At 72.4% G+C, this 50,618-nt stretch carries 48 protein-coding genes, 2 tRNA genes and 1 pseudogene; 24 read left to right on the top strand and 27 right to left on the bottom strand.

Translation table 11 applies throughout. The features are described from left to right. Nucleotides 1-142: 142 nt before the first annotated feature. The 7 genes from ACFV88_RS07570 to ACFV88_RS07540 all read right to left on the bottom strand — a co-directional run bounded on the left by ACFV88_RS07570 (nt 143) and on the right by ACFV88_RS07540 (nt 5,862). A complete protein-coding gene (locus tag ACFV88_RS07570) occupies nt 143-721 on the bottom strand; it encodes an XRE family transcriptional regulator (protein WP_385487088.1) in 579 nt (192 codons plus the stop codon). 157 nt (nt 722-878) lie between these two features. Further along, entirely contained in the window at nt 879-1,220 is a 342-nt protein-coding gene (locus tag ACFV88_RS07565; RefSeq protein ID WP_385487086.1) for a hypothetical protein, read from the bottom strand. Between the two features lie 97 nt (nt 1,221-1,317). Next, complete coding sequence (locus ACFV88_RS07560) at nt 1,318-2,388, bottom strand: LLM class flavin-dependent oxidoreductase (RefSeq protein WP_385487426.1); 1,071 nt, start codon at nt 2,386-2,388, stop codon at nt 1,318-1,320. Between the two features lie 238 nt (nt 2,389-2,626). Continuing rightward, on the bottom strand, nt 2,627-3,895 hold the full coding sequence (locus ACFV88_RS07555; protein ID WP_385487084.1) for a hypothetical protein: 1,269 nt from the start codon (nt 3,893-3,895) through the stop codon (nt 2,627-2,629). Between the two features lie 113 nt (nt 3,896-4,008). Next, the gene (locus ACFV88_RS07550; RefSeq protein ID WP_385487082.1) at nt 4,009-4,494 is read right to left on the bottom strand and encodes a hypothetical protein; all 486 of its coding nucleotides are present in this window, start codon (nt 4,492-4,494) and stop codon (nt 4,009-4,011) included. Then, nucleotides 4,491-5,027 carry a SigE family RNA polymerase sigma factor gene (locus tag ACFV88_RS07545; protein ID WP_385487080.1) on the bottom strand — a complete coding sequence of 179 codons (537 nt, stop codon included), beginning with the start codon at nt 5,025-5,027 and terminating at the stop codon, nt 4,491-4,493. Before ACFV88_RS07545 ends, ACFV88_RS07550 begins: the two co-directional genes overlap by 4 nt. Nucleotides 5,028-5,088: 61 nt before the next feature. Beyond that, the gene (locus ACFV88_RS07540; RefSeq protein ID WP_385487078.1) at nt 5,089-5,862 is read right to left on the bottom strand and encodes a decarboxylase; all 774 of its coding nucleotides are present in this window, start codon (nt 5,860-5,862) and stop codon (nt 5,089-5,091) included. A gap of 443 nt (nt 5,863-6,305) precedes the next feature. Between ACFV88_RS07540 and ACFV88_RS07535 the strand changes: the two genes are divergently transcribed. From ACFV88_RS07535 to ACFV88_RS07505, 7 genes are all read left to right on the top strand, one after another. Next, nucleotides 6,306-7,529 (top strand): DUF418 domain-containing protein, encoded by a 1,224-nt coding sequence (locus tag ACFV88_RS07535; protein WP_385487076.1) that lies wholly within the window; start codon nt 6,306-6,308, stop codon nt 7,527-7,529. 153 nt (nt 7,530-7,682) lie between these two features. Further along, nucleotides 7,683-9,140, top strand: a complete 1,458-nt coding sequence (locus ACFV88_RS07530) for an amidase (protein ID WP_385487074.1) — start codon at nt 7,683-7,685, stop codon at nt 9,138-9,140. A gap of 185 nt (nt 9,141-9,325) precedes the next feature. After that, nucleotides 9,326-10,207, top strand: a complete 882-nt coding sequence (ehuB, locus tag ACFV88_RS07525; RefSeq protein ID WP_385487424.1) for an ectoine/hydroxyectoine ABC transporter substrate-binding protein EhuB — start codon at nt 9,326-9,328, stop codon at nt 10,205-10,207. Next, entirely contained in the window at nt 10,204-10,890 is a 687-nt protein-coding gene (ehuC, locus tag ACFV88_RS07520; RefSeq protein ID WP_385487072.1) for an ectoine/hydroxyectoine ABC transporter permease subunit EhuC, read from the top strand. The genes ehuB and ehuC overlap by 4 nt, the downstream gene beginning before the upstream one ends. Beyond that, nucleotides 10,887-11,570 carry an ectoine/hydroxyectoine ABC transporter permease subunit EhuD gene (gene ehuD / locus ACFV88_RS07515; protein WP_385487070.1) on the top strand — a complete coding sequence of 228 codons (684 nt, stop codon included), beginning with the start codon at nt 10,887-10,889 and terminating at the stop codon, nt 11,568-11,570. Before ehuC ends, ehuD begins: the two co-directional genes overlap by 4 nt. Nucleotides 11,571-11,652: 82 nt before the next feature. Beyond that, nucleotides 11,653-12,423: an ectoine/hydroxyectoine ABC transporter ATP-binding protein EhuA gene (gene ehuA, locus ACFV88_RS07510; RefSeq protein WP_385487422.1), complete on the top strand. Its 771-nt coding sequence runs from the start codon at nt 11,653-11,655 to the stop codon at nt 12,421-12,423. A 220-nt stretch (nt 12,424-12,643) separates the two neighbouring features. Continuing rightward, nucleotides 12,644-13,393, top strand: a complete 750-nt coding sequence (locus ACFV88_RS07505; protein ID WP_385487068.1) for an IclR family transcriptional regulator C-terminal domain-containing protein — start codon at nt 12,644-12,646, stop codon at nt 13,391-13,393. A gap of 32 nt (nt 13,394-13,425) precedes the next feature. Here the strand turns inward: ACFV88_RS07505 and ACFV88_RS07500 are convergent, their stop codons facing one another. Genes ACFV88_RS07500 through ACFV88_RS07485 form a run of 4 tightly spaced genes read right to left on the bottom strand, consistent with a single transcriptional unit; the run spans nt 13,426 to nt 15,837 of the window. After that, nucleotides 13,426-13,956, bottom strand: coding sequence for a GNAT family N-acetyltransferase (locus ACFV88_RS07500; protein WP_385487066.1), 531 nt, complete (start codon nt 13,954-13,956; stop codon nt 13,426-13,428). Further along, nucleotides 13,953-14,798 carry a hypothetical protein gene (locus ACFV88_RS07495; protein ID WP_385487064.1) on the bottom strand — a complete coding sequence of 282 codons (846 nt, stop codon included), beginning with the start codon at nt 14,796-14,798 and terminating at the stop codon, nt 13,953-13,955. The genes ACFV88_RS07500 and ACFV88_RS07495 overlap by 4 nt, the downstream gene beginning before the upstream one ends. Then, nucleotides 14,762-15,418 (bottom strand): hypothetical protein, encoded by a 657-nt coding sequence (locus tag ACFV88_RS07490; protein ID WP_385487062.1) that lies wholly within the window; start codon nt 15,416-15,418, stop codon nt 14,762-14,764. The genes ACFV88_RS07495 and ACFV88_RS07490 overlap by 37 nt, the downstream gene beginning before the upstream one ends. Beyond that, nucleotides 15,415-15,837 carry a hypothetical protein gene (locus ACFV88_RS07485; RefSeq protein ID WP_385487060.1) on the bottom strand — a complete coding sequence of 141 codons (423 nt, stop codon included), beginning with the start codon at nt 15,835-15,837 and terminating at the stop codon, nt 15,415-15,417. The genes ACFV88_RS07490 and ACFV88_RS07485 overlap by 4 nt, the downstream gene beginning before the upstream one ends. 179 nt (nt 15,838-16,016) lie before the next feature. Between ACFV88_RS07485 and ACFV88_RS07480 the strand changes: the two are divergent. The 4 genes and pseudogenes from ACFV88_RS07480 to ACFV88_RS07465 form a co-directional block, all read left to right on the top strand. Beyond that, a pseudogene (locus ACFV88_RS07480) lies at nt 16,017-16,277 on the top strand (helix-turn-helix transcriptional regulator); the annotation flags it as partial. 129 nt (nt 16,278-16,406) lie between these two features. After that, nucleotides 16,407-17,423: an XRE family transcriptional regulator gene (locus tag ACFV88_RS07475; RefSeq protein WP_385487448.1), complete on the top strand. Its 1,017-nt coding sequence runs from the start codon at nt 16,407-16,409 to the stop codon at nt 17,421-17,423. After that, complete coding sequence (locus ACFV88_RS07470) at nt 17,420-18,235, top strand: class I SAM-dependent methyltransferase (protein ID WP_385487058.1); 816 nt, start codon at nt 17,420-17,422, stop codon at nt 18,233-18,235. Before ACFV88_RS07475 ends, ACFV88_RS07470 begins: the two co-directional genes overlap by 4 nt. A gap of 129 nt (nt 18,236-18,364) precedes the next feature. Then, nucleotides 18,365-18,441, top strand: a tRNA-Lys gene (locus tag ACFV88_RS07465). Between the two features lie 61 nt (nt 18,442-18,502). Here the strand turns inward: ACFV88_RS07465 and ACFV88_RS07460 are convergent. After that, nucleotides 18,503-19,096 (bottom strand): TetR/AcrR family transcriptional regulator, encoded by a 594-nt coding sequence (locus ACFV88_RS07460; protein WP_385487056.1) that lies wholly within the window; start codon nt 19,094-19,096, stop codon nt 18,503-18,505. An 85-nt stretch (nt 19,097-19,181) separates the two neighbouring features. Here ACFV88_RS07460 and ACFV88_RS07455 point away from each other — a divergent pair, with 85 nt between their 5' ends. Then, nucleotides 19,182-20,192 (top strand): saccharopine dehydrogenase, encoded by a 1,011-nt coding sequence (locus ACFV88_RS07455; RefSeq protein ID WP_385487054.1) that lies wholly within the window; start codon nt 19,182-19,184, stop codon nt 20,190-20,192. Between the two features lie 67 nt (nt 20,193-20,259). On the opposite strand, the gene ACFV88_RS07450 is transcribed toward ACFV88_RS07455, so the two are convergent. The 4 genes from ACFV88_RS07450 to ACFV88_RS07435 form a co-directional block, all read right to left on the bottom strand. Continuing rightward, on the bottom strand, nt 20,260-20,715 hold the full coding sequence (locus ACFV88_RS07450; protein ID WP_385487052.1) for a DUF3592 domain-containing protein: 456 nt from the start codon (nt 20,713-20,715) through the stop codon (nt 20,260-20,262). 113 nt (nt 20,716-20,828) lie between these two features. After that, complete coding sequence (locus tag ACFV88_RS07445; protein WP_385487050.1) at nt 20,829-21,431, bottom strand: lytic polysaccharide monooxygenase; 603 nt, start codon at nt 21,429-21,431, stop codon at nt 20,829-20,831. A 502-nt stretch (nt 21,432-21,933) separates the two neighbouring features. Beyond that, the gene (locus ACFV88_RS07440) at nt 21,934-23,328 is read right to left on the bottom strand and encodes an SPFH domain-containing protein (protein ID WP_385487048.1); all 1,395 of its coding nucleotides are present in this window, start codon (nt 23,326-23,328) and stop codon (nt 21,934-21,936) included. Beyond that, nucleotides 23,325-24,821, bottom strand: coding sequence for a peptidoglycan-binding protein (locus tag ACFV88_RS07435; RefSeq protein WP_385487046.1), 1,497 nt, complete (start codon nt 24,819-24,821; stop codon nt 23,325-23,327). Before ACFV88_RS07435 ends, ACFV88_RS07440 begins: the two co-directional genes overlap by 4 nt. 565 nt (nt 24,822-25,386) lie before the next feature. Here ACFV88_RS07435 and ACFV88_RS07430 point away from each other — a divergent pair. The 4 genes from ACFV88_RS07430 to ACFV88_RS07415 all read left to right on the top strand — a co-directional run bounded on the left by ACFV88_RS07430 (nt 25,387) and on the right by ACFV88_RS07415 (nt 31,137). After that, a tRNA-Lys gene (locus ACFV88_RS07430) sits at nt 25,387-25,460 on the top strand. Between the two features lie 82 nt (nt 25,461-25,542). Further along, entirely contained in the window at nt 25,543-26,226 is a 684-nt protein-coding gene (locus ACFV88_RS07425) for a FadR/GntR family transcriptional regulator (protein ID WP_385487044.1), read from the top strand. Between the two features lie 620 nt (nt 26,227-26,846). Next, complete coding sequence (locus ACFV88_RS07420; protein WP_385487042.1) at nt 26,847-29,081, top strand: glycosyltransferase family 2 protein; 2,235 nt, start codon at nt 26,847-26,849, stop codon at nt 29,079-29,081. A 118-nt stretch (nt 29,082-29,199) separates the two neighbouring features. Further along, nucleotides 29,200-31,137, top strand: coding sequence for a galactose oxidase-like domain-containing protein (locus ACFV88_RS07415; protein ID WP_385487040.1), 1,938 nt, complete (start codon nt 29,200-29,202; stop codon nt 31,135-31,137). 22 nt (nt 31,138-31,159) lie between these two features. Here ACFV88_RS07415 and ACFV88_RS07410 read toward each other — a convergent pair whose 3' ends face one another. After that, complete coding sequence (locus ACFV88_RS07410) at nt 31,160-31,570, bottom strand: ATP-binding protein (protein ID WP_385487038.1); 411 nt, start codon at nt 31,568-31,570, stop codon at nt 31,160-31,162. A 210-nt stretch (nt 31,571-31,780) separates the two neighbouring features. On the opposite strand from ACFV88_RS07410, the gene ACFV88_RS07405 reads away from it, so the two are divergent. Both ACFV88_RS07405 and ACFV88_RS07400 read left to right on the top strand, forming a co-directional pair. After that, a complete protein-coding gene (locus ACFV88_RS07405; protein WP_385487036.1) occupies nt 31,781-32,665 on the top strand; it encodes a helix-turn-helix domain-containing protein in 885 nt (294 codons plus the stop codon). Beyond that, nucleotides 32,634-32,858 carry a DUF397 domain-containing protein gene (locus ACFV88_RS07400; protein ID WP_385487034.1) on the top strand — a complete coding sequence of 75 codons (225 nt, stop codon included), beginning with the start codon at nt 32,634-32,636 and terminating at the stop codon, nt 32,856-32,858. The genes ACFV88_RS07405 and ACFV88_RS07400 overlap by 32 nt, the downstream gene beginning before the upstream one ends. A gap of 50 nt (nt 32,859-32,908) precedes the next feature. Here ACFV88_RS07400 and ACFV88_RS07395 read toward each other — a convergent pair whose 3' ends face one another. After that, on the bottom strand, nt 32,909-34,405 hold the full coding sequence (locus ACFV88_RS07395; RefSeq protein WP_385487032.1) for an alpha/beta hydrolase: 1,497 nt from the start codon (nt 34,403-34,405) through the stop codon (nt 32,909-32,911). Between the two features lie 215 nt (nt 34,406-34,620). Here ACFV88_RS07395 and ACFV88_RS07390 point away from each other — a divergent pair, with 215 nt between their 5' ends. Further along, on the top strand, nt 34,621-34,938 hold the full coding sequence (locus tag ACFV88_RS07390) for a hypothetical protein (RefSeq protein ID WP_385487030.1): 318 nt from the start codon (nt 34,621-34,623) through the stop codon (nt 34,936-34,938). After that, complete coding sequence (locus ACFV88_RS07385) at nt 34,935-35,186, top strand: hypothetical protein (RefSeq protein WP_385487028.1); 252 nt, start codon at nt 34,935-34,937, stop codon at nt 35,184-35,186. Before ACFV88_RS07390 ends, ACFV88_RS07385 begins: the two co-directional genes overlap by 4 nt. Nucleotides 35,187-35,199: 13 nt before the next feature. Here ACFV88_RS07385 and ACFV88_RS07380 read toward each other — a convergent pair whose 3' ends face one another. The 5 genes from ACFV88_RS07380 to ACFV88_RS07360 form a co-directional block, all read right to left on the bottom strand. Further along, nucleotides 35,200-36,204, bottom strand: a complete 1,005-nt coding sequence (locus tag ACFV88_RS07380) for a glycoside hydrolase family 6 protein (RefSeq protein ID WP_385487026.1) — start codon at nt 36,202-36,204, stop codon at nt 35,200-35,202. A gap of 94 nt (nt 36,205-36,298) precedes the next feature. Further along, nucleotides 36,299-36,970 carry a class F sortase gene (locus tag ACFV88_RS07375; RefSeq protein ID WP_385487024.1) on the bottom strand — a complete coding sequence of 224 codons (672 nt, stop codon included), beginning with the start codon at nt 36,968-36,970 and terminating at the stop codon, nt 36,299-36,301. Continuing rightward, entirely contained in the window at nt 36,967-37,581 is a 615-nt protein-coding gene (locus ACFV88_RS07370) for a hypothetical protein (protein WP_385487022.1), read from the bottom strand. The genes ACFV88_RS07375 and ACFV88_RS07370 overlap by 4 nt, the downstream gene beginning before the upstream one ends. Before the next feature lie 107 nt (nt 37,582-37,688). Then, a complete protein-coding gene (locus ACFV88_RS07365) occupies nt 37,689-38,468 on the bottom strand; it encodes an HAD-IIA family hydrolase (RefSeq protein WP_385487020.1) in 780 nt (259 codons plus the stop codon). Between the two features lie 150 nt (nt 38,469-38,618). After that, complete coding sequence (locus ACFV88_RS07360; protein WP_385487018.1) at nt 38,619-38,765, bottom strand: hypothetical protein; 147 nt, start codon at nt 38,763-38,765, stop codon at nt 38,619-38,621. A gap of 313 nt (nt 38,766-39,078) precedes the next feature. Between ACFV88_RS07360 and ACFV88_RS07355 the strand changes: the two genes are divergently transcribed. Next, nucleotides 39,079-40,716, top strand: a complete 1,638-nt coding sequence (locus ACFV88_RS07355; protein ID WP_385487016.1) for an MFS transporter — start codon at nt 39,079-39,081, stop codon at nt 40,714-40,716. 42 nt (nt 40,717-40,758) lie between these two features. Here the strand turns inward: ACFV88_RS07355 and ACFV88_RS07350 are convergent, their stop codons facing one another. After that, on the bottom strand, nt 40,759-41,649 hold the full coding sequence (locus ACFV88_RS07350; RefSeq protein ID WP_385487014.1) for a hypothetical protein: 891 nt from the start codon (nt 41,647-41,649) through the stop codon (nt 40,759-40,761). A gap of 588 nt (nt 41,650-42,237) precedes the next feature. Here ACFV88_RS07350 and ACFV88_RS07345 point away from each other — a divergent pair. Both ACFV88_RS07345 and ACFV88_RS07340 read left to right on the top strand, forming a co-directional pair. Continuing rightward, nucleotides 42,238-45,042 carry a hypothetical protein gene (locus tag ACFV88_RS07345; protein WP_385487012.1) on the top strand — a complete coding sequence of 935 codons (2,805 nt, stop codon included), beginning with the start codon at nt 42,238-42,240 and terminating at the stop codon, nt 45,040-45,042. A 112-nt stretch (nt 45,043-45,154) separates the two neighbouring features. Next, the gene (locus tag ACFV88_RS07340; protein ID WP_385487010.1) at nt 45,155-46,240 is read left to right on the top strand and encodes a Gfo/Idh/MocA family oxidoreductase; all 1,086 of its coding nucleotides are present in this window, start codon (nt 45,155-45,157) and stop codon (nt 46,238-46,240) included. Between the two features lie 24 nt (nt 46,241-46,264). Here the strand turns inward: ACFV88_RS07340 and ACFV88_RS07335 are convergent, their stop codons facing one another. Both ACFV88_RS07335 and ACFV88_RS07330 read right to left on the bottom strand, forming a co-directional pair. Then, nucleotides 46,265-47,032, bottom strand: a complete 768-nt coding sequence (locus ACFV88_RS07335; protein WP_385487008.1) for a YidC/Oxa1 family membrane protein insertase — start codon at nt 47,030-47,032, stop codon at nt 46,265-46,267. A 334-nt stretch (nt 47,033-47,366) separates the two neighbouring features. Beyond that, a complete protein-coding gene (locus tag ACFV88_RS07330; RefSeq protein WP_385487420.1) occupies nt 47,367-47,657 on the bottom strand; it encodes a DUF6412 domain-containing protein in 291 nt (96 codons plus the stop codon). A 214-nt stretch (nt 47,658-47,871) separates the two neighbouring features. Here ACFV88_RS07330 and ACFV88_RS07325 point away from each other — a divergent pair, with 214 nt between their 5' ends. Further along, complete coding sequence (locus ACFV88_RS07325; protein ID WP_385487006.1) at nt 47,872-48,909, top strand: SEC-C domain-containing protein; 1,038 nt, start codon at nt 47,872-47,874, stop codon at nt 48,907-48,909. 41 nt (nt 48,910-48,950) lie between these two features. Here ACFV88_RS07325 and ACFV88_RS07320 read toward each other — a convergent pair whose 3' ends face one another. Next, nucleotides 48,951-50,321 (bottom strand): SGNH/GDSL hydrolase family protein, encoded by a 1,371-nt coding sequence (locus ACFV88_RS07320; RefSeq protein ID WP_385487004.1) that lies wholly within the window; start codon nt 50,319-50,321, stop codon nt 48,951-48,953. Nucleotides 50,322-50,618 lie beyond the last annotated feature (297 nt).

Genomic DNA, 50,618 nt, shown 5'->3' with positions numbered 1-50,618 from the left:
ACCCCGCGGATCGTGGCGGGCACCCGTACCGGTCCACCCGTCATGTACGTGGTCAAGTGATCGCCCGACGCGGTCATCCGACTGCCTCCGTAGCTGGGGGGCCTGGCTGTCCTGCGTCATCGTGGGAGTTCGAGGGTCGTGGTCAGCTGATGACCACGGACCGGCTCCACAGTTCCTCGGCGTGCTCCGCGAACCGGTCGAACATCCCGCCCTCGCTCTGGTGACGCAGGTGCAGCAGGGGCGAGTCATGGCCCACTAGGCGCGCCAGATGGGGCGTCACGAGCGCGTCCGAGTCCATGCGGAACACGCTCAGGCCGACGTGGTTCACCGCGTCCTCCGGAGCGCTGTAGCGCGCTTCCAGGCCCTCCACCTGCCCTATCTTGGCGAGTTCGCCCAGGGTGATGCGGACACGGGCCGACACCGTGAGGGTCGCGTCCTCGACGGCCTCACGCTGCCGGGTCACCTCCCCGCCAGGTGCTCCCAGCAGGAACCGGACCCTGACCCCGGTCTCCGCCTTGTGGCGCAGGGTGTCGGCGAACGCGGGAACCTGCGTCCAGAGGAAGTAGTTCGTGTACCCGGCGAAGAACAGCTCTTGGGTCGCCCCGGTGATCAGGTCGGCCCACACGGTGGACGGGCAGGCGGACCGGTACGGGTAACTATGGATGATCTCCCGGTCGAAGCCGGTCTTGATCTTCTCCTTGACTGCCTGCGGCCACAACATGTCTGCATCCACTCCCAGGGCTCGGGCAGGGGCTTCGCCATGGCGTACGGGCGACCGCGCTGCCTCATCTGCGGTCAGAAGCCCGTGACGCGGACGACGGTCACCGTCACCACGCTGGGGCTCACCTCGGGCCAGGTCCGCGTAGGCGATGCGGTACTCATTCGACGCTCCGGTACTCGTCGTCACCGAGGTCCTCGACGAACGTGACCTGAGAGAGGTCACCGGACCGGACGCGGTCGAGCAGCGCCTCCTCGGCCGCGTCGTGCTCGGTGGGGATGTTCATCGCCCACCGGACCAGCGTGAACGGGAGTTGGTCGGCCGGAGCGTCCTCGATCTCCGCGACGAACCGGGCCCGCAGCTCCTCGGGCAGGGCCTCGCGAACCCCGCGGATCGTGGCGGGCACCCGTACCGGTCCACCCGTCATGTACGTGGTCAAGTGATCGCCCGACGCGGTCATCCGACTGCCTCCGTAGCTGCGGGGCGGCTGTACCTCGGTCATCGTAGGAGTCCGAGGACCGGGCATCAGGCCCGTGGGCCCGGCGCGCGGGAGCGGGGAGCGGCGCGCCGGGCCCCGTACGCACCGTACGGGCGTCGGGTCAGGCGGACGGCAGGTCGTAGGCGTCGGCGATCAGTTCGTAGGAGCGGAGCCGAGCCGCACCGCTGTGCGCGTTCGCGACGAGCATCAACTCGTCCGCGCCGGTGCGCTTGTGGAGCTCGTCCAGGCCCGCCCGGACCTGGTCCGGCGTGCCGTGCACCACGTCCGCGTTCCAGGTGTCGACGAACTCGCGCTCCATCGGCGTGAACGGGTGGCGCTCCGCCTCCTCGGGGGTGGGCACCAGACCCGGACGGCCGCTGCGCAGCCGGAGCATGCTCAGCGCCGCGGTCATGACCTGGCGGCGCGCCTCGCGCTCCTCGTCCGCGGCGAGGGCGGCGACGCCGATCAGGGCGTACGGGGCGGCCAGCAGCGCCGAGGGCCGGAACGAGTCCCGGTACAGGTCCAGTGCGGGGACCGTGTTGCGGGCCGAGAAGTGGTGGGCGAACGCGAACGGCAGTCCGAGCGAGCCGGCGAGGCGGGCGCTGAAGCCGGAGGAGCCGAGCAGCCAGACCGTCGGCCGGTGCGGGGACTGCACCCCGCCGGGCGAGGTGGCCTGCACGGGACCCGGCACGGCGTGGACGCGGGTGTACGGGTGGCCCGGCGGGAAGTCGTCGTCGAGGAACCGGATGAGCTCGGCGGCCTGCTGGGGGAAGTCGTCGGCGCCCTCGCCCGGCCGGTCGGTGCGGCGCAGGGCCGCCGCCGTGGCGCCGTCCGTACCGGGGGCGCGCCCGAGGCCGAGGTCGATGCGGCCCGGGGCCAGGGCCTCCAGGGTGCCGAACTGTTCGGCGATCACCAGCGGCGCGTGGTTGGGCAGCATCACCCCGCCCGAGCCCAGCCGGATGCGGCGGGTGTGCGCGGCGAGATGGGAGAGGATCACCGCCGGGGACGAGGAGGCCACCCCGGGCATGGAGTGGTGCTCGGCGACCCAGTAGCGGTGGAAGCCGCGCCGTTCGGTGCTGCGGGCGAGTTCCACGCTGGTGCGCAGCGCTTCGGACGCGGTGTGTCCGGCGCCGACGGTGACCAGGTCGAGCACGGACAGCGGGACGGGGGCCGTACCGTGTCGGACGCCGATGACGCCCTCCGCGCGGGCGGGGTCCCGCTCCTGCCCCTGCTGTCCCTCGGGCCCTTCGTGCGCGTGTCCGCCGTCGCTCGCCGCCACTGCCACCGTGTCGCCCTCCCGCTCCTCGGGGCCGCGTGCGGGCAGCCCTCGTCGTCGTGTCGTCGTCTCGACAGTGAGCAGAACAGGAGGGGGACTCCGGTTGTTCCCGCCGGTTCCGTTCCGGTGGTTCCGTTCCGGTGGCCGTCGCGGGTCAGACCGCGTACTTCCAGACCACCAGCATGTGCGCCCCGTACCAGGAACCGAACACCGCTCCCGCGGACAGCACCAGGACCAGTCGGCGCCGGGGCAGCCGGCCGAGCGCTACGGCCAGCGGCACCAGCAAGAGCAGCGCGGGCACCAGCAGCCGCAGCTTGGAGTGGTAGAAGTTCGACTGCCCCAGGGTCATCACCAGCATCGCCGTTCCGTAGACGAGCAGCGGCGGCCAGGCTCCCCGGCGCCAGGCCAGGGCGGTGAGCGCGCAGGCCGCGACGAGCAGGAACGCGGTGCTCAACGGCACCCAGCCGTCGCCCCGGGCCAGGGTGTCGGTGAGGAAGTCGACGGTGGCGGCGCCGCTGTCCCAGTGGGTGCCCCAGCCGGCCTCCTGGATGACGAACCAGCCGTCGAGCTGCCCGGTGCGCTCGGCCACCCACAGCAGGTAGGCCGGTGTCCCGGTGCAGGCCAGGACCAGCCCGGCCAGCGGGCGCCAGCCGAGGCGTCGGGTGCGCACGACCTCGCCCAGCACGGCGACCGCCAGGGCCAGCGCCAGGGCTCCGGCGGCCGGTCGGGTCAGCCCGGCGAGCAGTCCGAGGGCGCCGGCCGCGAGCCAGTTGCCCCGGCGGGCGGCGAGCAGGGCGCCGGCCGCCAACGCCAGGAACAGCGCCTCGCTGTACGCCATGACGAGGGCCACCGCCATCGGCTGCGCCACCGCGACGAGGACGAGGGTGACGTCCGCGGTCCGCCGCCCGTACAGCGAAGTGACCAGGGCGTGTACCGCGAACAGCGCACCGAGGAAGGCCAGGTGGGCCACGAGCAGCGCCGCGGCGTCCACGTCGAGGCCGGTCGTCCGGTGCAGGGTCCGGACGAGGAGGGGGTAGAGCGGGAAGAACGCGAGGTTGTTGCCGAGCGGTTCGCCGTCCGCGCCGTAGGCGATCTCGTCGGGGTAGCCGTCGGCGGCTATCTCCGCGTAGAGCTGCCCGTCCCAGGAGAGCAACCGTTCGCGGACGCCGGCGCCGGGGATGGCGGAGGTGAGCGTGAACAGGGCGGTGAGGTGGGCGGCGGTGGCCGCGGCGTACACGGCGAGGACGGTTCGGACCGTGCGGCGCCGCGCTTCGGTCGAGGACAGCGGGCCGGTGGCACTCGCGGCGGTCCGGTCACCGGAGGCGGGGTCGGGGTCGGGGGTGGACGGCGGGAGGCTGGTGCGCGGTCGGAGGGGAGACGGCAGGATGGCCCTGGGTATTCGGGGGCGGGTGTCTGCGGCCATCTTGGGGTCTCCTCGCGGGGTCGGCGTCTGCCATCCTTACGCACCCCACCGACAGCGAGGTTGACCCGGTCCCGCCGGTGAGACGCGGATCACCACCACCGGCGCACACCGGGTCAGGGCAGCGGACTGCGCGAGGGCTCGACTCCCCCACCGACACCCGTCGACCCGCCGCCCGTCGGCCCACCACCACCTGTCGGCCCACCGAGCCCGGTGGGCCGGGTGGGTTCGGCTTCCGGCCGGTCGTTCACCGCACCGGTGGCCCGGGTGCCGCCGGTGCCGGGCGGGCTGGTCTGCGGGCGCGGGCGGGCGTCGCGATCGTCCCCGCGCGGACTCGGGTCCGCGGATTCGGGCCCCGGCAGCAGCGACGAGGCCGGGATCGTCGGCGGGGGCGCGGGCGGTTCGGCGGCCCGGGTCAGCAGGGCCGCGCCCAGGGCCGCCGTCACGGTCACCGCGCCCGCGGCGCCGGCGGCCAGCGTCCGGCGTCTGCGGCTGCGGGCGAGCGCCACGATCGTCCCCGGGTCGGCGGGTCGGCTGCGGGCGGCGGCGCGCTCGGCGGCCTCCTTGAGCCCGGCGCCGAACGGATCGTCGTGCTCGGTCATCGTTGGTCCTCCCCGGAGGGCGAGCGAGGGGCGGCGGCGCCCGGGACACGGGCGGCCCCGGGCGGCGGGTCGAGGGAGCCGGCGAGCTTCGCGCGGGCGCGGGAGAGGTGCGTCTTGACGGTGCCGGTGGCCAGTCGGGTCTCCGCCGCGATCTGTTCGACGGTCAGGTCGCAGACGTAGAAGAGGGCGGCGCACTGGCGCTGTCGGGGCGGCATGTCGCGCAGGGCCCGTTCGATGTCGACGGTGCCCGGGTCGGGTCCGCCGCTGGTGACCGGGTCGGCCCGGCGTTCCCAGGCGTGCCGGCCGCGGACCAGGCGGCGCCAGCGGCTGACGGCGAGCCGCCAGGCGACGGTCCGCACCCAGGCGTCGGGGCCGAGGTCCCGTTCGAGGCGGCGGCGGTGCCCCCAGGCCCGGACGAACGCCTCCTGCACCACGTCCTGCGCCTCGTGGAAGTCCCCCGTCATGACGTACAGCTGGCCGGTGAGCCGGTGCACCGAGCGCCGGTAGAACTCGGCGAACTCCTCCTCGGTCAAACGTCAGCGCTCCTCGCAGGCGTACGGGTACCCGCCGACGGTACGCGCAGCAAGGGGGCGGTCAGTCGGTGGGGACCTGCACCAGGGGCTCACGGGTGAAGAGGGCGCCGAGGCCGGGGGCGTTCACCCGGCGGTCCGCGAGCCGCAGGGCCTCCCAGACGGTCACCTGGTTCGCGGTGAGCACCGGCTTGCCGAGGTCCGCCTCCAGATCGGTGAGGTGGGCGGCGGTGCGCAGGGCGGTGCCGGGGACGAGCACGGCCGCGGCGTCCGGACGGTCGGCCGCCCGGACGAGTGCGCGCAGGGCGGCGAAGCCCGCGGGGCCGCCGCTCGGGTCGGTGGCGGGCCGGGCGGCGTCGGGGTCGCCCGCCACGGCCACGACCTCCGTACCGGCCTCCTCGGTGAGGAACCGGGTGAACCGTTCGGTCAGGTCCGCTCCGTACACGGTCGCCACCGCGACCCGGTGGGCGCCCAGCTCCCGTACCGCGTGGGCGAAGCCGAACGAGGTGCTGGAGGCGGGCAGGCCGGCGGCCCGGGCCAGGGCGCGGACCTGTTCGTGGGCGCCGGCCGGGCCCAGCGCGAAGCCCGGCCCCGCCCAGACGGCCGTTTCGGCGCCGGACAGCCGCAGTTCCTCGACGACGGCCGGGAGCCGCCCCTCGGAGGGCACCGGCACCGCGTCCACGGTGAGGTCCGGCCCGTCCAGGGGCGAGCCGTCCGCCCCGGCGGGGTCGTCGGCTCGTACGGCGTGCAGCCGGACCCCGCCGCCGAGCAGCTGTTCCGCGCGCACGTAGTCGTCCGCGGCGGTCCGGCCCGGGTACAGGAATCCCAGTGAGGTCACGTGCTGTCTCCTTCGCGTGCCTGATGCCCGGCGCGGCGCGTGCCCGGGGCCCGGCGGGGTGCCGTGCTCGGCCGGGCGGGGCCGTGCTCGGCCGGGCGGGGGCCGGGTGCGGCTCCGACCACGCGCCTGCCCGGTGGGTCCGCGGCCAGCCGCCGGATCGGGGGCGGCTCGCCGTGGTGCGACGCCTCCTCCCAGGATGCCCCGCGCCGGCGGGCCCGGCGCGACGGCCGCGCCGGGGGACCACTCCGGCAGCGCGTCAAAGCGGCCCGCACTCCCCCCGTCACGACCGGCCGGCATCCCCGTCACGACCGCCCTGCGCCCCCGGTATGACCGGTGTGCGCCCCCGGTATGACCGGCCCGGCCACCCCGTACATCCTTCTGTGTAGCGGGGATTCGTCGCCGCTCACGACGTGGACGAGCACCGCGACCGAGACGATGAACACATGTCCGAAATCCGGTACTCAGCTCCTCCGCAACCGTCTGACGCCCCGGCCCGGCCGGTCGAACAGGCGGCGGGGGCGGCACCCGCGCGACGCGCGCGCAATCCGCTGCTCGACGTCCTGCGGGGCGCGGCGATCCTGGGCACGTTGGCGACCAACGTCTGGATCTTCGCCACCCCCGGCTCCGAGGGCGGAGTGGCCTCGAACATGGGCGGCTCGTTCGCCTCGTTCGGGGACGGCGTCGAGAGCGTGGTGCGGCTGTTGGCGAACGGCAAGTTCCTGTCCCTGCTGACCGTGCTGTTCGGGGTGGGCCTCGCCATCCAGTACGCGTCGGCGGCCCGGCGCGGGCAGCCCTGGCCGGGGCGGTACCGGTGGCGGGCGCTGTTCCTGTTCGCCGAGGGGACCGTGCACTTCCTGCTGGTCTTCGCCTGGGACGTGCTGATGGGGTACGCGGTCACCGCGCTGTTGGTGGCCTGGTTGCTGGCCCGTTCGCAGAAGGTCCAGGACCGGGTGATGTGGTGGGCGCTGGGTCTGCACCTGACGCTGATGGCGGTGCTGACGGTCGGCCTGTCCGCGCAGGGGGAGGAGGACACCGAGACCGGCCAGGACGTGATCGACGTGTACGCGCACGGGAGTTGGGCCGACCAGATCGGGTACCGGCTCGACAACGTGCTGGTGCTGCGGATGGAGCCGGTGCTGTCGTTCGGGCTGCTGGTGTTCCTGTTCCTGCTGGGCGTGCGGCTGTTCCGGGCGGGCGCCTTCGGCGACGACGAGACCGGTCGCCGCATCCGGACCCGGCTGCTGCGCTGGGGCCTCGGGGTCGGTCTGCCGCTGTCCGTGCTGCTGCCGGTGGCCGGCTCCGGGTTCTTCCTGCTGGACCGGTACGTCGCCGGGCCGCTGACGGCACTCGGCTACCTGGGGCTCGTCGGCTGGCTCACCGACCGGGCCACCCGGGCCGGGCGGACGGGCCCGCTGCTGCACGGCCTCACCTCCGTCGGCCGGACCGCCCTGTCGGGGTACGTGCTCCAGAACGTGCTGTGCATGCTCGCCGCGTACGGGATCGGCCTCGGCCTGACGCACCGGCTCGGTGACGGCTGGTGGCCGTGGTGGCCGCTGGCGCTGTGGACGGCGGTGTGCGCGGTGCTGATGGTCGGCTCGACGCTGTGGCTGCGGCGCTTCTCGACCGGTCCCCTGGAGTCGTTCCAGCGGTGGGTGCTGCGCCGGTGACCCCCGGGCCCGTACGGGAGTGACCCCCGCGAGCGCCCCGGCTGCGCTGATCCACCGCATCCGGGGCGGCCGGGGCGCTCGGGGCGGGTACGGCGACCGGGGGTGGGTATGCCTGTCGCGGGATCGGGGGGCGTGCTCACCGGGAGGGGTGTCATGCGTCAGCTCACGGGGCTGTCGGCAGTTCGCATGCTGGAGGGGTACCGGACGGGCGAGTTCAGCCCCGTCGAGGTGACGGAGGCGGTGCTACGGCGCGCCGAGGAGATCCAGCCGGCGGTGAACGCCTTCGTCCGGATCGACGCCGAACGGGCGCTCGACGCGGCGCGGGCGTCGACCCGGCGGTGGCGGCGCGGGGAGCCGGTCGGGCTGCTGGACGGGGTGCCGGTGACCGTCAAGGACCTGCTGCCGGAGCACGGGGTGCCCACCCTGCGGGGCTCGCATTCGGTCGACCCGGCGGCGCGACTGGCCGATCCGGACGCCCCCGCGGTGGCGCGGCTGCGCGAACACGGGGCGGTGTTCACCGGGCGGACGACGACCCCGGAGTTCGGTTGGAAGGCGGTGACAGACTCCCCGCTCACCGGGATCACCCGCAACCCGTACGACCCGGGCCGGACCTCCGGGGGCTCCAGCGGCGGAAGCGCCGCCGCCCTCGCGGCGGGCGCCGGCCCGCTGTCGGTGGGCACGGACGGCGGCGGCAGCATCCGCGTCCCGGCCGCGTTCTGCGGTGTCGTCGGGCTGAAGCCGACGCACGGGGTGGTGCCCTCGTACCCGCCGAGCGCGTTCGGGACCCTGGCGCAGGTGGGCCCGATGGCCCGGGACGCGGCGGACGCCGCGCTGCTGCTGGACGTGCTGAGCGGCGCCGACCCGCGCGACTGGTCCGCCGCGCGCCCCGCCCCCGGCGGCTTCCGCGGGCCGGCCGCCGTGGAGGGGGTGCGCGGGCTGCGGGTCGCGTTCTCGCCGACGCTCGGCGGTCAGGTCGCCGTGCGCCCGGGCGTCGCCGCGGCGGTGCGGCGCGCGGTGGAGGGCCTGGCGGGGCTCGGCGCGTACGTCGAGGAGGCCGATCCGGACCTCGCCGACCCGGTGGACGCCTTCCACACCCTGTGGTTCAGCGGCACCGCGCACCTGACCCGCTCGCTGAGCCCCGCACAGGTCGCCCGACTCGACCCGGGGCTGCGCCAGGCCCGGGCCGCGGGGGCGGCACTCTCCGCGCAGGACTACCTGGCCGCCACGGACGTCCGGGCGGAACTCGGCCGTCGGATGGGCCTGTTCCACCGGACGTACGACGTGTTGGTCACCCCCACCCTGCCGGTGACCGCCTTCCCGGCGGGGGTCGAGGTCCCCCCGGGCAGCGGGTTGCGCCGCTGGACGGGCTGGACCCCGTTCACGTATCCGTTCAACATGACCACCCAGCCCGCGGCGACCGTACCGGTGGGGCTGGACGCGGACGGGCTGCCGGTGGGGCTCCAGATCGTGGCCGCCCGGTTCGCCGACGAGACGGTGCTGCGCCTGGCGAACGCCCTGTTCGAAGCGGGTGTCGCCGGGGTTCCGGCGCCCGCGCTGCCGGGTGCTCCCGCGCACGCGCCGGAGCGGACACCGGACCTCGCGGCGGGCTGACGGGACGCGCCCCGGCACTCGGATGGCTGACGGCCACCGGGTGCGGGGCGTGATCCGGCCCGCATAAGTCGCTCGGGGGCGGGTAGCCGCGCGCAATGGCTCCACGACTGCGAGACGACTCAGCGAACAGACGCGTGCCAGACCCCGGTAGCGCGGACGGCGGCGCCCGGCGCGGGCCGTCCCCGATACCGGGGGCCGGCGCCGGGCCCCGACCGCGCCGGAGGTCCCTGCTCATCGGGGCGGCGGTCCTCGGCACGGCCGGGGCGCTCGGCGCCGCGGGCTGCTCCCGGGTGCCCACCGGCGACACCCTGGCCCGACTGAAGTCCCAGGGCACCGTACGACTGGGCATCGCCGGCGAGGTGCCCTACGGGTACATCGACGAGGACGGCGAGTTCACCGGGGAGGCGGTGGAACTGGCCAAGGTCATCTTCAAACGGCTGGGGGTGGCCCGGGTCCAGCCCGTGGCCACCGACTTCGGCTCGCTCATCCCGGGCCTGAAGACCCAGCAGTTCGACGTGGTCTCGGCCGGGATGTACATCAACGAGCAGCGCTGCCAACAGGTCATCTTCTCCGACCCCGAGTACCAGATGCTCGACTCGTTCATCGTCCGCAAGGGCAACCCGCTGGGGCTGCGCAGCTACGAGGACGTGATCGGGAAGAAGGCCAGGTTCGGCACCGGCTCCGGGTACGCGCAGAGCGGCTACGCGGTCGCGGCCGGGTACGCGCAGAAGGACGTCGTGGTGCTCCAGGACGGGGTGGCCGGGCTGAACGCGGTGGAGTCCGGCCGGATCGACGTGTTCGGCGGGACCGCGCTGACCACCCGGCAGGTCACCCGCAAGAGCAGCCGGGCCGAGGCCACCGAACCGTTCGCCCCGGTGGTGGACGGGGAGGAACGCGTCGACGGGGGCGGCTTCACGTTCCGGCCCACCGACACCTCGCTGCGGGACGCGTTCAACGTCGAGATCCACCGGATGAAGGACAGCGGGGAGCTCCTGCGGATCATGCGGCCGTTCGGGTTCACCGAGGCGGAGATGACGGAACTGACCGCCGAGGAGCTGTGCTCATGACCTCCGGACTCTGGCAGCACTGGGTACTGCCCGGCATCTGGACCACTCTCCAACTGACCCTGTACAGCGCGGCCCTGGCGACCGCGGTCGCCTTCGGGACCGGCATCGCCCGCACCCACCGCCTGAAGACCGTGCGCTTCCTGGCCGGCTTCTACACGGAGGTCTTCCGCGGCACCTCGGCCCTGGTGCTGATGTTCTGGCTGTTCTTCGTGCTGCCGCAGTTCGTGGGCTGGTCGCTGGTGCCGATGTGGGCGGCGGTGCTGGCGCTGGGCCTGTGTTACGGGGCGTACGGCGCCGAGGTCGTGCGGGGCGCGCTGAACGCGGTGGCCCCGGCGCAGCGGGAGGCGGGCGTGGCGCTCAGCTTCACGCCCTGGCAGCGGATGCGGTTGATCCTGCTGCCGCAGGCGGTGCCGGAGATGCTCCCGTCGTTCTCCAACCTGCTGATCGAACTGTTGAAGGCGACGTCCCTGGTGTCGCTGCTCGGGATCGGTGACGTGTCGTTCGCCGCCTATCTGGTCCGGCTCGCGACGCAGGACAGCGCGCAGGTCTACACGATCACCCTGGTGATCTACTTCGTGATCGCGTTCGTCCTCGCCCGGGGCATGAAGGCCCTGGAGCGGCGGGCACGAGCCGGTCTCGGCAAGGCGCCCGTCGCGGCGGGCACGAGCGGAGGTACCGCATGAGCACGTACTCCACCGCCGCCGCCCAGGCCGACTCCTGGGACTGGCAGGCCGTCGTCGACTTCCTGCCGCACTTCTGGGACGGGGTGCTCATCACGCTCCAGGTGCTGGCGCTGGGCTCGCTGATCTCGTTCAGCCTGGGCCTGGTGTGGGCGCTGGCGCTGCGCGCACCGACCCGGTTCGTGCGCTGGCCGGTCGCGATGCTGACCGAGTTCATCCGCAACACCCCGCTGCTGGTGCAGTTGTTCTTCCTGTTCTTCGTGCTCCCGGAGTGGGGCGTCCAGTTCTCCTCGCTGACCACGGGCGTCGTCGCGATCGGCGTGCACTACTCGACGTACACCTCCCAGGTCTACCGGGCCGGCATCGACGCGGTGCCGGTCGGACAGTGGGAGGCGGCCCGCGCGCTGAGCCTGTCGTACCGCAGGACGTGGACGGCCGTGATCCTGCCGCAGGCCGTGCGCAGGGTCGTCCCGGCACTCGGCAACTACGTCATCGCGATGTTGAAGGACACTCCGCTGCTCGCGGGGATCGGGGTGCTGGAACTGCTCCAGCAGGCCCGTCTGGAGGCCGCGGACACCTTCCAGTACACCGAGGCGCTGACCGTCGTCGGGATCGCCTTCATCCTCATCGCCTATCCGTCCTCGCTGCTGATCCGATCCCTGGAGCGCCGCCTTGTCTACTGACTCGACCCCGACCCCGGCCCCCACCCCGACCGGTCCGACCCCGACCGGCCCCGCGAGGCCCGAGCCCGCGGAGACCGGCGCTGTGGCGGTGGAGGAGCTGATCCGCTTCGAGGACGTCACCAAGCGCTTCGGGGGGACGACCGTCCTGGACCACCTCGACTTCTCGGTCGGGCGGGGCAAGCACGTGACCCTGATCGGTCCGTCCGGCTCCGGCAAGACGACGATCCTGCGGCTGCTGATGACCCTGCTCAAGCCCGACGAGGGGCGCATCCGGGTGGGCGGGCGCTATCTGACCCACGAGGAGCGCGACGGCGAGCTGGTGCCGGCCCGCGAGAAGCATGTGCGCGAGGTCCGCAAGAACATCGGGATGGTGTTCCAGCAGTTCAACCTGTTCCCGAACATGAAGGTGCTGCGGAACGTCACCGAGGCCCCGGTGACCGTGCTGGGCCTGTCCCGCGACGAGGCCGAGCAGCGCGGCCGGGAACTGCTCGACCTGGTCGGACTCGCGGACCGCTGCGACGCGTACCCCTCGCAGTTGTCGGGCGGGCAGCAGCAGCGGGTGGCCATCGCCCGGGCCCTGGCGATGCGCCCGCAGGTGCTGCTGTTGGACGAGGTGACCTCGGCGCTCGACCCGGAGCTGGTCGCGGGGGTGCTGGACGTGCTGCGGGACGTCGCCCGGACCACCGACATCACGATGCTGTGCGTGACCCACGAGATGTCGTTCGCCCGGGACATCTCCGACCAGGTGCTGATGTTCGACGGGGGGCGCGTGATCGAGTCGGGCCCGCCGGAGAAGATCTTCAGCGATCCGGAGCTGGACCGGACCCGGGAGTTCCTGAGCGCGGTGCTCTGAGGGTCCGCGCCCCTGCGGTGACGACGGCGATGACTACCCTCACGAGGGATTCGGGGCATGACCTCGACATATGCCCTGAGGTCATCGGTGCTGCTCGGAGGGGTGATCAGGCCGTCAACCCCCTGCGCCAATCTCGGCAAGCACCCCTTTCCCGGGGCGTGTCGAGGGCTATCGTGGAAGGTGCCCAGCAGCATGGCCCGGGACCGTCCAGGGGGACGCAGTGGCGCTTCAGCACGAGTCGACCGCGCCGTACCGCTCGGTACAGCGCGCCCTGCGGGTGATCGATCTCATCGCCCGACGTTCTGCCGGCGTCGGCGAGGCGGAGCTGGCCCGGGCGGCCGGACTCACCGGCCCCCGGCTGGCCGGACTGTTGCGGATGCTCCGCCGCGAGGGGTACGTCACCCAGTGCGCCGACGGCACGTACACCTCCGGCGAGGCGCTCGACCGGCTCGGTTCGGGGCCGGGCGCGGGGCGGGCCCCGTTGCAGGACTCCCTGGACCGGCTGCGGGGCGACCTCGGCGCCGCGGTGTACGTCGGCCGGTACCAGGACGGTGAGATCCGCGTCCCGTACTGCGCCGACGGTCCGGACACCCCGGCCGTGCACGAGTGGGTGGACTTCCGCTCGTCCGGCCACGCCAGCGCCATCGGCAAGTGCCTGGTCGGACAGCTCGACGCGGAGGCCCGCAGCGACCACCTGTCCCGGCACCGGATGGCCCGGCTGACCTCCCGGACGATCACCCACGAGGGCCAGCTGCTGACCCGGTTCGCCGCCCAGCCCGCGACGGTGCCGGTGCTCGACCTCCAGGAGTACGCGGTCGGCACGGTGTGCGCGGCCGTTCCGCTGACGGCCGGCGCCACTGCGGGGTGCCTCGCCCTGTCGCTGCCGGTCGAGCAGACCCACCGGTTGCGGCCGGCTGCGGACGCCCTCAACCGGGCGGCGGCCTCGGTCCTGCTCGCCCTCACGCTGTGAGCGCCTGGGGGTGGCGCACGGCCGGCTCTTGATCAGCGGGTCCCCGGCCCGCATCCCTGACGGCGCACCACAGCCGCTGCCGGCCCCGGGCACGCCGGGGGCCAGTCGTGTGAGCAGATCTCGTACAACTCGAAGCCGCGCTCCGTCCCCACACGGGAGAAGCCGGCCTTGATGAGCACCCGCCCGGAAGCCGGGTTGTCCGGGTGGCACTTGGCCTTCACGACCGGCAGGTGCAGAGCCCCGAAGGCCAGGAGCAGGAGATCGGACACCGCCTCGGTTCCCAGGCCCCGACCCCAGGCGTCTGGTCTCAGGATGTAACTCAGCGAGCCCACGCCCCAGGCGGTGTTGAGCTTGGCGACACCCGTCAGGTCAGTGTCTTCTTCGACGCCGAAGACGAATTGCGCGCGAGGAGACTGCTCCGCCGCTGCCACGGCCCGCCCGACGTAGAGACGGGCTTCGGCCTCGCCCAAGGGCGCCCGGCCCAGATACCTGACCGCCTCGGGGCAGTAGATCCGCTGGAGAGCTTGCTCGTCGCCGGCCCTCAGCTCCCGTAGCCGGATCACCCTTCCACCTCCGCCAGGACGTCGCCGAGACCAGCGGCGCTCGGCCGATCCGCCGGCTGGGAGAGCAGCACGGGACGGAGCACGTCCTGAAGCTCGGGCCACGACGTAGCCCGGGCCAAGGGCAGCCTCCCCGTGGCGATGGCATCGCGCAGCCCCTCGGGTCCGGCCGCCTGCCTGTTGATTCCGGCCGCCCGGTAATCGAGCGGCCAGGAGCCGGTCGCGCAGGTCCAGAGCACCCCCGCGAGGGCGTAGACCTCGGCTTCCGGTGAAGTCTTGGCCGGCTGCCGCCCCGACGAGATCCAATCAGCCAGCTCCGGTGCCATCAGATGCACCATGGTGCCTCGGAAGGCGGTCCAGGGGGTTGTTCCCACCTTCCGCGACCAGGCGAAGTCGATCAGCTTCACCCCCGTCTCGGTATGGATGCCGTGGGAGGGCTGCAAGTCACCGTGCACCCAGCCGAGAGAGTGAAGGTCAGCGACGGCACGGCACAGGTCGACTGCTGCGGTCAGTGCCCCGGGGCGGCCGGCGGCGTCTTCCCGTGCTACCCGGAACATCTCCCAGGTGGACCGTCCGACCAGCCAGGGAGAGACGAACCACACGACTTCACGGGTGTGGCCCACCGTCACGGTGTATCCCGGGAGCTGCTCCAAGACGGACGCCTCACGCATCGTTGCCTCCGCGGCCTCCGCGGTCCCGAGCTTGATGGCAACAGCAGCCGCGGAGCCCGTCGCCTTCCAGACGGCAGAGCCTCGTCGGTCGGTGACCTGCTTCAACTCAACCGGTCCGCAGACGGCTTCTGCTGCCTTCACTGCCTCCGGGGGACAGGAAGCGAACTCGCCCATGCGCGTACTGCCTTCCACTCGTGGGGTTTGTCCCCAAATACGTCGCGTCCATCGTCCGCCGCGGCAGCGACCGCCGCAGCAAGTCCGGGCGTGCCCTCCAGGAACTTCGGATCACGGAGACGAACGGATGCCCGCACCGGCAAGAACGAGAAGGGAGCCGGCGGAATGGTCCGACCGAAGCGGTCCGAATCCTGCGTGCCCTCGGTGAACTTGCCGAACATCAAGCCGACCGGCCCGTACAGGTTCTTGAGCGCCCAGTGCGGCCAGGTCATCAGTTCGCGGTGGTCGGCGTCGGCGGCCTGCCCCAGCAGGACGATGCTCTCGCAAGCGAGCACCCCGCCGGCGCGAGCCATCAGAAGGCGGACCCGCTCCGCGGCTTGCACTCCCGCGTAGAACAACTCGGCCTCCACGGCGGACGCGCGGGCACCGGCAGCAATCTCGTAGACGGTCCAGCCGGTCATGCCACGGGCCCGGGAAGGCTTGAGGTACGGGCAGTACTCGGCAAGTGTGCTGATGTAGTCCGTCGCGTTCACGCTGCCTGGACTGACCGCCCCTGCTTCGACGAGGCGGAGCGCCCCGGCGGTGGGCCGGAACGCTCCCTCCTTGGAGGTGGTGATCACCGGACGGTCTTCTCCGGCAACATGTCGTCCCCGTCTCCGGGGCCGGGGTTGGGGCCGCAGTCCCACTCCGCCACGATGATCCCCGTGTCTCGATACTGCGCCAGGGTTCCGGCGTTGACCGTGCCGTCAGCGTTCGTGAACCAGATCTCCGGGAGCGTTCCGTACATCTCCTCGTAGTGCTCCACCCAAGTGATCCGGCCGCGGCCGGTCCAGGCCCTGTGGCCCAGTTCCCGGCCGGCGTGCGCAAGGGTGAAATCGCAGTACGCCTCGGCGTTCTGAGCCAGCACGTGCCACGTGGCGTCAATCGCCCGGGAGAACATCTCCGGCGCGGCCCGCCCGGCGTCGAAACGCTGACCGGCGATCTTGAAGAATTTCCCCAGCTCGACCAGCTCGGGGCTGAACTCGGTGGTGACACTCATTCGATTCCTCCAACGGGTTGAGGAAGACGGGGCAGCGCCAACTGGCAGCAGCCGAGGCGCGCTTGTCGCATGAATTCCTCTCAGTCGGAAGCTGGCGTCAGAGCTACACGAAAGGAGGACCGGCTCTACACAACCGCCCTCAGACCGGTCCCGCCCAGAGCAGAATTGCGGAGTCAGTGATGCATCCGTGCCGCAGACCAGGCCATGGCCTGCACGTACGCATGTCACACACGTTGTTGGTACACCAGGAGTGGAAGCCGATGGCGGGCAAACGGGCACGGTTGATCCATCGACGTAAGGCGGTCGGACATACGCAAGAGTCGCTGGCTGAGGCGCTCCGGATCGACCGCACGACAGTGGGTCGCTGGGAAGGCGGCGGTGTTGCCCCTCGGCCCTGGATGAGACCTCCGCTCGCTCGGGCGCTCAAAGTCAGCGTTGACGAGTTGGCCGTGCTGCTTCAGGCAGAGGCGGAGCCCCCACTCGACGCGGCTTGTACGGCCACGTCAGAACCGATCGTCGTGAGGTCGGCTGCAGTGCGCGTGGCGGCTGATGTGGCAGCCCCTGTTTGGGTGGAAGCCGTAGCGGTGGATGCCTGCGACTCCGCCCTCTTCCTGCACTTCGCCAGTCAGTCGAATGTGGACGATCTCGTGCTGGAGCAACTCGACGCTGACATCGGCCGGTTGGCCAAGAGTCTCGTCAGCCAACCGGTCACCACCGTTTTCAGTGAGATCACGACGCTGCGCCGCCTGGTGTTCACCCTGCTCCAAGGGCGTCAACACCCTCGCCAGACGAGTCACCTGTACCTGACCGCCGGTCGGCTGTGCGGCCTGGCCACACATGTGGCTCTCGACCTCGGCCAGTTCACTGCAGCTGCCACCCATGCCCGTACGGCTTGGCTCTGTGCGGAGTCCGCCGACCACAACGGGTTGCGGGCATGGGTGCGATCCGTCCAGTCCCTGATCGCCTACTGGCAGCAGAACTACAGCCAGGCCGTCGAACTCGCTCAATCCGGCCTCCGCCATGCAGATGCCGGCACGATCCGAGCTCGCCTCCTGAGCCTGTCAGCGCGAGCCCATGCTGCCTGTGGTAGCGGCAGCGCGGCCGTCCGGGCAGTGGAGGAAGCCCGGGACGCCCGACACGGCAGCGCCGGTCCGGCCGAACTGCCCGGCGTCTTCACCTTCCCCGAGGCCAAGCAACACGCCTACGCCGGAACCGCTCTGCTGGCCATCGACGGCAAAGGGCATGTACGTCAAGCCGTCGAGGCGTCATCGCAGGCGATCGCCCTGTACCGGTGCTCGCCCGAGGAAGACCAATCCTCCGGCGACCTGCTCGCAGCCCACCTCGACCTGGCCACGGCCCATCTGGCCGCCGAGGACATCGACGGCGCTGCGGAAAAACTGTCGGTGGTCCTCACCGCCCCGCCGGAGCGGCGCACAGCCAGCATCTCGCATCGCTTGCAGACCGTCGGCCTCCGTCTCGGCGAGCCGGTGTACGCAGGTTCAGTAGTTGCCCGGGGTCTTCGTGAGAGCGTCAGAGAAGCGTGCCACCGCCCCGCCCCCGCCAAGCCCCCGGAGCCCGACCAGTGACCCTCGACGAACGGCGGAACGCCGCCGTTACCGATCCGAAGCTGCTGGCCCGCGTCGCCTACGGCGATCAGCGGCACCTGAGCGCCAGACAGTCCCTGTACCGCTGGCAGCGGCCGCGGTACGACCTGCCGGGACTCGTGCTCCAGGAGTTGGCCGGCACCACCGGCCCGGTGCTGGACGTCGGCTGCGGCAACGGAAAGTTCATCGAGCGGCTGCGCCGGGACCGGCCCGATCTCCCGGTGGTCGGCCTGGACGTCTCCCCCGGCATCCTGGCCGGGGTGCCGGGCCCGGTGGTGACTGCGGACGCATCGGCGCTGCCGTTCGCCGACGGTACGGCGGACGCCGTCCTGGCCATGCACATGATTTACCACGTGCGGGACGTCGGGGCCGCGGTCACCGAGCTGGCCCGGGTCCTCGGGGCCGCAGGCGTGCTGGTGGCTTCGACCAACAGCGACCGGGACAAGAAGGAACTCGACGAGCTGTGGCGGCGAGCTGCCGGCGACGTCCTCGGCACTCGGGACGTGCCGAGGCGGGTGTCGCTCAGTTCCCGCTTTTCGCTGGAGAAGGCCCCCCGCCACCTCAGCGCGGCTTTCGGTGACGTGCGCGTGCGGGAGCTGCCCGGCGTGATGGAGATCACCGACCCGGCCCCGGTCGTGGCGCATCTGGCCTCGTACGAAGCGTGGGCCGGGGAGTCCGGCGTGCCGTTCACAGAGACGGTCGGGCGGGCGGAGGAACTGGCCGCCGATGTCATCCGGAACGAGGGCTCCTTCCGCATCACCTGCCTGGGCGGCGTTCTCGTCTGTCGAAGGTAGACCGCCCGGGGATGACGACCGCTTCCCGACCGTGACCGCCCGCGCCCGGTCGAACGGCCCGCTCGGCGTCGGTCGGCGGCCCTGGCCGGAGCACTCCCGCGGACCGGGTATTATTTTTCTCGTCAGCCGGCGCCGCTAGCTCAGTTGGTTAGAGCAGCTGACTCTTAATCAGCGGGTCCGGGGTTCGAGTCCCTGGCGGCGCACCACAGGCAGTGCCTGACCTGGGCGTTCTTCCTTCGGGAAGGACGCCCAGCGGCGTTTGGCCGCCTAGTGGCGGCCGGCCCTGGGGGCGAGGGTGCCCACGATCAGGTCGGTCAGCGCGTTGACCGCTTCGACGGCGGTGGACCGGCCCCGGTTCAGCTCGGCGGCGATCGCCCCGGCCGCGCCCAGCACGCCGATGCAGCGCAGCCGAAGGGACTCGGCCGAGAGGTCGGAGTGCGGCGCGAGGGCAGCGGCCAGCACCCTCGTGTATCCGTCGAGCATCTCGTGCTGGATCGCCTCCATCTCCGGGTCCCCTCTCAAGGCGGCGGAGACCGCGGCGAACTCCGGCATGTCGGTGGCGCAGGCGAAGTACGCGGCGCTCATGACACGGGCAACCTCGTCGGCGGTGGTTCCGGCAGCCCGCAACGCCCGGGCGGTGGCGGCCCGGTGCCGTTCGTCGAGCCGACGGTAGAGCGCGAGCAGGAGGCCGGGGCGGGTGTCGAAGTGGCCGTACACGACCGGCCGGCTCACTCCCGCCGCTTCCGCGAGGGTGGCCAGCGTCAGACCGTCGGTTCCCCGGGCGCGCACGATGGCCACGGCGGTGTCGAGCAGCTGCTCCCGCCTGGCCTGCTTGGGCAGGCGGGTCGTCGTGGTGGCCATGGCCCTCCTCTGGCATCGCGCTCCACGCTATGTTACAAAACGTAGGCTACAAAATGTAACGTCATGGACGGGGGAGGCACCCACGGTGGGACGACCGGAATCCGTACTGGTCCTGGGCGGTTCGGGCCAGGCGGGCAGGACGACCGCCGCCCTCCTGCGCCGATGGCACCCGGCGCTGCCACTGACGATCGCGGGCCGCGACATCGACCGTGCCCACCAGGTGGCCGACGCTCTCGGCGCCGCCACGGCCGTCACCGTCGACCTGCGCCGTAGCGACCTCGGCCTGCCGACCGAGCACCGCTACTCGGCGGTGGTCGCCGCGCTGTGGGACGACCGCCTGAACGGACTGCACTACGCACAGCACCACGGGCTGCCGTACCTCAGCATCTCCAGCGGCCTGGCGGAGATCGCACCGGAGGTGGTCGCGGGCGCCCGGCGGGCGGACGCCGCGCCGATCCTGGTGGCCAGCCACTGGTGCGCGGGCAGCGTCGTCCTCGCCGCACTGGACTCGGCCCGGGAGTTCGACCGGGTCGACGGCATCCGGATCGGCGCCCTCCTGGACGAACAGGACACCGGCGGACCTGCGGGGGCGGTGGACCTGGAACGCTGGTCCACCGCCAGCTCGGCCGGGCTGGTACGTCGCGACGGTGTCTTCACCTGGGTCAACGGCCCCGACGCGCAGACGGACGTGACCGGTCTCGACGGCACGCTGTGGTCCGGTCGGAGCATCGCCATCCTCGACGTGCCGAGCCTCGCCCTCGCGACGGGCGCACCGGACGTCCGCTTCGACTTCGCCCTCGGCGAGTCCGCGGGCCGGCGTCGCGGCGAGCCGCCTTCCGTTGAGATCCGGATCGACCTCGACGGAGCGGATGCAGCGGGTGCACCGCTCCGTACGAGCCGCTACCTGGTCCACCCGGCGGGGCAGCGCCCCTTGACGGCACTCGGCATCGCCCTCGGCGTCGAACGCCTGATCGGCCTGCGCGGCGCAGCCGTTCCGCCGGGCGTCCACACCCCCGAGTCGTTGCTCGATCCGGCGTACGCGGTCGAGCGGCTGGTCGAGTCGGGCGCCACCTTCGTCGACGCACCCTGCCACTGAACGCCGGACGGCGAGGTCGCCGACCCGGCCCCCGGGCATGACGCACACCTGACCGCGGTCAGCAGGGTCAGAAGTCGCCCATCGCGTCGTTCATCGCGGTGGCGACCACCATGAACACCACGCAGAACGCGACGATGACCCCGCAGAACACCAGGATGCCGGTGGTGCCGAGGATGTTCGCGGTACGGGACGGCTCCTGGGCGGTGGCCTTCTCGGGCCGGTCGGCGGTGTAGTGGACGGGGACGAAGTCGTCCTCGACGATGGTCCCGGGCAGGTCCTCCTCCTCGAACCGCACGGTGCGGCCCTCGGCGGTGGTGAACTCGAAGACGAAGTGGCGGACGGTCCGCGACCCGTTGTTGTGGCGGTGCGTGGTCGTGTAGATCCGCAGGCACCGGGCTTCGGCGACCAGCCCGCTGTTCCAGGCCTGGCTGCGTTCCCGACCGCGGCGCACCGCCATCACCGCGCCGACGACCGCTACGCAGGCGATGAAGAATGGCGCTGCGTAAAAGAAGATCAATTCCATGAGGTCCCCCCGTGTGAGTGTGCACGCCACGCGGCCACGGGCGACGTGCGCGAACAGGCTAAGCGTGGGGGGTCACGGGGGGACCCCGGGATGGTACTAACCCTGAATCAGCGTCAGAACGTGACGTCCGAGCAGGCGTAGAAGGCGTTCGGGGTGTCGTTGACCGTCCACACCGCGAGGATCACGTGGTGCCCGGACTTGCCGGAGGGCACCTGACCGGAGTGCGAGAGGGTCCACGGGGGACGCTGACCGTTGTACGGCACCGTCAGGAACGGGGTGGACTCCAGAGCGGACCGCGTCAGCGGAGCGTTCTCGTTCCAACCGTTCTTGGTGATGTAGTACTTGAAGTCGGTCGTGGCGTGCGCGGCGGTGAACTGCCAGCGGAAGTTGTAGCTCTGTCCGCCGGACAGCTTGGTGGTGGGCCAGGCGCTTCCGTTGGGCTGGTTGGGCTGGTCGAGGGCGCTGAAGCCGCCGTTCCCGGCGGAACAGATCTTGCCGTCGGCCGGACCCTTCGCCGGGAAGCCCTTCAGGCCCTCGACGCTCTGCGGCTCGTACTGGATGGAACCGCAGCCCTTGACGATGCCGCCGTTCCCGCACGCCTTCTGCCGGCTGAGGGGCTGATCGGTGTATCCGTGGCTGCTGGCACCACCGGTGGAGAGCGTCATGGCTCCGACGGTGGCGAGTCCGAGCATGGCCGCGTACATCTTTTTTCGCATGCTGCCGCTCCTGGAGAACGTGGGGGTTCTGTGAGGCGTACGCACATTTTGCGGTCTAGACCAAGACTCAGGTTATGGGCGTTAGTTGAACATGTCCATACCAAGAACGGAAGGAATCCGGTCGCAGCGACTCCGTGATCCGGCCATGGGTTCGGCGTTCGGATCGCCGTCAGCCGCCCTCCGGTTACGCACCCCGGCCGGATCCCATACCCCGCCAACTGCCCCTCCACCAGGTGTTCTTGCCGGCTGGTGAGGGGGTGTCCCGGTGCCGGCGGACGTCGACCGGCCGACGGTCCGCCCGCCGGCCCGGCAGGTCGCACGCGGGATGGTTCCCCTCGGTGACCACCTACCGGGGCCCGGGCTCCACCACGTGCCGCACGGCCACCGGCGCGGGCGCCCCGTGGTCGTAGTCGGGGACGTAGACGGGAACCCGAGTGGCCCCGCCGACGACGGCGGATGGACCCGGGCGGTCGGTTTCCCCGGGCAGCGGCGCATCGGGCCGCTACTGCGGGTCGCCGCCCCGGCCGGTGTAGAACGCCACGGTCAGGTCCTTCACCAGGGCCTTGCGCTCGTAGTCGTCGAGCTCGACCAGTCCCCGCACGGTGAGCCGGGTGACGGTGTCCTCGACGGAGTCGACCACCGAGGTCAGCACCGAGTCCCGGTGCTGTGCGTCGATCGCCGCGATCCGCCGCCGCTGCATCGCCGCGGCGACCTCCGGCGCGTACTCGATCCGGGTGGGCTGCGCCGAGAACACCTCGATGCCCACCGGCAGGGCGTCCGCCGCGATCCGCCGCGTCAACGCGTCCCCCACCGCCTCGGCGTCGCGCAGGGTCGGCGCGTCCTCGTGGAACGCGTCCGCCGGCAGCTGCGACAGCACCCGGGCCATCGCCGCCTCCACGCACTCGCGCAGGTACTCCTGGTGGTCCTCGACGGCCAGCGCGGCCCGTGCGGTGTCCCGGATGTGCCACACCACCAGCACCACCACCCGCAGCGCCACGCCGTGCGCGTCCACCGCCGGCATCGCCTCGCTGCGCCAGTGCCGCAGTCGCACGTCGACCCGACGGCGCAGCAGCAGCGGGTTCACCCACACCAGACCGGTGCGCCGGATCGTGCCCCGGTACCGTCCGAAGAGGCTGAGCACCCACGCCTGGCCGACCCGACCGCGGGCGAGCCCGCCGAAGCCCAGCAGGGCGAGCGCCCCGGGCACGGCGATCACCGTCCAGTGGCCGACGCCCATCGGGCTGGCCGGTCCGGCGGCCCGGGTGCCCGAGCGGGAGGTGACGGTGTCCAGGGCCGTGCCGAGCGGTCCGGCGTCGGTCCCGTACGCGGGCAGTTCGAGCAGTCGGACGGCCTCGGTGGGCAATGCGCCGGCCCACCACAGGCCGATGACCAGACCCGCGCACCCGGTGAAGCCGGCGAGCACGCCGAGCCATCCGGGCAGGGCGCGCCCCAGTCGTTCCACCAGTGCGGGATCGGGCAGCGGTACGGGCCGTTCGCCGTCCGCCCAGAGCGCGTCCGGCTTGGGCGCCCGTCCGGCGGCGGCACCCGAGGCCCGTTCGGCCCGCTCCGAGCGCTGCGGGAGATCGGTGCGGGCGGCCCGGGCCGTCCGGACGGCGGCTGCGGCGCGGTCACGGTCGCGCAGGGCGCCGGCGGAGGTCGTGGGCTGCTCGCCGGTGCCGCGGCGACGGCCCACCACGGCGGGGGCCGCCGGCACGGGGGTACCGGTGGCGTCCTCGCGGAACAGCAGGTGCACGGGGATCTCGGTGGTGGCCTCGTTGTGGATCAGCCGCTGGCGGGAGCCGGTTTCGTCGGACCGTGCGGGCCGCTGGGTCGGGGACGGCTGCGGGGGCTGGGGGGTCTTCGGTGACTGGGGGGTCACCGGGCGTGCATCCGTCATGAGAAGAGTCGCCGCCAGGTCTCCGGGCCGGGGTATCCGTCGGCTTCCGCGCCGCGCCAGCCCTGGGCGCGCTGGAACGACTCCACGTTGCGCCGGTCGCTCTCGCTCCAGCGCGGGCCCGGACCCTGTGCGTAGTGCCTGCCGAACCCCTTCCGCTTGAGCTGCTTGCCCAGCTGGGTGACGTGCGGGTTGTTCTGGCCGGGGCGGAAGTGTCCCCGTCCGGGGAACGCCGGGCTGCCGTCCTGGCCCGGGTTCTGGACCGAGCTGCCGTGGCGTGAGCCGCCCGTGCCGCCCGTCGTCCCGGTTCCGGTTCCGGTCCCGGGGATGTCCCGGCCCTTGCCGCGCACCAGGTAGTCCCAGGTCTTCGGGCCGGGGATGCCGTCTGCGGCCGAGCCCTTCCAGCCCTGGGCCTGCTGGAACGCCCGGGTGGCCCGCAGGTCGGCGTCGCTCCAGCGCGGGCCGGGGCCGCCGCGGTAGAAGCGGGAGCCGCCGCGGTCCCGGAGCATCCGCCCCAGCTCGGTGACGTGCCGGTTGTTGGCGCCGGGCCCGAACTTGTCCGCGCCGGGGAACGCCGTGCTGCCGGGCGGGATCTCACCGGTCGGCCCGGAGGAACCGCCGCCGGACTGCACCCCGCGGTAGCGGTAGGGGATGTAGTTGCTGGCGTTGTTCCAGTACGGGTACGGCGTCGAGCGCTTGATGGCCTTCGGCGGGGTCTGCTCGTAGGCGATGTAGTGGTTACGGGTGTAGTCGGTCCAGCCGCCGAAGATCGTGACGTGGGAGCCCGCACCGGGGTTGGACGGATTGTGGAACAGCAGCATGTCGCCCGGCTGGAGCTCGGCCTTGGTGATCCGGACGGCGAAGCCCGCGAGGCTCCCGGTCCACTGGTTGCTGCCGAGGCCCCAGGCCATCGAGACGAAGCCCGAACAGTCCTGGCGGTACCCGTCGGACCAGTACTTGGACATGCTGTACGGGACCTTGGCGTTGACCCAGGTCTTGGCCCGGTTGATGATCTGGGTCCGGGTGACGGCCGGGAAGTTCGTCGCGGCGGGCGTCGCGGCCGGCGTGACGGTCGACTCGGGCGAGGCCGCGGGACCGTACAGCGGGCCGGCGGTGCCCTGAGGGGTCCCGGCCGGCTCGTCGGCGTCCCCGCCACCGGGGGTGTACGGGATCCCGGGGCCGTCGGGTTCGTCCGCGGGGGCGGGGGTCGGCCCGGGTAGCAGCGACCCGACGCCGCCGAGGAGCGCGGACCCGCCGGCCGGGTGCCCCGAGTCGAGCGGGCGGTACTCGGCCGCCACCGCGGTCAGCTGCGATCCGCTGAGCACCGTCCCGGCCGCCGCGGCGAGGACGACCACCTGCCGTCGGGCGCCGTGCGCCGCCGGACTGCCGCCGAGCCGGACCGGCAGACCGCGGGCCCGGGCCCGCCTCCGGTCGGCACAGCCCGGACAGTCGCAGTCGCTCGCGGGCGCCACCTCTTCGAATACGGGAGCGTCCATTCGATTCCCCTCACACACCGGAATTGACCTCCGCGCGCATCCGCACAGGGCGTCAGTTTCTCAACTGTCCGGACATATCGCACGTTGACTGCCCAAATGATGCACAGTCAGACATACAATATTTCAACCCCTTGAGGGTACGTCAGTTTTCAGCCGCACTCCGCGTTCGGGCAACCAGTCACACAAGGGTCAAAGGTCACCAGCGGGCAGGGTTGCTCCAGAAGGTACAAGTGTGATCAAGTGATTACGGAAACGGTGGTACGCACCGATCACACCCGGAACTCCCCGCTCCGGACCGGTCGCGCGCCCCGCTCCACCCATGGCCCCGGACATCCCCCGTCCGGGAGCCGGACCCGCACCCCACCCCCGGGACCGGACACCCCCCGTCCGGAACGCGCGGATCCGGCGCTGCCGGCCCCGGGGCTCCCCCGCCCCGGGGCCGCACCACCCGACGTGATCCCGGTCACGCGCAGGGCTCGGGGGCGGCACGGCCTCCGCCGCCCCCGAGCCCGAGCGGTGTCCCGGAGCACTCCGGGACATCGGGTAGAGTTGTCCAGGTCAGCACGCGCCGCTAGCTCAGTTGGTTAGAGCAGCTGACTCTTAATCAGCGGGTCCGGGGTTCGAGTCCCTGGCGGCGCACAGACACGTGAAGCCCTCCGGCGAGCCGGGGGGCTTTTCGCTGTCCGGGACCCCCGGGCGCCCGGCCGCTACGGTGACCCCCATGGCGCGCGACATCCAGGAGCGGATCAAGAAACTCATCATCGACCGGCGACTGCGTTCCGGTGCGGTGCTGCCCACGGAGCCGGAACTGATGGAGTTGCTCGGCGTCAGCCGCAACTCCGTCCGCGAGGCCCTCAAAGGGCTCCAGGCCATGGGGATCGTGGAGATCCGGCACGGCTTCGGCACGTATGTCGGACCCATGTCGATGGCTCCCATGATGGAGGGGCTCGTCTTCCGTACCGTCGCCGGGCACTACCGGGGCGAGGCGAGCCTGCTCCAGCTCCTCGAAGTGCGCGCGGCGCTGGAGACCGGGCTCGTCTCCCGGCTCGCGGGGCGGCTGCCCGCGGGGGACCTCGCCGAGCTGGAGGTCCTGGCCGACCGCATGGACGCTCTCGCTGCGGAGGAGGCCTCCCTGTTCGAGACGGACCGTGCGTTCCACGCGGCGCTGTACCGGGGGCTCGGGAACCTGTTGCTCGGGGAGGTGCTCGAAGCGTTCTGGGACGCGTTCCACCGGGTGCGTACGGATCTGGTGGACGTTCCGCAGGATCCCCGGGTGACCTGTCGGCAGCACCGGGAGATCCTTGATGCGGTGCGGTCCGGGGACGTGTTGCGGGCGGAGCGGGCCATCCAGGACCACTTTGGTCACGTCCGTGATCGGTTGGCCGCGACGCTCGGTTCCGCCTGAGCGGTCCTTCGGTACGTTCACCTGGCGGTGCGCTGTCCCCTGCGCGTGCGCTGTGGTCTTGCGCAGTTCCCCGCGCCCCCTATCTGGGTGCGTCCTGCTTCCGTACGGGGTCCCGCTCGGGTACGCCCAGCGTTCGCGCAGTTCCCCGCGCCCCTATCGGGACGTCCCGCTGGGGCTGCGTCGTGGCTGGTCGCGCAGTTCCCCGCGCCCCTGACGGGGCGCGTCCCCTGTGGCACGGGCCGGAAGGCGCCCCGATAGGGGCGCGGGGAACTGCGCAAGACCACAGCGCACGCCCGCAGGACAACGCACCCCCGGGTGGACGCACCGAAGGGGCGCGGGGAACTGCGCGGGTCACCACAGCGCAGCGCACCGCAAAAAGCCCGCGGAGCAACCACTCCTGGTGAGGGGGCGACCACCGCACCGTGGTTCGGGGGCCGCCGAAGGGCCCCCCGGTGCACAGACGGATACCAAGGGGGGCATCATGCAACCGGAAGTCCCTGTTCACTGTCTAAAGTGAGAGCGGCTGCCACTGGCGCGCCCGGCCCCGGACAGGGGAACCGGACCGGGCGGAGGAGAACGATGAAACTCACGCGCTAGACGCGCGTGTGGGGGGATGGCTCATGACGTCGCCGCCTTCAGGCGCGGGGCAGAACTTCGACCCGACCGAGACGACACAGCTACGTGTGCAGCGGACGGGCGGCCTACGCCGAATAAAGAAGTCCCTGCCACGCTACGACTACGAGCACTACAGCCGCCTCGCGGGCCCCCTCACGCAGCCCGACCCCCACCAGCCCTACAAGGTGCGCTACCGCTCCCTCCTGTCCCAGGAACCGCACCGCATCCGCGCCGCACTGATGTTGGGCGCCGCCCCGATCGTCTCCCTGATCCTGTTGTTCTGGCTGCTCCAGCCCGAGCACTGGACCGAGCGCGACCACCCCGCCTATGACTTCCTGCCCGCCCTCGACGTCGTCATGCTCGTCTCGATCGGACTGATCGAGTTCTTCCGCTGCATGAACGTGCTGTCCAACGCGCACGCCACGATCGTCGCCCGCGACCCCATCCCCGTGGTCCCCGAGACCGGCACCCGGGTCGCCTTCCTCACCTCCTTCGTGCCCGGCAAGGAGCCGTTGGAGATGGTGACGAAGACGCTGGAGGCGGCCGTGAAGATCCGTCACCGCGGACTGATGCACGTCTGGTTGCTCGACGAGGGCGACGACGCCGACGTCAAGGCCGTCTGCGAACGGCTCGGCGTGCGCCACTTCTCCCGCAAGGGCGTCGCCAAGTGGAACATGGTCAAGGGACCCCACCGGGCCAAGACCAAGCACGGCAACTACAACGCCTGGCTCGACGCCCACGGCGGCGACTACGACTACTTCGCGTCCGTCGACACCGACCACATCCCGCTGCCCAACTACCTGGAGCGGATGCTGGGCTTCTTCCGGGACCCGGACGTCGGCTTCGTCATCGGCCCGCAGGTGTACGGCAACTACGACTCCTTCGTCACCAAGGCCGCCGAATCGCAGCAGTTCCTCTTCCACGCGCTGATCCAGCGCGCCGGGAACGCGTACGGCGCGCCGATGTTCGTCGGGACCTCCAACGCCGTCCGGATCAAGGCCCTCCAGCAGATCGGCGGCCTGTACGACTCGATCACCGAGGACATGGCGACCGGGTTCGAGATCCACCGGCACAAGAACCCCGCCACCGGCAACAAGTGGCGTTCCGTCTACACCCCGGACGTGCTCGCCGTCGGTGAGGGCCCCAACGCCTGGACCGACTTCTTCACCCAGCAGCTCCGCTGGTCGCGCGGCACCTACGAGACGATCCTCACGCAGTACTGGAAGGGCTTCTACTCCCTGCCCCCGGGCAAGCTCTTCAACTACACGATGATGATCATCTTCTATCCGATGTCCGCGCTGAACTGGATCCTCGCGGCCCTGAGCTGCGCCCTGTTCCTCGGTCTCGGCGCCTCGGGCGTGAACATCGACCCGACGATCTGGCTGATGCTGTACGGCAACGCCTCCGCGCTCCAGATCGGCCTGTACGTCTGGAACCGCCGCCACAACGTCTCCCCGCACGAGCCCGAGGGCTCCGGCGGCGTCGCGGGCATGGTGATGTCCGCACTGTCCGCGCCGATCTACGCCCGTTCGCTGATGGACGCGGTGCTGCGCCGCAAGAGCAAGTTCGTGGTGACGCCCAAGGGCGACTCGGCGAGCCCCGACACGCTGTTCGGGACCTTCCGCATCCACCTGTTCTTCATCGCGGTGTTCGGGGCGTCGATGGTCGCCTCCTTCTTCCTCGGCCATGCGCACCCCGCGATGATCATCTGGGCCACCTTCGCCCTGTTGATCACCGCGGCGCCGATCTTCGCCTGGCAGTGGACGATGCGGCAGGACGCGAAGAAGGCCGCGGCGAAGCCCGCCACCGACCCGGCGTCCGCGCCCGTCGCGGGCCCGGCCCCGGCGCCCGCCGCCGTGCCCGACTGGCCGGCCGCCGCATCGGACGCTTCCGACGACCCGTCCCCCGCCGACCGCCCGCAGCGGACCGGCCCGGACGGGCCGGAGGCCGGTGGCGCCCCCGGGGAGTCGACGCCCCCGCGCCCGCGTGGACGGCACTCCGCACCCGCGGGGCCGCACATCCCGCAGCAGCGCCCCACCTGGGCCTCCGGCGACGACCAGACGATGCAGATCCCGATCCCGGGACGCTCGTTCACCCAGAGCCCCCAGGGTCCCCCGGGCCCCTCGGGCCCCCAGGACACCCGCGCCGAGCGCACCATGCAGCCCCCGCCCGGCGCACCCGGGGCTCCGGGACGGCACCGCAGGAGCGGTCCCGGGTTCCACGTCCCGCCGGGCACCTGAGGCCCGTCACCCGGGACCGGGCGGCGTCCGCCCGGACGCCGCAGCGCTCGTGCCCCCGCCGTTTCCCCCACGCCGTTCACCGTCCGCGATACCACTACCAGTCACATCGGGGTAAGCCGTGAAAGACCGTTCCAGCCGCCGCCGCGCCCGCCGTATCGCGATAGGCGCGGCGGTCGCGGTCGCGCTGGCCGCCATGAACGGCCCGGCGCTCTACCGGTTCGGATCCGAGAAGTACCACGAGTACACGATCAACAAGCCGGAGTACAAAGCCGCCAACGGGCAGTGGAAGATCCTCGACTTCCCCGAGGAGTACCGCCAGAACACCATCCACGCGGCCCTGTTGCGCACCGGCAAGGTCCTGATGGTCGCGGGCTCCGGGAACAACCAGGAGAACTTCGACAACCAGCAGTTCGACACCAGGCTCTGGGACCCGGAGACCAACAAGGTCAAGAAGATCGACACCCCGACGGACCTCTTCTGCTCCGGCCACACCCAGCTCGGCAACGGCAACCTGCTGATCGCCGGCGGCACCAAGCGGTACGAGAAGCTCCAGGGCGACGTGACCAAGGCCGGCGGGCTGATGGTCGTGCACAACGAGAACCCGGACAAGCCGATCACGATTCCCGCGGGCACCACCTTCACCGGCAAGACCAACGGCAAGACGTTCGTCTCCAAGGACCCGGTGGTCGTGGAACGGGCGAAGAAGGTGTTCGACAAGGAGACCGGCAGGTTCCTGCGCAACGACCCCGGGCTCGGCCGGATCTACGTCGAGGCGGCCAAGAGCGGCGCCGAACACGAGACGGGCACCCAGGACAACTACGTGGTCGGGGGCCTGAAGGGCACGGACGCCCGCAACACGTACGGCATGGCCGAGAAACTCGCCCTGGACAAGAAGGACTTCCAGGGCATCAAGGACTCCTTCGAGTTCGACCCGATCGCCGAGAAGTACATCCAGGTCGACCCGATGAAGGAGGCGCGCTGGTACCCGACGCTCACCACCCTCACCGACGGGAAGGTCCTCAGCCTCTCCGGGCTGGACGAGATCGGTCAGCTCGTCCCCGGCAAGAACGAGGTGTACGACCCGAAGACCAAGGGCTGGGAGTACACGAAGGGCGTGCGCCAGTTCCCCACGTACCCGGCCGTCTCCCTGATGCAGAACGGCAAGCTCTTCTACTCCGGTTCCAACGCCGGGTACGGACCCGCCGACGTGGGCCGCGACCCGGGCGTCTGGGACCTCGCGTCGAACAAGTTCAACAAGGTCCCCGGGCTCAGTGACCCGAAGCTGATGGAGACCTCGCAGACGGTGCTGCTGCCGCCCGCCCAGAACGAGAAGTACATGGTCGTCGGTGGCGGCGGGGTCGGTGAGTCGAAGGAGTCGAGCAAGAAGACCCGACTCGTCGACCTCCTCGCCGACGAGCCCCGCTTCGAGGACGGCCCCGAGCTGGAGAAGGGCACCCGCTACCCGCAGGCGTCGGTCCTCCCCGACGACACGGTCCTCATCTCCGGCGGCTCGGAGGACTACCGGGGGCGCGGCGCCTCCGACATCCTCCAGGCCCGCATCTACGACGCGAAGGACAACAGCATGGAGCGGGTCGCCGATCCGCTGGTCGGCCGCAACTACCACTCCGGGTCGGTCCTGCTGCCCGACGGCCGGCTGATGTTCTTCGGCTCGGACCCGCTGTACGACGACAAGGCCAACACCAAGCCCGGCACGTTCGAGCAGCGAGTCGAGATCTACACCCCGCCGTACCTGTTCCGGGACGAGCGGCCCTCGCTGAGCGGCGGCCCCAAGACCATCAAGCTCGGCGGCTCGGCGACCTTCACCACCCGGGACAGCTCCACCGTCAAGTCGGCCCGGCTGATGCGGCCCAGCGCGTCCACGCACGTCACGGACATCGACCAGAAGTCCATCGCCCTGGACGTGAAGAAGGGCGAGGGCAGCGTCACGGTGACCGTCCCGAAGAACCGCAACCTGGTCCAGTCCGGCTGGTACATGCTGTTCGTCACCGACGACCGGGGCACCCCGAGCAAGGCCCAGTGGGTGCGGGTGCCGTAACCCGGTTCCGCGCGGCGACCCGTCACGGGGTCGCGAACACCTCGGCCCGCCGCGTGAACGCCACCCACACGTCCTTGCCCCGTGCGGTGGGCTCCGCGCCCCAGGCGTCGGCGTTGGCGCCGAGCAGCCACATGCCGCGCCCGTTCTCGCTGCACCAGTCGGGCTGGCGGACCACCGGCAGCACGGGGCTGCGGTCGCTCACGGTGATCCGCAGCTCGAACGAGGTCGCCCGCAGTATCAACACGCAGTCGGGACGGCCGGCGTGGTCCCGTACGTTCGCCAGCATCTCCGTCACGCACATCGCGGCCGGGCCGACCTGCTGGGTCCACCCCCAGTAGCGGACGTGGGCGGTGACGGTACGACGGACGATGGCGAAGGTGCGCGGGTCGGCGGTCAGTTCCTGCCGGTACTGCCGCGCCCCTTCTTCCGCCATGACGACCATGGCTCCTCCAGCGGCGCCGCACAGCGCGACGCATAGCGAATGACCAGCACTCCGTTACGTAAAGAGTGCGGTGAGTGACGGGCAAGACTATGGACCGGCCCTGCTTCCGTAGGCAACGTTTCCTAGTGGACTGATCCCAAAAGAGTGAACCGGCCTGTGAAGGCTGCCTGTCGAAACAGACTCATCGCCATCATGTGGGCCATGCCTCAAGCCGATATGCCGACCATGCGCAGCCGCCGACTGGGCAACGAACTGCGACGGCTCCGCACCGAAGCCGAACTCAGCCCGCAGGACGTCGCCGACGCGCTGGAGTGCGGGAAGCCGAAGATCAGTCAGATCGAGAACGGCAAGCGCGGGGTCCGACCACTGGACATGACCATCCTGTTGGACCTCTACGGGGTCGAGGACGACACCTACCGCGCCAGCCTCAAGCGACTCGCCAAGGAGATCCATCGGGTCGACTGGTGGAGCGGCCAAGATCCGCTGATCCACGACTCGTTGAGGGACTACCTCACGCTGGAAGCCGACTCGGACTTCGTACGGGACTACGAGCACAACTTGGTGCCCGGCCTCCTCCAGACCGAAACGTACATGCGGACCATGTTCGGCGCCGCAGGTGTGGAGCCGGAGCGTGTGGAGCAGTTGGTCCGAATTCGACTCAAGCGCAAGGAACTACTCGACAACTCAGGCGACTTCCGCCTGCGCACCGTCATCGACGCGACCGCGCTGCACCGCATTGAGGGAGGTCCTGACGTCATCAAGGAGCAGCTCAACCACCTACTCGAAATCGGCAGGCGGTCCAACGTTCACATTCAGGTCCTCCCGTTGAACGCGTCCCTTCTCATGGAGCAGTACGGACCGTTCAGCATCTTCAGCCTACGAGGGGAGCCCCCGGTCGATCTGATCTGGTTGGAGCAGATCACCGGTGGTACGTTGCTGGAACAGCGACGGCACGTCCAGGCGTACTCGAAGGCGTGGGACGAGCTAACGGCCGCCGCCTTGTCCCTAACTGCTACGCAGCAGTACGTCCGTGATCTCATCAAGGAAGTGGACGATGGCCTCCGAGTCCGCGCCCCGAACCGCTGAGGGCGAGCTGACAGGCGCGTACTGGCACAAGAGCAGCTACAGCGGCACTGACAACAACTGCGTCGAGCGCGGCGCACTCCGCTCCGGCCGTCAGGCCGTACGGGACACCGCGGATCGCAGCCGGGGAGCACTCGTCGTCGACGCCGACACGTGGACCCGGTTCGTCAACGGCGTCCGAAGCGGCGGAGTCTGACGCACGGGGGCGCACCGCACCGCGCGGGCGGTCCGCCCCCGTACCCTGACTCAGCCCTTCGGGCTGGTCAAGTACGCGTCGATGGCCCGCCGCGCTTCGGGCAGGTCGCTGCGGCCGTAGAGCCAGTGCCCCGCGACGTCCCACGTGGCCAGCTTCCCCTTGGGGAAGGCGCGCGCCATGCGCTGCGCGCCCGGCAGCGGGGTCGCGAAGTCATGGACGGCGTTGACCACGAGGACGGGCGGGAGTTCACCCGCCACCTTCGCGGGCTGCGGCTTCGGCGGCTCGGTCCAGCCCTGGCAGCCGAGGACGGTGTCCAGTGCCTGGCTGTTGTAGCGGACGTGCGGCGCGGCCTTGGCGACCCGCTTGAGGATGGCCCGGTAGTGGGCGTAGTCGCGGATGCGGAAGTCGTAGTCCCGGCAGAGCACGAGCTGTGATTCGAGGTTGTTGCGGGCGGGGAGCCAGTGCACCTCGCCCTTTCCGGTGCGCAGGGCGGACAGGTCCTCGGCCAGCGCCTCCGGGGTGTAGTCGCCCACGCGGAAGGTGAGTTGGTCCGCCAGTCGGTCGGGTCCGATCTTCGTCCCGGTCGGGCCGTTCGGGCCCGGGTCGCGGAGCGTGCCCGCATCGGCGCGGGCGAACAGTTCGGCCGTGAGGGCCTTGACGTCCCGGCCCTTCAGTACGCAGGTCGTGTCCTTCGCGCACCAGTTGGCGAACCGCTGCAACGCGCCCTCCAGGGTGGTGCTGCCCTCCGTGAGGTAGCGCTCGACGTCCGGCCGGTCCGGGTCCATCGCGCTGTCGAGCGCCAGGGCGCGGAGCTTGCCGGGGAACAATCGCGCGTACCGTTCGCCGATGAGCGTGCCGTAGGAGTGGCCGAGGAAGCTGATCCGGGGTTCGCCGAGGGCGGCGCGGATCGCGTCCACGTCACGGGCCACGCTCTCGGTGTCCATGTGCGCGGCGAGCGGGCCCGTCAGCTTCCGGCACTTGTCCGCCAGCTTGCCGTTCCGGGCGCGCAGCCGGTCGAACCCGGCCGCGTCGCGGGGGCGGATCGGGGTCGTTTCGCTGACCGTCTCGTCGCAGCGGGCGCCCTGGCTGCGGCCGACGCCGCGCGGGTCGAAGCCGACCATGTCGAAGCGCTTCAGCATGGCCGGGTCGTAGCCGGACCGGGGATCGTCCGCGTAGATCACGTCCTCGGCTCCGGGTGCTCCGGGGCCGCCCGGGTTCGACACCAGGACGCCGATGCGTCGTCCGGGGTCGGTGCCCGCGTACCGGGCTACGAAGAGGTCGATCGTCGGGCCCTTCGGCTTCGACCAGTCCAACGGCACCTTGACCGTTCCGCACTGCGCGTGGGGGCTGGGGTCCGGGGACCACGGCTCGGACTTGGAGCAGACGCCCCACTTGATGGACGACGCGGGGGCGGGGGTGCCGGCGGCTGCGGCGCCCGGGGCAGAGAGGGCGGCGGCCGAGGCGGACAGCGCGAGGAGCGTGGAGAGCGTGGGGAGGGCCCGCCGCCGGGTGCGGGAAGTGGCGTTCGTGCGGTTGCTCGTACTCATGCGCGGAATGGTTCACGCCCGGCATGGTGACGACTCCATGAACAGGTGACGGCAACGTAACAGGCGGGCCCGGGCGCGAGCGGACCCACCGGGGGCCTCCAGCAGGTGACTCGTCCAGGTGAACCGGCGGGTGCAGCCCTCCCCTTGGCCCGTGGGTGCCGGAATACTGACCGGCCGGACGCAGTCATCGATCGGCCGACCCCGGAGGAACATCCGTGTCCCAGACTCCCGACGAACCCTCGTTCTCCGTGTACGACGGCGGCGAGGAGATCGCCCTGCCCGCGACGGTCGGAGGCATCCGGCGGGCGCTCGCTTCCGAACTGCGGCCGGAGTTCGACAGCGCCGTGGAGACCACACCCGCCCAGGACCTCTACGGAGAGCTGGCGGCCTGGGCCCTCAAGACCCGCCCCGATCTGCTGGCCCGCCAGGAAGAGACGTTCCGCAGGCTGGAGCGGGGCGACTTCACCGGGTTCACCCCGGCCGAGGACATCCCCGAACTGGCTCTGTTGGACGAGGAAGGCGGCACCGCGTGAGCTACCGCATCCAGTACAGCGATGAAGCGCGCGCAGCGTTGCGTGCCCTGGAGAAGGCTTCCCCGGACCGCCTGCGCAACTTCCAGCAGGAGATGACTCGTATCGCACGGAGCCCCTACGCCTTCGGCAGTCCGGTCGGCGGCATCAACGACAGGCGTCAGGCCGCCGTTGCCGGGACGGTCACCATGTACTGGATCAGCCAGAACGTGCTGACCATCTCCGTGGTGACGATCGTTCACACCGGCTGACGGGCCCGCGCGCTCAGCCCTTGCCGGCCTTCGCCAGCTCCAGTGCGTACTCGGGCCACCAGTCCCCCGCCTTGGGGCCGCCCTTGCACTCGCCGTCCGACTCGCCGGGCCGCTTGACCCAGAGGAAGGCGTGGACCAGGGGGTCACCGGTCTGGGTGGTGGGGACCTCGCCGAGCGCCCGGCCCGGGGGGTTGCACCAGCGTTCGGCCGGTTCGCCCTCGGTGTAGGGGCCGTTGCCGTTGCGGCTGGTGTCCACGACGAAGGGCTTGCCGTCGACCTTCGCGGACAGTTCCTTGCCGTAGCGGATGCTGTCGGCGGTGGAGTAGAAGTTGGAGACGTTGACCGAGAAGCCGTCCGCCTTCTGCACGCCCGCGCGCTTCAGCGGCTCGAAGATCTGGTCGGGCTTGCCCCAGCCGGCGTTGCCCGCGTCCACGTACACCTTGGTGTTCTTCGAGGACTTGAGCTTCTCGACCGCGCCCCACAGCAGGTGGTACCGCTCCTCGTGGAACTGCTGCGGGGTGCAGCCGTCGACCAGGTGCAGGACCGCGTCGGGCTCCAGGACGACCGTCGCCCGGCGGTCGCCGATGCCCTTGACCACCCCGTCGATCCAGGCCCGGTAGGCGTTGCCGTCCGCCGCGCCGCCGCCGGAGTACTGGCCGCAGTCGCGGTGCGGGATGTTGTAGAGGACGAGCAGCGCGTCCCGGTCGGCCGCCTCGGCCGCCTCGGTGATCCCGCGGACCTGGTCCTCCGGGTTCTCGGGGCCGACCCAGTCCGCCGTGGGCTGCTCGGCGATCCGCCGGATGAGGCCGGCCTCGTCGTCCTTGCCGTCCTGCTCGTAGGAGGCGACCTGATCGGCGGCCTTGCCCTGGGGGTTGACCCAGTACGGGTCCTTGTCCTTCGGCTGCTGCTGGACCGGCTTCGGTTTGTCGCCGCCGGAGTCGTCACCGGACGAGGAACACGCCACGAGCAGCAGCGTCGCCCCCACCGTGGCTATCGACGCCCTCACCTTGCCGTACATCCAGTCCCCCTTGGGTGCGCCGTCCGAGGTCCAATCCTGACATACGCGACCTGACGGGTCGCCGGGCCGCCCCGCCTCCTCGACAGGGCCCGGTTCAGCGCTGGACGCCCGTCAGGTACGCGGACACCACGACGTTCGCGCGGTACGTGCCGCTCGCCCGGTCGAACTTCCCGCCGCAGGTGATCAGTCGGAGTTCGGCCCGGCCGTCCCGGTGCGGTCCGTACACCTGCGCCGCGTCGAAGTGGTCCCGGTCGACGATCCGGACGTCCTCGACGGTGAACCCGGCGACGGTGCCGTCCGAGCGGACCACCCGGACCGCGTCGCCGGGGACCAGGGTCCGCAGCCGGTGGAAGACTGCGGGCCCGCTGCGGCCGTCCGCGTGCCCGACGAACAGCGCCGCGCCGGCCGCCCCGGGAGCGGTGCCCGTGCCGTACCAGGCGACGGTGCCGGGTTGGTCGAGCGGCGGCGCGGCAACGGCTCCCGCCGCATCCAGTCCGCGGGGCACCACGGGCGCCAGGACACCCGCGAGGGGAACGTCCACCCGCTCGGGCCGGGCCGGGGCCAGCGGCCGGTGCGCGGCGGGGAGCCCCGCGCCGAGCGGTCGGCCCACGGCCGCCACATCGCCCCGGACCGGGCCCGTGCCCCGGTCCGGGGCGGGCGGCGGTACGGAGGTGATCTCGCGGCCCCAGAGCCACAGTCCGGACAGCAGGACCGCCCAGGCCGCGGCGATCGCGAGGCGGCCCGCGACTCGGGAGCGGGCGGTCATGAGGCCCGGTTCCGGTCGCCGTCCGGGCGGCGGGCGCGCAGGCCGCGCCCCACGACCACGAGGGCCGCGACGCAGGCGAGGACCAGGCCGACGACGGCCTGCCGCAGCCCCGGGCCGGTGCCCTCGCGGTCCTCCGCCTCGGGCCCGGGGGCTCCGCCGCCGCCCGCGCTGACCGGCGCGGTCGGCGTGGCGGCCGGCGCGTCCGGCTCCGCTCGACCGGGGCCGCCCTGTCGGCCCGGTTCGACCACGCGCACGGCCGCGGGGACGACGTGGTCCCGGCCGGCGCAGCTGACGGTGATTCCGTACGGGCCGGGCGCCGCACCGGACCGCAGTCGCGCCTCGGCGAACAGTCCGGTGCCGCGGGGGGCCGGGGCGAGGTCGGCGGGGGCGACGAACGCGTCCGACCGGGCGCGGCCGGTGGTGCCCGGGCAGCCGGTGACGGTCAGGGCGACCTCGGTGCCCGGGGGTGCCGCCGTGGGGCGTACGGCCAGGACGGCGGGTTCCTGCTCCGGGCCGGTCGCTGCCGCAGCGACGCCGGTGCCGGTCAGGGACAGGGCCGCCAGGGCGACGACCACCCCGGTGGAACGCTGTGCGAGCGAGCGGATGCGCATCGTGAACCTCCTGGTACCCCCAGGTTCACGCGCCGACCCGGTCCCCGCCCCGCCACCCCGCCCCCACTGCTCCGTTCGAGGGACACATTCCGCCACCCATGTAGGGATCAGATGCGGTCGACCAGGTCGGCGATGGAGTCGACCACCCAGGAGGGGCGGAACGGGAACTTCCCGATCTGCTCCCGCGTGGTGAGTCCGGTGAGCACCAGGAAGGTCTCCATCCCGGCCTCCAGTCCGGCGAGGACGTCCGTGTCCATCCGGTCGCCGATCATCGCGCTGGTCTCGGAGTGCGCACCGATCGCGTTCAGTCCCGTCCGCATCATCAGCGGGTTGGGCTTCCCCGCGAAGTACGGGTCCTTGCCGGTGGCCTTGGTGATCAGCGCGGCGACGGAACCGGTCGCGGGCAGCGGGCCCTCCGTGGACGGTCCGGTCTCGTCGGGGTTGGTGCAGATGAACCGGGCGCCGTCGTTGATCAGTCGGACGGCCTTGGTCATCGCCTCGAAGGAGTACGTCCGGGTCTCGCCCAGGACGACGTAGTCGGGGTCGTGGTCGGTCAGCACGTAACCGATGTCGTGCAGGGCGGTGGTCAGGCCCGCCTCGCCGATGACGTACGCGGTGCCGCCGGGCCGCTGGTCCTCCAGGAACTGCGCGGTGGCGAGCGCGGAGGTCCAGATGTTCTCGACGGGCACGTCGAGACCCATGCGGGCGAGCCGCGCGTGCAGGTCCCGCGCGGTGTAGATGGAGTTGTTCGTCAGCACGAGGAAGGGACGGTCGCCCTCCCTCAGCTTCTTGATGAACGCGTCCGCGCCGGGAATCGGCACGCCCTCATGGATCAGGACCCCGTCCATGTCGGTGAGCCACGATTCGATGGGCTTGCGCTCTGCCATGTGCCGGTCTCCTGGGAATCCGTGACTGCGGTGCTGGTGTGGCGCCGGAACGACTCTGTGCCGACGCCACCCAGATTAGTCACCACGGCCGGATACTGACCCTGCCGGTCACCGGGAAACCGCAGGTCCCGAGGGCCCCGCAGCGCGCGCTCAGCGGCGACCGCGCAGCTTGCCCAACAGCTGCTGGGCCTGCGCCCGGCGGCGCGGGTCGGCGGCGGCCCGTCGTACCTCGCTCACCGCCCGCTGCCCCTGCGGGCTGCGCACAAAGCTCATGATCTTGCTCAACAGTCCGGCCATCTTCTTCTCCTCATCGGCTCTGTCCGCTCAACACCGGCCGTGCCCCGTCGATTCCGCGCCCCCGGGGCCGCCACCTCGCACCTACCCGCCCCCGGGGAAAACACGTCGTCTCCGATACGACCCGCTGACCACCCTCCCCCATCGGTCAAGTGGAGGTGACGGCCCCCGGCCGGTGTACCCGGCACCGGCCCCGGGCCGGTACAAGTGCCCTGCCGTGGCCGCGCGTCACGGTGCCGCCCGCCCAGGTGCAGCGGCGCATCCCCGTACCCGGGTGCCCCACGCACCCGCCCCCACACGACGGAGGCAGACCTTGATGACCAGCCAGGCGCCCGCGCGCGCCGGACGGCGGGAGTGGGCCGGGCTCGCCGTGCTCGCCCTGCCGACGCTCCTCGTCTCCATGGACGTGACCGTCCTGTACCTGGCGGTCCCCCAGCTGAGCGCCGATCTCGGCCCCTCGTCCATCGAGCTGCTGTGGATCATGGATGTGTACGGCTTCCTCATCGCGGGCGCCCTGGTGCCGATGGGGGTGGCGGGCGACCGGTACGGGCGGCGGAAGCTGCTGTTGGCGGGGGCCACCCTGTTCGGCGTCGCCTCGGTGCTCGCCGCGTACGCGGACAGCCCGCAGACGTTGATCGCGGCACGGGCGCTGCTCGGGCTCGCGGGCGCGACGTTGATGCCGTCGACCCTCTCGCTCGTCCGGGTGATGTTCGTGGACCCGGCGCAGCGCGGGGTGGCGATCGCCGTGGTGATGACCAGCTTCTCCGTGGGCACGACGGTGGGCCCGTTGCTGGGCGGGCTGTTGTTGGAGTTCTTCTGGTGGGGCTCGGTCTTCCTGCTCGGGGTGCCGGTGATGCTGCTGTTGCTGGTCCTGGGACCGCTGCTGCTGCCCGAGTACCGGGACCCGGAGAGCGGGCGGGTGGATCCGACGAGCGTGCTGCTGTCGATCGGCTCGATGATCGGCGTCGTCTACGCGGTCAAGGAGACCGCCGCGCACGGCTTCGCCTGGACGACCGTGTCGGCGGGCGTCACCGGGCTCGCGCTCGGCACCTGGTTCGTCCGGCGGCAACTCGCCCTGACCGAACCGCTGCTGGACCTCGCGCTGCTGCGGGACCGGGTCATCAACACCTCGCTCGGTACGTATCTGTTGGGGATGTTCGCGATGGGCGGGACGCAGGTGTTCATCGCCCTGTACCTCCAGGAGGTGTTGGGGCTGTCGCCGCTGCTCGCCGGGGTGTGGATGGTCCCGGCGTCGCTGGGGACGGTCGCGGGTTCGATGTTGGCCCCGGTGCTCGTCCGGCGGTGGCGGCCCTCGGTGGTGATCGCCGCGGGGCTGACCCTGGCGGGCGCCGGGTTCGGGGTGCTGGGCGCGGCCGGGCCGCACGATCTGACGGTGCTGGTCCTCGGGTACCTGATGGTGGCGCTGGGCCTCAGCCCGATGATCACCCTCTGCACGGACCTGGTGATCGGTGCGGCGCCGTCCCGGCGGGCGGGGGCGGCGTCGGCGATGTCCGAGAGCAGCGGCGAGCTGGGGGTGGCGCTCGGGGTCGCGCTGCTCGGCAGCCTCGGGACGGCGGTGTACCGGACCTCGGTCGGGGACGGTCTGCCGGCAGGGCTGCCGGCCGGCGCCGCGGACACCGTGCGCAAGACCCTGGGCGGGGCCGAGTCGGTCGCGGCGGACCTGCCGGGGAGCCTGGCGGAGCCCCTGTTGGCGGCCTCGCGGCAGGCGTTGACGCAGGGGCTGAACGTCACCGCCGCGGCGGCCGGGGTGGTGACGGTGGCCACCGCCGTCTGGGCGGGGCTGCGGCTGCGGGGCGTCCCGGTCACCCGGGCGACGGGACCCCGGGAGGCCGGCGACCCCGACGCCCCCGGCTCGTCGAAGGGTCCCGACGAGCCGGACGGGACGGACGGGACGGACGGGACGGAGGGGCAGACCGTGGGGCGCACGATGTGACGGGGCGGTGTGATGCGGGCGGTGTGACGGGGCGGGTCCGAGCTACCGCCGCGGTGGTCTGATGCGACGGGCCATCAGGTAGACGGTGGTGCCGGCGAGCAGCAGGGCCGCCGCGGCGGCGACGAGGGCGGACGCCCGCTGGCCGGTCATCGCCAGCTGGTGGGGGTCGGCCGCCGGGGCGTCGGAGGGATCGGTGGGATCAGCGGGCGAGGCGTCGGACGGTTCCGGTCCGGTGGAGGGGGCGGCGGCGGACGGGGAGGTGCGCGGGTGGCCGGGGGGCGGGGGTCCGCCCGGGGTCACCCGGAAGGCGTACGGGGCTGCCGCGCCGACCCAGGCGCCGTCCTCGTGGTCCCGTTGGACCAGGGCGGCGCTGGCCGTGACCCGGTCGGCGGTCGCGTCCGCGGCGAGGGCGAGCCGGACCGGGACGGCGAGCTCGGCGCGAGGACCGATGGTGAAGCCGGGGAAGGCGTCGTCCGGCACGGCCACGTTCTCGTCGCGCTCCGTCCGTTCGATCCGCGCGGGGTGCCAGCGGGTGCCGTCGTGGAAGTCCAGCCGCACCTGGGCGGCCCGCAGCCGTCGCCGGTCGTCGGCGAGGACGACGATCGGGTACACGGAACGGAACGCGGTGGCCGTGCGGTTGGTCACGGTGAGCGTCCAGGTGGCGGGGGGCGCACCGGGGCGGTAGTCGGCGGGGGCGTCCGCCACCCGGGCGCTCAGCGGGAACGCCTCGGGGCGGGCGGTGGCCGCGGGCAGCGGCAGCCCGAGCAGCGCGGGGGCGGGCGCCGGGGCCGCGGGGGCATGGGCTGCATGGACGGCGTGGACTGCGTGGGCGGTGGGGACGGCGTGCGCGGTGGGGACGAGGGCCAGGGCCGCGGCGGCGAGGAGCCGGAGGAGACGACCGGTGCGGGACGGGTACGGGGCGGGCGGGGTCATGGCGGCGGCCTCCCGGTTCGGTGGCACCTGGAGGCTTCCAGCGGGGCGCCCGGGGCGAACGGCGGGCGCCGGACACCCACCCGATCGGCGTCCGGCTGTCCCCTGAACACCGGGCCCGTCCGGGCACCGTTCGAGTGGTCGCCGCGCCACCCGCAGCCACCGGGTCGCCCGCTCCGCTTCGAGGCGGTGTTCCGCGGTAGGCAACCCGGGCGCCGTGTCGTCCGTCCTCCGGGGCAGGGGGGGCCGGGGACGCTCGGCCACCGTGCGCGACGGCATCCGTCGCGGCCGGGACCCCTTCGGCGGGCGTCGGACCCCGCCCCCCTGGAACCGGGGTCCGGCGTCGGGCCCGGGGACCGCTCCCCTCCTGCGGTCCCCGGGTCGCCCCGGACCTGAGGTGTCCTCGCCCGGACCACGTCCCGGTGCCCCGTCCGGCTCGCCCCCGACGTCCTCGTCCGGCCCCAAACGTCGGGAACCCGCCAACTCTGCCGGGAACGCAACCCTCATGTCCGCCCCCGCCTCCCTCTGGGTGAAGGGAGGGGCCCCTGATCCCCCAGGGACCCCTGTGCCCTAGCTGCAAGGAGGACCACCTTGACCACCAGAGCCTGGCGTACGGGAGTCGCCACCACGGCGGCACTCGTACTAGCGGCGGGTGTACCGGAGTTGGCGTACGCCACGCAGGAGGGGGCACCGGCGAACGCCGAACAGGCCCCGCGGTCGACCGGCGGCCAGTTGCCGGACGGCTGGCGAATATCCGGCGCGGGCCAGGAGCGGGAGCTCGTCTGGACCGCGTCGAAGCCCGTTCCGATCGGTGACTCGCGCGTCGAGTTCCACGCCGGGGACGTCCGGCTGGGCGTACCGGTCGCCTCGAAGGACCAGCGGACCTTCCGGCTCCCCCTGGGCGCCGCGCAGGTCGGTGCCGGTGACGATCTGAAGGTGTTGGCGAGCGGGCGCAGGTTGGACGAGGCGGGGCAGCAGGCCGAGGCCCGCCGTAGAGCCGCCCCCGAACAGCGCGCCGCGATCCCGCCGTTGGCGCCGGCGAACTCCGTGGACCCGGGCGTGAAGGGCCGCTACCAGACGACCAGTGGCGAGTACAGCCTCTCCTCGGTGAAGCTGCCGGACTTCCCGGCCAAGGTCGAGATGAAGGCCACCGTCGTCGGGCCCAAGAACGCGACCGGCCCCCGCCCCCTCGTCCTGTTCCTGCACGGCCGCCACGCGACCTGTTACAACGCGGCCGGTGAGGACAACATCGACTGGCCCTGTGCCTCCGGCTTCCAGCAGATCCCCAGCTACAAGGGCTATCTGCACGACCAGAAGCTGCTGGCCTCGCAGGGCTACGTCACCGTCTCGATCTCCGCGAACGGCGTCAACGGCCAGGACCACCGGGTCGAGGACGCCGGCGCGCAGGCCCGTTCGTCCCTGGTGCGTCAGCACCTGGCCCGTTGGGCGGGGTGGGCGAAGGACCCGGCCACCGCACCCGCGGCCGTCAAGCGACTGCCCAAGGCCGACCTGGACAAGGTCCTGCTCGTCGGGCACTCCCGCGGCGGCGAAGGCGTCAACCGCGCCGCCCTCGACACCCTCCACCGGGCACCCGCCACCGCCGACGGCTACCGCGGACCCGTCCGCTGGAAGATCCGCGGCACCGTCCTCATCGGCCCCACCATCTTCGGCCACAACCCCGCACCCGACGTGCCCTCCCTCACCCTGCTCCCCGGCTGCGACGGAGACGTCTCCGACCTCCAGGGCCAGATCTACGCCGACGGCACCCGCGGCACCAGCCGCGGCAAAGCACTCCACAGCAGTGCCTACGTCATCGGCGCCAACCACAACTACTTCAACACCGAGTGGACCCCCGGCCAGGCCGTCGCCCCCGCGAACGACGACTGGGACGAGGGCAACGTCGACGCGGTGTGCTCGGTCGGTACGGCCACCCGGCTGAAGCCGGCCCAGCAGCAGAAGGCCGGGTCGACGTACATCGCCGCCGCGGCCCGGCTGTTCGTCGCCGGTGACGACAAGGTCCGCCCGCTGCTCGACGGTTCGCACCGCAGCGCGCCCTCGGCGGGCCCGGCCCGCGTCCTCACCCATGCGGTCGGCGCTCACCGCAAGCCCGCGGTCCTGCCCACCACCTCCACCAAGGTCACCGGCGGCAAGGTCTGCAACCAGGTCGACCGGAACGAGGCGAAGAGCTGCCTGCCCGAGGAGAGCGTGTTCCGCTCCCCGCACTTCGCCTGGTGGACGGTCCCCTCCGAGCCGGACCGGCACGCGGTGACGGCCAAGTGGTCCCGTACGGGTTCCCCCGTCAAGGTGACGCCGTCCCGCCCGTTCTCGGTGAAGGGCTCCGACTCCCTCGCGCTGCGCGTGATCGTGCCGCCCAACACCACCGGCACCAAGCTGGACGTCCGCATCACCGACACCAACGGCCGTCGGGCCGAACTGGGTCAGGTCAAGGTGGACGGGCTGCCCGGCACCCGCATGACCACCTCCGGCTGGGCCCGTGAGGTCCGCGTCCCGCTGAAGGCCGCGGTGCGCGCCGGGCTCGACCAGAGCAAGCTCAAGAGCCTCGAACTCGTCCCGCGCACCACCAAGGGCGAGCTGCTGCTGATGGACGCCTGGGGCTGGCGCCCCGGCACCCCGGCGCCCGACCCGGCGAAGAACATGCCGCGTCTCGACCTCGGCAACATCACCGTCAAGGAGGGCGACTCCGGTACCCGTACCGTCCGGCTCCCGGTCAGCGTCTCCGGGCAGGGCAGCGGCAAGGTCCGGGTGTTCGTGGTCTCCCCCGGCCAGGGCGTCAAGCACCGCACGGTGACCGTCAAGCCGGGCAGCCAGGGAGTGGACATCCCGTTCACGGTGAAGGGCGACAAGCTCTTCGGGGAGTCCGAGTGGAACTACGTGTACGCCAAGGCGGTGCGCGGCGCGGTGGTCGGTGCGACCGACGGCTCGATGACCGTGCTCAACGACGATCCGATGCCCGAGGTGACCGTGACGCCGGTCGCCGATGACGTGGCCGAGGGGAAGCCGCTGAGCTGGCGGGTCGCCCTGTCCGCGGCCACCGAGTCGGACTTCTACCTGGCGAACCTCCGCATCCTCCCCGTCGCCTCCGGCGCCGAACTGTCCACCAAGGACGTCGACCCGACCTGGTTGCGGGACCAGCTGAGCATCGAGCCGAACCCGGAGCTCCCGCTGTCCCGGGTCTACCCGGAGCCCTACCACCCGTGGCTGTGGCTCAACGTGCCGCGCGGTGAGCGGAGCGCACTGGTGTCCGTGCCGACCCTCGCCGACACGGTGAGCGAAGGAACGGAGCACCTGCGGCTCCAGCTCGCCGTCAACGACGAGCAGAGCGGCGAAGTGCAGTACGGCCCGGAGTTCACCGGGACCGTGCGGGACACCGCCTGACCCCCGGTGGACCCGGCCGCGCCGTTCGGGCGGGGCCGGGTCCACCGGCACGCACCCGACGCCGTCGCCCCCGTCCTTGCACGGGGGCGACGGCGTTGGTTGAGTGGCCCGCATGACGACAGCCGCCAGCCGTTCCCCGCTCCGCGTCGGGCTCATCGGTTACGGAGTCGCGGGCTCCGTCTTCCACGCCCCGCTGATCGCCGCCGATGACGGGCTGGTCCTCGACACCGTCGTCACGGGCGACCCCGAGCGCCGGGAGCAGGCCGGGAAGGCCCACCCGGGCGTGCGCACCGTCGACACGGCCGACGCACTGTGGGAGCGGGCGGACGAACTGGACCTCGTGGTCGTCGCCTCGCCCAACAAGACGCACGTACCGCTGGCCACCACCGCCCTGGAGGCGGGTCTGCCGGTCGTCGTGGACAAGCCGGTCGCCGGGACCGCGGCGGCGGCCCGGGAGCTGGCGGCGCTCGCCGGGGCACGCTCACTGCTGCTGTCCGTCTTCCAGAACCGCCGCTGGGACAACGACTTCCTCACCCTGCGCCGACTCCTCGGGACCGGTGAACTCGGGGACGTCTGGCGGTTCGAGTCCCGCTTCGAACGCTGGCGTCCGCAGCCGAAGGGCGGCTGGCGCGAGTCGGGGAACCCGACCGAGATCGGCGGGCTGCTGTACGACCTCGGCAGCCATGTCGTCGACCAGGCGCTCGTCCTGTTCGGCCCGGTGACGACGGTGTACGCGGAGGTCGACGTACGCCGCCCCGGTGCCGAGGCCGACGACGACACCTTCCTCGCGCTGACCCACGCCGGCGGGGTCCGCTCCCACCTCCACGTGTCCTCCGCCACCGCGCAGCTCGGCCCCCGCTTTAGGGTCCTCGGCTCCAGCGCCGGGTACGTCAAGTACGGCCTGGACCCGCAGGAGGCCGCGTTGCGCGAGGGGGCGCGGCCCGGTCCCGGCGCCGCCTGGGGCGTGGAGCCGGAGGCGATGTGGGGGCGGGTCGGCTCCGGCGAGTCCCCCTTGACGGGTGGGGGGCGGCCCGAGCCGAGCGTGCCGGGCGACTACCCCGCGTTCTACGCGGCGATCGGCGCGGCGGTGCGCGACGGCGCGCCCAACCCGGTGCCGCCCGAGGAGGCCGCCGCCGCCCTCGACGTCCTGGAGGCGGCCCGCCGGTCCGCCGAGCAGGGCGGCCCGGTGACCCTGTGAGGCCCCGGGCCGGGGTGCGCGGGTTCAGCCTGCGGACGCCGCGGGCGCCGGGGTCCGGTAGAGCAGGGCGCGTTCGGCCACCGTCCATGCCGCGCTGGTGACCACGTACAGGGCGGCGGCCAACGGCACCACGGCGACCGTCACCAGCGTCAGGAACCCCATCAGCGGCATGAACCGGGTCATCGCGGCCATGCCCGGCAGCGCTTCGGCGTCCGCCGCCAGCGCCGGCGCCGCGGCCAGCTGGGCCTTCGTCAGGCGGTAGCCGAGCGTCGCGACGACGGCCACCACCAGGAACAGCAGCAGGTACACGGCCCCCGCGCCGCCGAAGGGGCCGCCGTGCGCCCAGGCGTCCGTCCAGCGGTCCCCGAGCGGCGCCCCGCCGAGTGCGTGGTCCAGCAGCGCATTGGCTTCGCCGCCGATCCGGGAGCTGGAGAACAGCTGGTACAGCAGGAAGAACGCGGGCACCTGGAGCAGGCTCGGCAGGCATCCGGACAGCGGCGACACCTTCTCCTTGGCGTGGAGTTCCAGCACGGCGCGCTGGAGCCGCTCCGGGTCGCGGCGGTGCCGGGCCCGCAACTTGGCCACCTGGGGTGCGAGTGCGGCCCGCGCCTTCTGACCGCGGGCCGCCGCCCGGGACAGCGGGTGGACGAGGAGCCGCACCAGAGCGGTGAACAGGACGATCGCGGCAGCGGTGGCGGCGCCGCCGAAGAGCGGGGTGAGCAGATCGGCGAGCAGGGCCACGAGGTCGGCGAACGCCGAGAGTCCCGAGGAGAAGACGGAGAAGACGGACATGCGGGGTCCCTTCCGGGCGGTGCCGTGCGGGCGCACCGCAGCACCGGGCGCACCCGGGCGCGGGGCGGCGGGTGCGGGGCACGGCGGGGTGCGGGGCACGGGCGGAACATGACGGGTCGGTCGGGTGACCAGGGCGGTCGGCCGGGTCCCGCGGGCAGGGGCCCGGCGGGAGCGGCGTGACGGCGCACTGGGGTGACGGCCCGTCGGCGGCGCCGGCGGTGGGTCCCGGGTACGGGTTTCAGCGCCCGTACGGCGCGGGAGGCACCACGGCGACACCCCGGAGGGGTACCGGGCGGATGTCAGGACGTCCCGGGAGACCCCGGGGCGGCTCCGCCTAGGCGGCCGTCACGACCGCGCGCCCCGGCGCCCGGGGGCGGGTGCGGCCCGCCGCGTCGGGATCGCGCTGGGGCAGGAAGGCGGTGCGCCGCTCCCGATCGCGCAGGGCGGTACGGACCCGGGTCCGCGGCACGGCGGGCACCCGGTGGGCCGCCGTGAGGAAGCCGGCGGCGAGGGCGGTGCCGGCGGCGGCGGTCGCCGCGAGGGCGACGGCGGCGGAGAGGCTGCCGGTGTCGGCGAGGTGGAGCAGGAGCAGTTCGAAGACGGCGAACACGCCGAGGGCGGCCAGGAACCGGAACGTCGACGACCGACCCGACGACCGTCGGGTGCGTACCGCCGTGTTCCCCGTCCCGCCGTGCACGTTGTGCCCTCCCCGACCGAAGTGGTCTCCCACCCGTCACCGTACAGGCCGTTATACAGGATCGTGCCCCGCGGCCGGGAGTCCCGTGGTGGGCTCCGGCTCGCCCCACCACCGTCGGTGCTCCGCAGTACGGTGTGGTGTCATGCGCCCCGACACCCCTGCCGAGCACGCCGATTCCGCCGCCCACGTTGCCGAAGCCGAGCGCCTGGAGCGCACGGCCGGGCTCTATCCCCAGGACGCCGAGCACCTGCTGTCGCAGGCCGCCGCGCACCTCGAACTCGCGGGTGAACGCGCACGCGCCAGCGCCCTGTACGACCGGTTGTTGTCGCCCGGGGCCGCCGTCCCGCTGGAGAACCCCGCGCTGGTCCGCGCGCTGAAGGCCGCCAACCTGTGGGAGTACGGCCACGAGGCCGAGGCCCGCGCGATCATCGACGGCGTGCGCGCCACCGCGCCGCGCACCCCCGGCCCGTGGGTGATCGTCGCGGAGGCCCTGGAGGCGCACGACGAACTCCAGGACGCCCACGAGACGTTCACCCGGGCGGCGACGGTGCTGATGGGCACGGCGGGCGAGGACCCCGAGCCGCCGCAGGAGGTGCGGCCGGTGCTGTTCGGACGGCACCGGGTGCGGCGGATGCTCGGCGAGGCGCACGACGCCTGGGACACCCTGGCGGACGGCCTGCACACGGGGCCGGTGCCGCTGGACGAACTGCACGACCCGAAACGCGTGTGGTCGCTGGGGTCGGACGACCCGGCGGAGCTACGGGCCGAGATCTCCCGGCTCCGCGCCGAACTGGGCGGCTACCGCCAACAGCTGTCCCGTCCCTTCCCGGTGGCGGTGCTGCACTGGCCGGCCGGTGAGCTCGCCGAACTCGTCGCGGCGTACCCGTCGCTCGTCGAGGAGTACCCCTCGCACGAGGAGCACCTCGCGACGATAGAGGCCGCACTGCGCGAGCTGGCCGCCTCGGGCACCCCGAACCTCGGCATCGTCACCGCGACGGTGCCGTCCTACGAGGCGTTCGCCGCCTCCGAGGGCGCCGGCCCCGCCGAGGTGTCGCTGCTCCCCCAGTACGCCACCACCCTGGCGTCCCGGGGGCGGGCCCGGCCGTGGCCGCCGGCGGCCACGGACCCCTGTTGGTGCGCCTCGGGCCGGACCTACGGGGAGTGCCACGGGGTGCGCTGACCCCCGCTCGACGGGCGCCGGGGCCGGGGGGTGTCGGTCGGTCACAGGGCCGCGGGCGCCCGTCCCCGCAGGGCGTCCAGGTCGACGGTCTCCGCCATGCGGTGGTAGCCCGCGTCGCTGGGGTGCAGGTGGTCACCGGAGTCGTAGTGGGGGTGCAGGGCCTTCGGGTGGTACGGGTCGCGCAGGGCCCGGTCGAAGTCGACGACCTCGTCGAAGACGCCGCCCGCGCGGATCTCGGTGTTCACCGCCTGCCGGACCTCCTCCAGGTCGTCGCGGTAGCCGCGGTGGCCGTGGAAGGGCATCAGGGTGGCGCCGAGGACGCGCAGCCCGCGGGCGTGGGCGCTGCGGGTCAGTTCGCGCAGACCGGCGGTGATGCGCTCCGGGTCGGTGACGTGCGGGGTGCGCAGGACGTCGTTGATGCCGAGGGCGATCACCACCGCGCGCACCCCGCTGCGGTCCAGCACGTCGCGCGGGTAGCGGGTCAGGCCCCGCGGGTTGTCGGCCGGGTCCCCGGTGCCGTCGGACAGGATGCGGTTGCCGCTGATGCCGAGGTTGGCGACGCCGTAACGGGGCCCGTCGGGGGCGGCGCGCAGCCGGTCGGCGAGCACGTCGGGCCAGCGGCGGTCGGCGTCGACGGTGGCGGTGACCCCGTCGGTGAGCGAGTCGCCGAACGCGGCCAGGGTGCCCTGCGCGCCCCCGCCGCGGACGTCCAGTGCGGTCGCGTACCGCCATACGGGTGTCTTGCGGGTGTACGCGGCGCCGCTCACCGCGCCCGCGTGGTCGCCCCGGGCCAGGTACGAGGTCTGGCGGGCCCTCGGGTGGTACGTCACCGGGCCCGACGGGGTCGGCGCGTAGGTAGTGATCAGCACGTGTCCGTCGGCGGGCACCCGGAGCGCCACCGCGTCCGAGACCACCTGACCGCCGGGCGGCACCCGTACGGAGGCCCGCCCCGCGAAGGTCAGCCGACGGACGGTGCCGCGCACGGCCGCCGCGGACTCCCGGTCCGCGGCCACGGCGAGCGTCGCGTGCGTCACGTGCAGCGGGGTCGTCCCGTACAGGTGGGAGAGGGTCACCCGGGCGCCGGTGCCGCCGATGCTGGTGTGCACCACGTTGCGGACGGACCAGTCGGCGAGGCCGCCCGAGGCGGTCCCCGGTTCGGCGCCGGCGGGTGCGGTGGCCCAGCTCGTGGCCCAGCGGCCGGCCGAAGCGGAGTCGGCCGACACGGAGCCGGGACCCGCGCTCTCGGTACGGGGCCCGGGTACGGTGCGGGCCCGGGGGCCGTCGTCGGTGGTGCGCGCCGTGCCGGTCCAGATGCCGCCGGAGACCAGCAGCACCAGGCCGAGCAGCACGGCCAGCAGGACGCCGCCGCGGGAGCGGAAGGCCCCCGGAGCCCGGTCGGGACGCTCGGTCATACGTCACTCGCTCCTCGGACGGGGAGCCCCCCGAGGCTCCGGTCTGATCACCTCATGATGCGCCACCCGGCCCACGCGCGGGCGGGGAGTCCGAAAATGCCCCGCTTTCCGGTGGTCACCGGGAACTCGTAGGACGTTCCGGGCGTACGACGGTGAGGAGCGCCCCTCAGGGGGCGTCCCGCTGGGCCTGCGCGGTTCCGTGGGGGGGGGGGGTGGGGGGTGGCGGGGGCCCCCGCGCCCCCCCCCGGCGCGACCGCGCGGAAGGGTCGAGAAAACGGACAAATGCCCACCAGGATC

The sequence above is a fragment of the Streptomyces sp. NPDC059816 genome (genome assembly GCF_042732055.1).
Taxonomy (GTDB): Bacteria; Actinomycetota; Actinomycetes; order Streptomycetales; family Streptomycetaceae; genus Streptomyces.
Note: the sequence above shows the minus strand (reverse complement) of the source record. Positions and strands in the feature narration are given on the sequence as shown.

Excerpts from the sequence above, each read along its gene's own strand:
- ACFV88_RS07570 (WP_385487088.1), bottom strand. The coding sequence starts at position 721 with ATGTTGTGGCCGCAGGCAGTCAAGGAGAAGATCAAGACCGGCTTCGAC.
- ACFV88_RS07565 (WP_385487086.1), bottom strand. The coding sequence starts at position 1,220 with ATGACCGAGGTACAGCCGCCCCGCAGCTACGGAGGCAGTCGGATGACC.
- ACFV88_RS07555 (WP_385487084.1), bottom strand. The coding sequence starts at position 3,895 with ATGGCCGCAGACACCCGCCCCCGAATACCCAGGGCCATCCTGCCGTCT.
- ACFV88_RS07550 (WP_385487082.1), bottom strand. The coding sequence starts at position 4,494 with ATGACCGAGCACGACGATCCGTTCGGCGCCGGGCTCAAGGAGGCCGCC.
- ACFV88_RS07535 (WP_385487076.1), top strand. The coding sequence starts at position 6,306 with ATGTCCGAAATCCGGTACTCAGCTCCTCCGCAACCGTCTGACGCCCCG.
- ACFV88_RS07530 (WP_385487074.1), top strand. The coding sequence starts at position 7,683 with ATGCGTCAGCTCACGGGGCTGTCGGCAGTTCGCATGCTGGAGGGGTAC.
- ehuC (WP_385487072.1), top strand. The coding sequence starts at position 10,204 with ATGACCTCCGGACTCTGGCAGCACTGGGTACTGCCCGGCATCTGGACC.
- ehuD (WP_385487070.1), top strand. The coding sequence starts at position 10,887 with ATGAGCACGTACTCCACCGCCGCCGCCCAGGCCGACTCCTGGGACTGG.
- ACFV88_RS07495 (WP_385487064.1), bottom strand. The coding sequence starts at position 14,798 with ATGGGCGAGTTCGCTTCCTGTCCCCCGGAGGCAGTGAAGGCAGCAGAA.
- ACFV88_RS07485 (WP_385487060.1), bottom strand. The coding sequence starts at position 15,837 with ATGAGTGTCACCACCGAGTTCAGCCCCGAGCTGGTCGAGCTGGGGAAA.
- ACFV88_RS07460 (WP_385487056.1), bottom strand. The coding sequence starts at position 19,096 with ATGGCCACCACGACGACCCGCCTGCCCAAGCAGGCCAGGCGGGAGCAG.
- ACFV88_RS07450 (WP_385487052.1), bottom strand. The coding sequence starts at position 20,715 with ATGGAATTGATCTTCTTTTACGCAGCGCCATTCTTCATCGCCTGCGTA.
- ACFV88_RS07445 (WP_385487050.1), bottom strand. The coding sequence starts at position 21,431 with ATGCGAAAAAAGATGTACGCGGCCATGCTCGGACTCGCCACCGTCGGA.
- ACFV88_RS07440 (WP_385487048.1), bottom strand. The coding sequence starts at position 23,328 with ATGACGGATGCACGCCCGGTGACCCCCCAGTCACCGAAGACCCCCCAG.
- ACFV88_RS07435 (WP_385487046.1), bottom strand. The coding sequence starts at position 24,821 with ATGGACGCTCCCGTATTCGAAGAGGTGGCGCCCGCGAGCGACTGCGAC.
- ACFV88_RS07425 (WP_385487044.1), top strand. The coding sequence starts at position 25,543 with ATGGCGCGCGACATCCAGGAGCGGATCAAGAAACTCATCATCGACCGG.
- ACFV88_RS07420 (WP_385487042.1), top strand. The coding sequence starts at position 26,847 with ATGACGTCGCCGCCTTCAGGCGCGGGGCAGAACTTCGACCCGACCGAG.
- ACFV88_RS07410 (WP_385487038.1), bottom strand. The coding sequence starts at position 31,570 with ATGGCGGAAGAAGGGGCGCGGCAGTACCGGCAGGAACTGACCGCCGAC.
- ACFV88_RS07405 (WP_385487036.1), top strand. The coding sequence starts at position 31,781 with ATGCCTCAAGCCGATATGCCGACCATGCGCAGCCGCCGACTGGGCAAC.
- ACFV88_RS07400 (WP_385487034.1), top strand. The coding sequence starts at position 32,634 with ATGGCCTCCGAGTCCGCGCCCCGAACCGCTGAGGGCGAGCTGACAGGC.
- ACFV88_RS07395 (WP_385487032.1), bottom strand. The coding sequence starts at position 34,405 with ATGAGTACGAGCAACCGCACGAACGCCACTTCCCGCACCCGGCGGCGG.
- ACFV88_RS07380 (WP_385487026.1), bottom strand. The coding sequence starts at position 36,204 with ATGTACGGCAAGGTGAGGGCGTCGATAGCCACGGTGGGGGCGACGCTG.
- ACFV88_RS07375 (WP_385487024.1), bottom strand. The coding sequence starts at position 36,970 with ATGACCGCCCGCTCCCGAGTCGCGGGCCGCCTCGCGATCGCCGCGGCC.
- ACFV88_RS07370 (WP_385487022.1), bottom strand. The coding sequence starts at position 37,581 with ATGCGCATCCGCTCGCTCGCACAGCGTTCCACCGGGGTGGTCGTCGCC.
- ACFV88_RS07365 (WP_385487020.1), bottom strand. The coding sequence starts at position 38,468 with ATGGCAGAGCGCAAGCCCATCGAATCGTGGCTCACCGACATGGACGGG.
- ACFV88_RS07360 (WP_385487018.1), bottom strand. The coding sequence starts at position 38,765 with ATGGCCGGACTGTTGAGCAAGATCATGAGCTTTGTGCGCAGCCCGCAG.
- ACFV88_RS07355 (WP_385487016.1), top strand. The coding sequence starts at position 39,079 with ATGACCAGCCAGGCGCCCGCGCGCGCCGGACGGCGGGAGTGGGCCGGG.
- ACFV88_RS07350 (WP_385487014.1), bottom strand. The coding sequence starts at position 41,649 with ATGACCCCGCCCGCCCCGTACCCGTCCCGCACCGGTCGTCTCCTCCGG.
- ACFV88_RS07340 (WP_385487010.1), top strand. The coding sequence starts at position 45,155 with ATGACGACAGCCGCCAGCCGTTCCCCGCTCCGCGTCGGGCTCATCGGT.
- ACFV88_RS07335 (WP_385487008.1), bottom strand. The coding sequence starts at position 47,032 with ATGTCCGTCTTCTCCGTCTTCTCCTCGGGACTCTCGGCGTTCGCCGAC.
- ACFV88_RS07325 (WP_385487006.1), top strand. The coding sequence starts at position 47,872 with ATGCGCCCCGACACCCCTGCCGAGCACGCCGATTCCGCCGCCCACGTT.
- ACFV88_RS07320 (WP_385487004.1), bottom strand. The coding sequence starts at position 50,321 with ATGACCGAGCGTCCCGACCGGGCTCCGGGGGCCTTCCGCTCCCGCGGC.